The 57671-nt window shown below is 33.5% G+C and carries 46 protein-coding genes, 5 pseudogenes and 3 CRISPR repeat arrays (2 of these 54 running past the window's edge); of the genes and pseudogenes, 27 read left to right on the forward strand and 24 right to left on the reverse strand.

Annotated elements, in window-relative coordinates:
• The 3 genes in view from STK_RS14285 to STK_RS16030 are tightly spaced (each overlapping or abutting the next) and all read left to right on the forward strand, a layout consistent with a single transcriptional unit that may run on beyond the window.
• A protein-coding gene (locus STK_RS14285) for a C2H2 type zinc finger domain-containing protein (protein WP_010980694.1) crosses the window boundary here: on the forward strand, nucleotides 1-308 show its 3' portion. It extends 598 nt beyond the left edge of the window; the window shows 308 of its 906 coding nt (coding positions 599-906); its start codon lies beyond the left edge, outside the window; the stop codon is at nucleotides 306-308.
• Nucleotides 305-622: a TA0938 family protein gene (locus STK_RS14290; protein WP_010980695.1), complete on the forward strand. Its 318-nt coding sequence runs from the start codon at nucleotides 305-307 to the stop codon at nucleotides 620-622. The genes STK_RS14285 and STK_RS14290 overlap by 4 nt, the downstream gene beginning before the upstream one ends.
• Nucleotides 597-785, forward strand: coding sequence for a zinc-finger domain-containing protein (locus STK_RS16030; RefSeq protein WP_420825194.1), 189 nt, complete (start codon nucleotides 597-599; stop codon nucleotides 783-785). Before STK_RS14290 ends, STK_RS16030 begins: the two co-directional genes overlap by 26 nt.
• Before the next feature lie 11 nt (nucleotides 786-796).
• Here STK_RS16030 and STK_RS14295 read toward each other — a convergent pair whose 3' ends face one another.
• From STK_RS14295 to STK_RS15820, 9 genes and pseudogenes are all read right to left on the reverse strand, one after another.
• Nucleotides 797-1078 carry a twin-arginine translocase TatA/TatE family subunit gene (locus STK_RS14295; protein WP_010980696.1) on the reverse strand — a complete coding sequence of 94 codons (282 nt, stop codon included), beginning with the start codon at nucleotides 1076-1078 and terminating at the stop codon, nucleotides 797-799.
• Nucleotides 1079-1237: 159 nt separating this feature from the next.
• Nucleotides 1238-1885 carry a zinc ribbon domain-containing protein gene (locus STK_RS14300; RefSeq protein ID WP_198429710.1) on the reverse strand — a complete coding sequence of 216 codons (648 nt, stop codon included), beginning with the start codon at nucleotides 1883-1885 and terminating at the stop codon, nucleotides 1238-1240.
• Nucleotides 1869-3833, reverse strand: coding sequence for a GH116 family glycosyl hydrolase (locus STK_RS14305; RefSeq protein ID WP_052846832.1), 1965 nt, complete (start codon nucleotides 3831-3833; stop codon nucleotides 1869-1871). The genes STK_RS14300 and STK_RS14305 overlap by 17 nt, the downstream gene beginning before the upstream one ends.
• Nucleotides 3834-3864: 31 nt before the next feature.
• Entirely contained in the window at nucleotides 3865-4998 is a 1134-nt protein-coding gene (locus STK_RS14310) for an MFS transporter (RefSeq protein WP_052846833.1), read from the reverse strand.
• Between the two features lie 592 nt (nucleotides 4999-5590).
• Nucleotides 5591-7390, reverse strand: a complete 1800-nt coding sequence (locus STK_RS14315; RefSeq protein ID WP_010980700.1) for a S53 family peptidase — start codon at nucleotides 7388-7390, stop codon at nucleotides 5591-5593.
• Between the two features lie 96 nt (nucleotides 7391-7486).
• Entirely contained in the window at nucleotides 7487-8215 is a 729-nt protein-coding gene (locus tag STK_RS14655) for a GNAT family N-acetyltransferase (RefSeq protein WP_010980701.1), read from the reverse strand.
• Nucleotides 8216-8451: 236 nt separating this feature from the next.
• A pseudogene (locus STK_RS15955) lies at nucleotides 8452-8556 on the reverse strand (ATP-binding cassette domain-containing protein); the annotation flags it as partial.
• 604 nt (nucleotides 8557-9160) lie between these two features.
• Nucleotides 9161-9694: a PaREP1 family protein gene (locus tag STK_RS14325; protein WP_010980703.1), complete on the reverse strand. Its 534-nt coding sequence runs from the start codon at nucleotides 9692-9694 to the stop codon at nucleotides 9161-9163.
• Between the two features lie 158 nt (nucleotides 9695-9852).
• Nucleotides 9853-10053 (reverse strand): annotated as a pseudogene (locus STK_RS15820) (ISNCY family transposase); the annotation flags it as partial.
• A 273-nt stretch (nucleotides 10054-10326) separates the two neighbouring features.
• Between STK_RS15820 and STK_RS14330 the strand changes: the two are divergent.
• Nucleotides 10327-11133, forward strand: a complete 807-nt coding sequence (locus STK_RS14330) for a hypothetical protein (RefSeq protein ID WP_198429711.1) — start codon at nucleotides 10327-10329, stop codon at nucleotides 11131-11133.
• A 617-nt stretch (nucleotides 11134-11750) separates the two neighbouring features.
• Here the strand turns inward: STK_RS14330 and STK_RS14335 are convergent.
• Nucleotides 11751-14939, reverse strand: a complete 3189-nt coding sequence (locus STK_RS14335; protein ID WP_010980705.1) for a thermopsin — start codon at nucleotides 14937-14939, stop codon at nucleotides 11751-11753.
• 428 nt (nucleotides 14940-15367) lie between these two features.
• On the opposite strand from STK_RS14335, the gene STK_RS14340 reads away from it, so the two are divergent.
• Nucleotides 15368-15979 (forward strand): DUF973 family protein, encoded by a 612-nt coding sequence (locus STK_RS14340; RefSeq protein WP_010980706.1) that lies wholly within the window; start codon nucleotides 15368-15370, stop codon nucleotides 15977-15979.
• 143 nt (nucleotides 15980-16122) lie between these two features.
• Complete coding sequence (locus STK_RS14345; RefSeq protein ID WP_052846834.1) at nucleotides 16123-16959, forward strand: hypothetical protein; 837 nt, start codon at nucleotides 16123-16125, stop codon at nucleotides 16957-16959.
• Nucleotides 16960-17067: 108 nt separating this feature from the next.
• On the opposite strand, the gene STK_RS14350 is transcribed toward STK_RS14345, so the two are convergent.
• The 9 genes and pseudogenes from STK_RS14350 to STK_RS14385 all read right to left on the reverse strand — a co-directional run bounded on the left by STK_RS14350 (nucleotide 17068) and on the right by STK_RS14385 (nucleotide 27817).
• Nucleotides 17068-18405 carry an MFS transporter gene (locus STK_RS14350; RefSeq protein ID WP_010980708.1) on the reverse strand — a complete coding sequence of 446 codons (1338 nt, stop codon included), beginning with the start codon at nucleotides 18403-18405 and terminating at the stop codon, nucleotides 17068-17070.
• 673 nt (nucleotides 18406-19078) lie between these two features.
• Nucleotides 19079-19957 (reverse strand): annotated as a pseudogene (locus STK_RS15050) (ISH3 family transposase).
• Between the two features lie 224 nt (nucleotides 19958-20181).
• Entirely contained in the window at nucleotides 20182-20439 is a 258-nt protein-coding gene (locus STK_RS14360; RefSeq protein WP_010980709.1) for a hypothetical protein, read from the reverse strand.
• A gap of 190 nt (nucleotides 20440-20629) precedes the next feature.
• Nucleotides 20630-20889 (reverse strand): annotated as a pseudogene (locus STK_RS15055) (IS701 family transposase); the annotation flags it as partial.
• A gap of 11 nt (nucleotides 20890-20900) precedes the next feature.
• Nucleotides 20901-21248, reverse strand: a complete 348-nt coding sequence (locus tag STK_RS14365; protein WP_010980710.1) for a HEPN domain-containing protein — start codon at nucleotides 21246-21248, stop codon at nucleotides 20901-20903.
• A 1010-nt stretch (nucleotides 21249-22258) separates the two neighbouring features.
• Nucleotides 22259-22921: an HAD family hydrolase gene (locus STK_RS14370; protein ID WP_010980712.1), complete on the reverse strand. Its 663-nt coding sequence runs from the start codon at nucleotides 22919-22921 to the stop codon at nucleotides 22259-22261.
• A 799-nt stretch (nucleotides 22922-23720) separates the two neighbouring features.
• On the reverse strand, nucleotides 23721-24323 hold the full coding sequence (locus STK_RS14375; RefSeq protein ID WP_010980713.1) for a hypothetical protein: 603 nt from the start codon (nucleotides 24321-24323) through the stop codon (nucleotides 23721-23723).
• 84 nt (nucleotides 24324-24407) lie between these two features.
• Entirely contained in the window at nucleotides 24408-24704 is a 297-nt protein-coding gene (locus tag STK_RS14380) for a hypothetical protein (RefSeq protein ID WP_052846836.1), read from the reverse strand.
• A 1004-nt stretch (nucleotides 24705-25708) separates the two neighbouring features.
• The gene (locus STK_RS14385; RefSeq protein ID WP_010980714.1) at nucleotides 25709-27817 is read right to left on the reverse strand and encodes a YncE family protein; all 2109 of its coding nucleotides are present in this window, start codon (nucleotides 27815-27817) and stop codon (nucleotides 25709-25711) included.
• Between the two features lie 291 nt (nucleotides 27818-28108).
• Here STK_RS14385 and STK_RS15060 point away from each other — a divergent pair, with 291 nt between their 5' ends.
• From STK_RS15060 to STK_RS14405, 5 genes and pseudogenes are all read left to right on the forward strand, one after another.
• A complete protein-coding gene (locus tag STK_RS15060) occupies nucleotides 28109-28222 on the forward strand; it encodes a zinc-ribbon domain-containing protein (protein ID WP_084742685.1) in 114 nt (37 codons plus the stop codon).
• Between the two features lie 75 nt (nucleotides 28223-28297).
• Nucleotides 28298-28846 (forward strand): hypothetical protein, encoded by a 549-nt coding sequence (locus STK_RS14390; RefSeq protein ID WP_052846837.1) that lies wholly within the window; start codon nucleotides 28298-28300, stop codon nucleotides 28844-28846.
• A gap of 542 nt (nucleotides 28847-29388) precedes the next feature.
• Nucleotides 29389-29829: a hypothetical protein gene (locus tag STK_RS14395; protein WP_052846838.1), complete on the forward strand. Its 441-nt coding sequence runs from the start codon at nucleotides 29389-29391 to the stop codon at nucleotides 29827-29829.
• 725 nt (nucleotides 29830-30554) lie between these two features.
• Nucleotides 30555-32771: a thermopsin gene (locus STK_RS14400; protein WP_010980717.1), complete on the forward strand. Its 2217-nt coding sequence runs from the start codon at nucleotides 30555-30557 to the stop codon at nucleotides 32769-32771.
• 320 nt (nucleotides 32772-33091) lie between these two features.
• Nucleotides 33092-33348 (forward strand): annotated as a pseudogene (locus STK_RS14405) (ISH3 family transposase); the annotation flags it as partial.
• A gap of 406 nt (nucleotides 33349-33754) precedes the next feature.
• Here STK_RS14405 and STK_RS14410 read toward each other — a convergent pair.
• Entirely contained in the window at nucleotides 33755-34087 is a 333-nt protein-coding gene (locus STK_RS14410; protein WP_069168217.1) for a hypothetical protein, read from the reverse strand.
• A 261-nt stretch (nucleotides 34088-34348) separates the two neighbouring features.
• Here STK_RS14410 and STK_RS14415 point away from each other — a divergent pair, with 261 nt between their 5' ends.
• From STK_RS14415 to STK_RS14445, 8 genes are all read left to right on the forward strand, one after another.
• Nucleotides 34349-34657, forward strand: coding sequence for a DUF5658 family protein (locus tag STK_RS14415; RefSeq protein WP_010980719.1), 309 nt, complete (start codon nucleotides 34349-34351; stop codon nucleotides 34655-34657).
• Nucleotides 34644-35162, forward strand: coding sequence for a hypothetical protein (locus tag STK_RS14420; protein ID WP_052846840.1), 519 nt, complete (start codon nucleotides 34644-34646; stop codon nucleotides 35160-35162). The genes STK_RS14415 and STK_RS14420 overlap by 14 nt, the downstream gene beginning before the upstream one ends.
• Nucleotides 35163-35760: 598 nt before the next feature.
• Entirely contained in the window at nucleotides 35761-35940 is a 180-nt protein-coding gene (locus tag STK_RS14425) for a hypothetical protein (protein WP_052846841.1), read from the forward strand.
• Nucleotides 35941-36210: 270 nt separating this feature from the next.
• Nucleotides 36211-36597, forward strand: a complete 387-nt coding sequence (locus STK_RS14430; RefSeq protein ID WP_010980721.1) for a hypothetical protein — start codon at nucleotides 36211-36213, stop codon at nucleotides 36595-36597.
• 173 nt (nucleotides 36598-36770) lie between these two features.
• Nucleotides 36771-37070 carry a hypothetical protein gene (locus tag STK_RS14435; RefSeq protein WP_052846842.1) on the forward strand — a complete coding sequence of 100 codons (300 nt, stop codon included), beginning with the start codon at nucleotides 36771-36773 and terminating at the stop codon, nucleotides 37068-37070.
• A gap of 75 nt (nucleotides 37071-37145) precedes the next feature.
• Nucleotides 37146-37319, forward strand: a complete 174-nt coding sequence (locus STK_RS15470; protein ID WP_198429712.1) for a hypothetical protein — start codon at nucleotides 37146-37148, stop codon at nucleotides 37317-37319.
• 361 nt (nucleotides 37320-37680) lie between these two features.
• Nucleotides 37681-38007: a hypothetical protein gene (locus STK_RS14440; RefSeq protein WP_010980722.1), complete on the forward strand. Its 327-nt coding sequence runs from the start codon at nucleotides 37681-37683 to the stop codon at nucleotides 38005-38007.
• A gap of 656 nt (nucleotides 38008-38663) precedes the next feature.
• Nucleotides 38664-38861, forward strand: a complete 198-nt coding sequence (locus tag STK_RS14445; protein WP_052846843.1) for a hypothetical protein — start codon at nucleotides 38664-38666, stop codon at nucleotides 38859-38861.
• Between the two features lie 520 nt (nucleotides 38862-39381).
• Here the strand turns inward: STK_RS14445 and STK_RS14450 are convergent.
• From STK_RS14450 to STK_RS14460, 4 genes are all read right to left on the reverse strand, one after another.
• On the reverse strand, nucleotides 39382-39639 hold the full coding sequence (locus STK_RS14450; protein WP_052846844.1) for a hypothetical protein: 258 nt from the start codon (nucleotides 39637-39639) through the stop codon (nucleotides 39382-39384).
• Nucleotides 39640-39673: 34 nt separating this feature from the next.
• The gene (locus STK_RS15475; RefSeq protein ID WP_198429713.1) at nucleotides 39674-39829 is read right to left on the reverse strand and encodes a hypothetical protein; all 156 of its coding nucleotides are present in this window, start codon (nucleotides 39827-39829) and stop codon (nucleotides 39674-39676) included.
• 298 nt (nucleotides 39830-40127) lie between these two features.
• Entirely contained in the window at nucleotides 40128-40472 is a 345-nt protein-coding gene (locus STK_RS14455) for a hypothetical protein (protein ID WP_010980723.1), read from the reverse strand.
• Between the two features lie 270 nt (nucleotides 40473-40742).
• A CRISPR array of direct repeats spans nucleotides 40743-41885; the repeat unit is 24 nt; unit sequence CTTTCAATTCCATTAAGGATTATC.
• 83 nt (nucleotides 41886-41968) lie between these two features.
• Nucleotides 41969-43822: a CRISPR direct-repeat array (repeat unit 24 nt; unit sequence CTTTCAATTCCATTAAGGATTATC).
• 228 nt (nucleotides 43823-44050) lie between these two features.
• The gene (locus tag STK_RS14460; protein ID WP_010980725.1) at nucleotides 44051-44695 is read right to left on the reverse strand and encodes a CRISPR-associated transcriptional regulator Csa3; all 645 of its coding nucleotides are present in this window, start codon (nucleotides 44693-44695) and stop codon (nucleotides 44051-44053) included.
• Between the two features lie 170 nt (nucleotides 44696-44865).
• Between STK_RS14460 and cas4a the strand changes: the two genes are divergently transcribed.
• From cas4a to cas3, 8 genes are all read left to right on the forward strand, one after another.
• Nucleotides 44866-45705 (forward strand): type I-A CRISPR-associated protein Cas4/Csa1, encoded by an 840-nt coding sequence (gene cas4a / locus STK_RS14465; protein ID WP_010980726.1) that lies wholly within the window; start codon nucleotides 44866-44868, stop codon nucleotides 45703-45705.
• Nucleotides 45702-46616: a CRISPR-associated endonuclease Cas1 gene (gene cas1 / locus STK_RS14470; protein ID WP_069168166.1), complete on the forward strand. Its 915-nt coding sequence runs from the start codon at nucleotides 45702-45704 to the stop codon at nucleotides 46614-46616. The genes cas4a and cas1 overlap by 4 nt, the downstream gene beginning before the upstream one ends.
• A 2-nt stretch (nucleotides 46617-46618) precedes the next feature.
• Nucleotides 46619-46894: a CRISPR-associated endonuclease Cas2 gene (gene cas2 / locus STK_RS14475; protein ID WP_052846845.1), complete on the forward strand. Its 276-nt coding sequence runs from the start codon at nucleotides 46619-46621 to the stop codon at nucleotides 46892-46894.
• A complete protein-coding gene (gene cas4 / locus STK_RS14480) occupies nucleotides 46854-47384 on the forward strand; it encodes a CRISPR-associated protein Cas4 (protein ID WP_010980729.1) in 531 nt (176 codons plus the stop codon). The genes cas2 and cas4 overlap by 41 nt, the downstream gene beginning before the upstream one ends.
• 580 nt (nucleotides 47385-47964) lie before the next feature.
• Nucleotides 47965-54688: direct repeats of the CRISPR family, unit length 24 nt; unit sequence CTTTCAATTCCATTATGGATTAGC.
• Nucleotides 54689-55528: 840 nt separating this feature from the next.
• Complete coding sequence (gene csa5, locus STK_RS14485; RefSeq protein WP_010980732.1) at nucleotides 55529-55969, forward strand: type I-A CRISPR-associated protein Csa5; 441 nt, start codon at nucleotides 55529-55531, stop codon at nucleotides 55967-55969.
• Nucleotides 55970-56920: a type I-A CRISPR-associated protein Cas7/Csa2 gene (gene cas7a, locus STK_RS14490; RefSeq protein WP_010980733.1), complete on the forward strand. Its 951-nt coding sequence runs from the start codon at nucleotides 55970-55972 to the stop codon at nucleotides 56918-56920. It begins immediately after the preceding gene.
• A 1-nt stretch (nucleotide 56921) separates the two neighbouring features.
• Complete coding sequence (gene cas5a / locus STK_RS14495; RefSeq protein WP_010980734.1) at nucleotides 56922-57647, forward strand: type I-A CRISPR-associated protein Cas5a; 726 nt, start codon at nucleotides 56922-56924, stop codon at nucleotides 57645-57647.
• Nucleotides 57631-57671: the 5' portion of a CRISPR-associated helicase Cas3' gene (gene cas3 / locus STK_RS14500; RefSeq protein ID WP_052846847.1), read on the forward strand. The gene runs 1438 nt beyond the window's last position; only the first 41 of its 1479 coding nucleotides appear in the window; its start codon is at nucleotides 57631-57633; the stop codon falls past the right edge of the window. The genes cas5a and cas3 overlap by 17 nt, the downstream gene beginning before the upstream one ends.

Consider the following 57671-nt stretch of genomic DNA (forward strand, 5'->3'; position numbering starts at 1 on the left):
GTTTAGAGTTAGTTGCAGATCGTAGTTTGAGAAATTATGGGGCAAAACTACACTATTTTGACCCACAAATATTAGTGTCTAACGAATACCCTCAAGCGGTTAAGGATTTTTTGAGAGAGGGGTATGAGGCTGATGTTTCACATGCTGGAGAGGCTTTATACTTAGTTGAAAAATACGCAAAAGGAATGGAGGAAGAGATTCAAGTAAATGTGTTAAAATCATTTGATGCTTTTTCTAAGTATTTATTTGCTAGATTGGAAAGGGGAATTGAATTAGAACCACAACTTATGAGGGTGATCATAAAATGAAGATAATAGTAAATGGAAAAGAAGCTGGAAGTAAAGAAACTGGATGTGCATTATGCGGAGCTACTTGGGGAGAGTATTATGAAGAGATTGATGGTGATAGATTGTTCTTCTGCTGTGATTTTTGTGCATTAGAATTTAAGAATATGATTAATGAAGTTAAGAAAAGGACCGGATGGAGTAAAATAGATGAATTAATAATTAATGGTAATTATTATACAGGAAGAACTTGTGTTGCTAAGTTAGGAGAAAAAGAATATAAATTCTATGTAAAGTTTAATGAAGAAGGAGATGTGGGAATATTTAAAGAAGTTTAATTATGTGCACAATTTTACCAAGTATTATGTTCCTTTTTTAATAGACATAACTCCTCTTATCTATATTTACTGTCTGCAATGCTTTTTAAATGAACATTATAGGTATACATATATGAAATTACATATTATAGGAAAAACTCGTATTATAGTAAAAACCAAATGACTAAGAAAAAATTATTTGCTTTGTTGCTGTTGCTGTTGTTTCTTTAGTTCTTCAATTTGTTTTTGTAATTCCTCAATCTTTTTGGCTAACTCATCACTCTTATTTTGTTGAGATAATTGTTGTTGCATTTGTGCTAATTCCAATTCTGCCTCAAGCTGCCCTTTCTTAAATTCGCCAGTAGCCCTTCCTAAGGATCTGAAAACCTCTGGTAACTTTGAGGCTCCAAAGAAGAGTAAAATTACTACAATAAGCAATATTGCGGTATCAGTTATAGTTAGGGCCATATCTATCATAATAAATTCCTAACTGATGTTTATAAGTCTTTCTCTTGAATTTTAGTTTAATTAAAAAATCTCTATGTTAAAACAAAAATGAAATAGATTTAAACGGAGAAACTAGAAAATAAATTTTAAAACTATTTATTTAACACGTAAAAAATAAAATTTAGATCATCAGCTAATATCAGATATTAGGGACTCAACTTGTTGTAATGACGCAGAATAACCTGAGATTTTTATCTGTATTAGCTCATTACCCTTTACAGCAGTTACGAAGGTATGAGGATAGGGAAACGTTGAAGAAACATAAAATATATTGTATCCATCGTATGTTGTTATATCAGTATAAAACTGATTATTATTAAATTGAAAACCGAAACCTAACATATGATGGAACATAGTTATGTTTGAAGTATAAATTATTACTTTGACTATTATAGTTACATTAGTTGAATTTACTTTTCCTACTAGCACTTCATGAATATATGTCTTTATTTGATGTGGGTATGGAACTGTAACATTAGTACCGTTAGCATATTCGATAGTTATTTGTTTCACTGGATATTTAGCTATATAAGTTTCATTAGTTACTACAGACCATTTACCTCCTAATGTTGATTGAACAGTAGATGCTGAAAGGACTACTGGTGATGAATTCATAATTGCGAGGACAATTGGAACTGAAGCAATTATTGCTATAGCTATTACAACTCCAATAATTATTGGGAGTAGTCTTCTCTTTTTAGGAAATGGAGAACCACAATTCATACAAAATTTTGCATCATCTGGATTCATATATCCACATTTAGGACATTGCTTCATGTTCCTTATTCTCTTTCTCTGCATTTATAAGCTTTTTCACAATAAAAGACCACAGAGAGGGACTACCTATATAGTGGTCTAAATAACTTACAACTGGATCTGGTAAACCGTTAAATGAATTTATTCTTGATGGTTGATCCCAAACAAGACCTTTGGAAACTAAGTTTTGCCATTCTTTCTCACATAACTGTAGACCTTCAGAAATGCCTTTTTCTATTGAGAGCCAACAAATTGCAAAGACTAATCTAGGCCATGAAGAATAAGTCTGAGGAGAAAGTGAAACAACTTTACCGTCTTCTTTAACTAAGTTGGGAGTGCAGTATTTTGACGCATTACCATTAACTTTTATTATCCACCTTAACGCTGACTTTATTTTCTCTTCATCAGCTATAGGTTCTAAACCAAGTAAAGTTGTCCACCACTCACCAAAAACTTGTGCAAGAAATACAGCATCCTCCATCCCTTCCCAAGCAATAAAATATTTACCATTAAACATTTTCTCAAACGCTTCTTTAGCTTCCTTTATCTGCTCGTCTAGGTTTAAATTATCACCAGCAGTTTTGCTGATCTCTCTCATTGCAAAAAGCGAAGCTATATATAGCGACAATGTATAACTATTAATCCCCTTTATTGGTGTTACATCAAATGCACTGTCCATTTTACCTTCTAGACCGTATCTAGAAAATTTAAGCTCCCATTCAAAAGCTTTTTTCACCTTATCGTAGACTGATTTAAGGAATTCTATGTCTCCCGTGAGTTTATAGTATCTGTAGATTAGCAGAATGTAAGTTGGGTTTAAGTCTTTCCATTTTGGTGGTGCGGTTGTTCCATCAGTTGGTGAATCTAAAGAACAATAACCTAAATCATGGGGAACATATCCGTCTTCCCTTATATAGGCGGTAAGCAAATTCAGGAAGGATTTATCCAGTTCTGGAAAGAAGGAGAGTATTGGAAGTGAGCCAAATTCATAACATGTCCCTATTGTTCCTTGATAGGGAAAATTAGTAGGAGCTTCAAATATGCTAAATCTCCCCTTTTCATCTAACCAAGTGCTAGTAGAAAGAATATAAGCAGAGTTAATTAAAGCATCTTTCAACCAACTATCAAAACCTATTTTATCTTGCCACTCTCTTGTCTTTCTTTCTAGATAATCAAAGTTTTCTAGAAAATATTTCGCTACTTCTAAGGAGTTGCTAAAGAAATTATGATAATAATGTCCATAAGGATAGAAAACATGCTTACCAATGAAATACCATGAGAAGACAAACTTTACTTCTTTCTCATATGTAGCAAAGAGAATACTGGCTGGTATTTCTCTCAAACCAGTTACTTCATGAGGGTTATCTTTCACTTTATCTAAATCAGTAATTATTTCATCAGCATCATATTGAACAATCACTCTGTCAACTTCTTCCGAGATTAAAGTTATATCTCCTTTTGCAGGATCATAATCATTAGCCTTCATATTCTTAAAAATAACCCCATTTTTCACCCTTTCATTTATTCTCCCAATTTTAGTACTACCAACTATATTTGGCATAGAAATTGCTATATAACCTCTCTTACTTCCGTTAACGCTTATTTTGAATCCTACTGCTGGTAGAGTTGAGTTTCTTATATCGTGGGGTATGAGTGAAGAAAAAGCAGTAAGATTAACTTCAATACCTTTCCTTCTTCCCCTAAGGAAGACAAAGGGGTAAAGTCCTTCATATACAATTTGCTCCACTTGAGGAAATAATGATAATCCTTTTTGTAATACGAAACCTTCTCCTTCTTCAGGTTTTATATAGATGAAAAAGTTCTTAAGTTCCTTAATTGGATTTATCCAATTGTTTGCAATTGTAACGTTCACAATTCTGGCTCTGTTATCAATTTCTATTTTTCCAGCACCAATTCCTCCTAAAGGCACACCAGATGTGAGTTTATCTTTATCAGTATAAGTTACCATGAAGAAAATAGTAATTCCCACACGTATATTTTTACCTCCTTATATTTTCCTTTATTTTAAGATATAATAAGGAAGATATAATTCTGAGAATACCAATTGAAATTAACATTAAATTTACAGCCATTATTAAGTTCATTTTGGTTAAGAGAACTCCCAAAAGGAAGCTGGAAAATATAGAACCAGAAAAAGCTGAAATACCTGTTATCATATTATAAAGTGCAATATTAACCCTTTTTTCATTGTAACTTGAATTATCAAAAAGGAATGCTGTATAAGAAATCGAGGCTGAGTTTGTAAAACCAGATATAATATAGGCTAAGTAAATTTGATAAACTGATGTTGCTAAACCATAAGATAGGGGAAAAGTAGCTAATCCTAATCTTCCTAAAAACATAACTAGCCTTTTTGATTTATCCACTAGCCTTCCAATTACTCTCTGTAAAGAAAGAGTTGAAATTCCACTAATTAACTCGATAATTGCAATTTGTAACTCGTTCATGTGAAACTTATAAACTTGTGCTAAAGGGAATAAGGGCCATGCCATTGACCATATGAAAGTAAATATAAATGTTATTACAAATAATTTCTTTATTTCTGAGTTTCTAGTCAAAGTAATTTTACCGCCTTTATATTCTGCATCAACATCTGATTTAGAAATAATAAAGGAGTTTATAATATAAATTAAGCCGGAAATTATAAAGAAATATCTCATCATATAAAGGTTATCCCTAACTATGAACCCTGTTATTAATGTTGCAATAAAACCTCCAACTGTAGCGTAAAAAGAATAATAAGCTAACATTCTCCCTCTTCTAGTTTCGCTAACCTTATCTAAAATCAATAACCAGCCAAAGTCAGCTACTCCGAAACAGACTGTTATTACTACATAAAGAATTACAAAAATTGAGTTAAAGACTGCTAAAGAACCTATTAATAACCAGAGAAGACCAGTCAAGAATTCGCCAACTTCTATTATTCTCTTAGCCCTTATGAAAATCTTTGCTAAAATAAATTGAACTACACCAGGAAATGTGGTATTTGCTGAAGATACAATTGCTAATAAAACTCCAGTAATTCCGTAAGATGCTGTAAAAAACGAGATAAAGGGATTTATTAAACTTGATGCAAGATTATTTAGCACGGCATAAGTTCTTAGTGGCTTCAATGACGAATATGTAGTAGTGTCGTATTAAAAAATTTTCTTATTAAAAAATTGAACTTTAGATTTTTAAAGGGCTCTCAGATATAAAATGAAACTTATTATACTTTCTGAGATTTTAAAGGTCAAGGTCTCTTCTAAACATTTCCGTGTAATTTGAAGATTTATTGTTTCCTTTTAAACTAATGATCAAATATAATTCATAAATTCAAAGAGAGTACAAAACCTACTTCTTGTAAATAATACCTCTTTGTTAAGGCTATTTAATAAAGTGTGTAGAGTATAAAAAGGTGTGAAACCCAATACCTATACACACTAAGGATTTTATATTCTAGGATAATTTATAGAAAAATTATATTTACATATTACGTTAAAAATAGACTATGGAAAATCGTTTAGTAACTGAAAATTTTTTATGAATAGGCAACAATAATAAGAGGTTTAATTTTGAAATATTTCATAACTCACGAACAAATTTCATAACTTTTTATGGTAAGGAAATATCCTTAAACTGCAGTAAAGTTTAACAAATCTAAGTTTCAATATCAATCACAATAAAATGGAAGCATGTAAGAAAAAGGTAGATAAAAAATTTATCTTAAGCTGAATAATCAGAGTATAATAGAAGATCGTAGACCATAGCATATGCATCATAAGTTCCTGGTCCAGTAACATAATTCCATCCGTAATGAGCTGGTGTTGGATTATTCCCAGAAGTTACTGGAATCCATGCAACTAAGCCTTGGAATGTTCCAATAGGTGAAACTACTATCCCATTATAGGATATATGATAAAGTGCGTAGTTCAATGCACCAAATCTAACACCAGGTAATGATACCATGGCAGCAGTCATTGGAGCAGCACCGCTAGTACCATACCATAGAAATAGTTGTCCCTCAAAAATTAACGGTAATCCAAATCCAAACTCTGGGATATTATACCCTCCAGCTGATACAAACGCAATGTCTGGATATGTTCTAGCATAAGTAGGTGTAAATGGAATTAACGATGTTAACTCGTAATATTGTGCTGGGAATACTACGCTATATCCGCCAGTACTATAATCCCAACCAGAGAAGCTAACAATACTTCCGTTAGATGACGCATTAATGAATATTCCACCCACAGAAGTTACATAGGGATCGCTTTCTGGATACCAGATAGTATTATATGTACCGATTCTGAAGTTAGGTGGCGGATGATCGCTTTCAAATCCCCAATCACCAGAAGCGGCTAACACGCTTATTCCCTCAGCAGCAGCTTGTAACATCATATTATGTATTAAATCTAACATTGCGGGATAGTAAGCTGCTAAATATGATTCTGGAACACTAACAGATATTGAGATTACGTTAGGGTATAGATAGTTTACCATATAATAATACTCGTACCAATAATTGAGCAAATTACCCACTAGGTTCACACCACCTACATAACCATCACTGAAAACTATTGTTACATTCGCTCCAGGGGAAAATGCTCCACTCCACTCAGCATCTAACTCATTCTCAGCAGATTGTCCACCAGAAGTATCATTACCAAACATTATTACCTCTAAACTCCCAGTTCTTGGAATGTTATACAATTTCCAAAATGCATAAATGTCTGAAACATTAACATAACATTCTGGTACTCCTTCAATTGCAATATCACTCCCTTTACCGTTCAAGCCATGCTCATAAGCTAAAGTGAAGTTGAAATACTGTTGTATCGTTAGTGGCGAAATTACAACTTTAGATATTAACCCTTGTCCTACTCTGGTTATGTTTAATTTCCAAGCGTCTTGTTTAATTAAACTTACTACTTTAGGATCTAAGCTATCTATTCCCACAATTCCTAAAACATATTTGCCAACATTATAAGGCAGGGACGGAGTAACGTTATTAGAGAAGTAATAGAATGGTCCTATATCGGTTATCCCTATTTGTCCAAACCAATATAGGTCCTTAAACGGATAGTAATAGATATTTATATATGTATTAAATGCTTTTTCAATTTCTCCTACATTTCCGTTAAAGACTAGGGCTAAACCGTATTGTCCATCATAATGTAATCCATATGACTCTAGATAAACAACTAAGGAGTTGATATAACTTTGAGAAGGATAGTAATACTCCCTAAATTGCTGTGGACTTAGCCATTTATGAAATAGTGAGGGTGAAAGATATATCTCATTAAGATAATTAAGTAATGATGATACATTAGTGAAGTTTAGCAAAACTGCTATATAAAGCTCCGTAGAAGTATTTAACGGTTGTACGAATACTGATCCTGGAACTATTGAGTATATTGGAGATGATGTTTGAATGTAATACAATTGCTCTGATTGTTGGGCTATACTTACTATTCCAGAGATCATTAGTAAAATTAAAACTAAAATTCCAACAATTCTTAACATATTTATAATTTCACGTATTAATTTATTAACTTTACTATGGTCTCTATTAAAGTTCTATTAATATTACATTACTTATTATTCTAGAATGGGGTTCTATTATAGTGGTCTAGTGTCAGTATTTACAGATACCCATAACCTTTTCCAATATTCGATAAATCCAATCTTTTTATAAACATGGATTGCTGGAGTATTATCCTCCCTAACGTAGAGGGATGCAATCTTACCTCTTTTAACTATATCTTCAGTAAGTTGAGATACTACTGAAGATGCAAAGCCTCTATTCCTAAACTCTTCTCTGGTTAAAACTCCTCCTATAATGCCTACGTCCCTAGTTTCAATCCAGGTGTAAGCGGCTGAGACCAATCTGTTACCCAGAAATAAACCGTAAACCGTTGTTTTATTATTCCTTAACATTTGTACTATGAGATTTCCTCTATCTTTTCCATAAAACTCAATTATCTTATCAGAATCTTCAACTGTAAGTCTCCTTACATCTTCTCTTCTAAACACATTGGGAGAATTACAAATCATCAAGAGTTCTGGATATATCCTCATGTTAGAGAAGTTTAGCAGATATTTCCACCTGGGTTCTATGAATAATACGAATTTATCCTCTTTTATTAATGAAAGTAATTTAGTCACTGTAGCTTCATTTTCTGCATAAAGTATTATCGTAGGAGGGTTAAACTTTGTGTAAATCATTAAATAACCTTCATTTACCGTTCTAAACTCCGTAAATTCATAATCAATTTCCGAATCGTAAATCTCAAAAGCAAATTTTATTGGGTCCTTTAAGAACAACTTCCTTAGTTGATTATCTACCATAAGAACTTGTTTAGCCTTGACTAAAAAAGCGTTTTGTCCTAATTCTTAGTATAGCATTTATATGAAAATCGTTACATTTTTACGTTACGTTAAACAAATGTAAGAAATATTGTACTATTAACTGAAAAATTCTTTGTGATAAACTAAATAAAGTAAGGAAGTAAATTCAAAGTATTTATTAGTTCATGAAAAAATATTATAATTTTTTATGGTAAGGGAATTTCCTTAAACTACTAATCAAGATTTGCAGTGTATTCATCTGATATGATAAGTTTAGGTTTAGTGACTAACGCCCTAGCAATAGCTACCCTTTACTGTTGTCCTCCAGATATTTGCGTAGGTCTCTTAAATTATTGGAGTAGTAGTGGCGGTTGTAATAATCGATGTAGTACTGTTTGTTTTGAAAAGGAAATAATTTTTTAGGGTAACTAACCACAAGCACACCTATTAAAGCGAGGTTAAAGATCACACTACTGACACTTATGTAGCCCTTCCTTAACTTGAAGTGCTTTCAGCAAAGATTAGGACAAAGGTGCTGGTTAATTATTCTCCCTTGAACTAGTGTGGGATTAAATGAACGTGAGAAGTCTTGTTTAATTGTAGAGTTTGAAAATTTGTTTCAAATTAGCATAATTATTTCTTATTATGTTTCTTCATAATTTAATGTATAATTATATGATTATGAGTATGATAATTTTTAAATTTTCGCTCACTCTTCATGATTTATTGAGTTTAATTCAAAATATTCAATAATTTACGTTTTTATGAATAATTATCTTTATACTGAAATATAGGTTTATCCAATTATTTGCATCTTGGACATCGTCTCGTGACCGTAAATTTCTGATTTAACGAATTCTACAAGGTCCTACACTAACTAAAGAAACTCAAACCTCAAAAAGCTTCATAGCCACTAGATATTTATATGTATTAAGAATACAACACTCAAATTTCATTTAATTTTTTCTTTATCTTCTCTAAAAGTTCTCTTTCTTCATCTCCTAATTTCATTGAACTTATTATTTCAACTTCAGCCCTCACTAACTCCTTTATTGATATTATCGCATCATTTCGACTATGAAAGGGGCTTATATCCTCATCTAAACCATTATATGCATACCTATGAATTCCTAGCATTGCAGTTGTTAAAGTAACTAACCCCTTAAACCCAAGGTCTTCAAGATCTCTAGAAATTCCCATTAAACCAGTAGTAGGTGCAGAATATCCTATCCTTAAATACCATTTAACATCATCTTCCTTCCCCTCCTTCTTCTTCTTTTCCACAATTTTGTTAAAATTTGCAACAACGAGTGAGCTTAAAAGAGCCTTCCATGAAAGAAAGAGCTTACTCGCAGAATTCCTACTATAACCAGCCTTAAGCATCTCAACACTTAAATAGAGCTCTTGCAAGGATTCAAGTAACCTTAACCTAGAATACTTCTCTGGCTCTCTGATAAATTTAGGTAACTGTGACTCCATAATATAACCTCTTTGTAAACTTATTTAAGTATTTAGATTAACATACTACTAATAAGCTTTGTTATAACTTCATAAAGGATACAAGTACGATTTTAATAACTAATAGCATTTTACTTCTTTTTCCTTCTCTTAAACAGTTTCTTAATCCCACCCAAAGATTAATAAATATTTTTTATCACCCTTGATATTCTCCTGGCTCACAACCTTAAGCCAAGAGCACTAAAGAGTCTTTAAGATCACAAAACTCCTGTTCCTAACCTAAGTAAGAAAAAGGAACCTTTCTCCAAATCTAGTGTTTTTAACTCCCTAATCACTACCCCAATATCCCAACGGTTTTCTCATGTTGCTATTATATCTTCTATATATCATTCATATTGATTAAGAAGAAATCTCCCCCAATAATCGTCTCCTATGAAGATACTTGAATTTAGTAAACCTAGAAGTATACTGTAAACTAGAATGAGTGTTAAACCATCTTGTTCATGAATCCTAGAATGATATAACATTAATTATTTAATTACTTATTCCAATCAACAATAGAAATAAACCTAATAATAACTAGGATTTACAACCTAAAAGTTTTATAAAATATAAGAAATAAACCATTTTGCATGTTAAGAATTAGCTTTTATATGTTGATTTCAGGAGTATTAGCCATTTTTATACCAATAACGTCTATGATATCTGTTTATATGATTAATTCCTCTAATGTTAAGCAAGATTTATATGATATAAATCTCATTGATCTTTTCATAGATGTAATCTCCATCATTTTCTTTTCATTGATTCTATCAATTACAATAATCGGTGGAATTATTGGAATAATAAATAAGGTGGTAAATATTATTGTTTTATATTACTACTTAACTTCACTTCACAGTATTACAACCCTTAATTCATTTTTATTTTATTTTAATATACTGTCAGCAATATTAGATTTAGTGGCTCTTATCATAATTTTTATTAAGATCCTTAATATAAATAAAGAAGCAAGTATTATAGGGTTTATCGGAGTAATATTTTACTCGATTGGACACTCACTATTTATTTTAATTCCTTATCTTAATAATACCCACATTATCAAGATTAGTCCCGAGTTATCAGATATTATAGGAATTTCAGTCAATTTAGGAACTATTTGGGAAATACTTTTAGGAATAGGGCTTATATTAGCTATAAATATAGCTGACAGCATATTCTTTAAAGATACTGGGGAAGCTAAAATAAGATTCATTTCTCAGACTAAAGGATATATAAGGACTCTCATCTTAAACGATAGGCAAGCTATATCCTATATTCCCCGTTATGTTAACATAGGCATTAACTCCATAGATGCTGAGTTTCCCAGATCTAAATATAAAGGAGGCATTATAACAATTCTTTTAGATAATGGTTTTTCGATAACTATTAGGCCAAAAATTTATTCCAATAAACCATAAAATATTCTTTCTTCAGATTTTATAGCATCTATTTTCTTGAAATAAGAACACTACATCCCTAATCTCTAACTTTTTTAACACCTTGATTTTCTTGTAGTAGTTTAAGGAAATTCCCTCACCATAAAAAATTATAATATTTGCTCATTAACTAATAAATATTTTGAATTTACTTCCTTACTTTATTTCGTTAATCACAAGGAATTTTCAGTTAATAAGACAATATATCTTACATTTGTTTAACGTAACTTAAAAATGTAAAGATTTTCCTATAAGTGCTATTCTTGCTTTGTTCTGGGAATTATACTCTAATGAGTTTTCTCTTTTCTTTAACCGCATTTAGTAAAATCGTCATAGTTGTGTTTTATATAATACGTTTAGATTCTCAATTCACTAATATATAGAAATAACTTAATTTTAGAAGTTTCTTACTTGTACTATTAGTTAATAGAGTTTAGATCTTCAATAAAAAAGACGTTAAGTTAACGTACTCAATATGTTGGAATATAATTAAGATAATTTATAGGTGGTGATCAAATATTTCATGGACTACTATTTTATTTTTAAACGAAAGATTAGGCCTCGAAATCTCTCATTTATGTCTTATAAAAAAGAAGATTCTAACGTTTTTTCATCAAAACTACTGCAATTGCTACAGCAGCGGCTATTACAACAGCTATGGTAATTAAGACCGGATAGTTAGGAGTTTCTACTAATTTCTCATATATCGGACCGTTAACAGTTATTACTGTTCTTGGTGAGACATTATATGTCCCTATGTATTCACCCACGAGATAGAACGGAACTGATGCGTTAAGAGTGATTCTCGTTTCTTTATTGTACCAATTTGACGCTCCGTTAACTGTAACTAGGAATTGCTTAACTGTCTTTATTGTAATATTTGTTGGATTTTCAACGGTCACTGACTTAGGTGATATATTTGTTATTACACATCTTTCCTCATTGTTAATATAGTAAGTATAGTTTATTATATCTATTTTAGTTCCTTCATTTATCCATGAGGAGTTGAGGATAGTCTCAGTCCCATTAATCAAAGCCTTAACCGGAATTTTGGATGAGACTGATACATAGAACTGTAATACCGCATATATTGTAACGTTATAAGGTTTATTTAATATAAGCATTGCTGAAGGTGATATTTGAGTAATTACGTATCTTGACTCTGACGAGGGATAGTAAGTGATATTTAGAATCTCTATTTTTATCCCCTTGTTATACCATCCTGTTGTTAATGTAGTATTTGTTCCGTTGATTATAGCATGAACTGGAATAGGAGATGATAGCTTTAAGTAGAACTGTTCTAATGTCGAGACTTTTATAGTTAACGGGCTTTCTACTGTCACTTCTTTAGGTGTAATGTTCGTAATTACATATCTGGTAAATGGGTTGGGATAATAAGTGATGTTTTCTACACGTATAACCGAACCAACATTATACCACCCTGTTGTTAATGTAGTATTTGTTCCATTAATTACAGCATAGACTGGGATAGGTGATGAAACTATAACTGGGAATTGTTTAACTGTTGAAATTATGACATTTATTGATGAGTTTACCGTAAAGGAAGATGAGGGTGATATTGACACTATTACGCATCTCTCATCAGAGGTCGGATAATATGTTATATTGAGCACTTCGACTGTAGTTCCCTCATCATACCATCCTGTTGTTAATGTAGTATTTGTTCCGTTGATTATAGCATGAACTGGAATAGGTGATAATACTGTGATATGGTATTGGTTATAATAATAAATGGTAATTGTAGAGGGTACTGTCACTGTACCAGAATAAGAGTAGGCTATCCATCGTTCTTGTGAACTAGAACTTGGGAGAGTTTGAGAATATACGTAAGTGGAGTCATAATCTACCCAAACAGTATTTGGTGCAGTAATTGTTTGCGGTAATCCGAAGTAATAATATGTAACTTGTGGAGGGCTGTAACCAACTCCACCTTGTACTTTATACTCAAAATTAACCATTAGTTGTTCGTAGTAAACAAAGAATATTGTTAACGTACTGTTTATTACACCTTCAGTTTGATTATCTGTAGCCCATCTAATTCCATTATTACCGTAAATTATCTGCTGGATTGTGTAAATAGTCCCCGCGGGTAATTTAAGGGAAGTTATAGGAGTAAGGTATATTGTTGTTATTGTCTGATTGGGGAATTCTAAGGTTATTTGAGGAGATTGAGGTAAAGGTTGACCTATTACGTTATACTCAAAAATTACAAAATAATATCTTGGAATAATAGTCAGTGTAATATTTACAATCTTATAAAAACCTGGAAACAGTGAGGCATTAATTATAATTGGGTAAGTGCCCGGTGGTATTTGACTAGCATATATTGTTAATATATCTGTCCCCTGGCCATTAACATATATTGGATTTTCAATATTATACGTTACACCAGTGGGAGTAAGGATGTTAATTTTTACATCACCGTACGCATTTATTGTAATATCTATTAAGGCAGAGGAATTGGGATGTAAGCGTATTGAAGTATTCGATACGATAATGTTGAACTGTGTAACATCAGTAGTATAACTCCCAACTGTCCTCAAAACGTTTGCTTCTCCAATAAGCTGACCATTAGAATTGTATACTAGAATTGCATAGTTTGTTGGTTCTAAAGCTAAAATTGCCTCACCACCATTAAATGGAATTTTGAACTGCGTATATGATGGTGAATAGGTATAAGTCATATTATAGACTAAAATGTAACCACTACTTATCCCGGTGTCTACAGTCAAGTTTAATATGTTGTTCTGTTCCCACAGTACTCCGAGACTTCCGGTACCAGTAGTTATATGACTTACCAGTGTACCGTTAAATGGCATGTCTGTATAAGTTACTACTACGTTTTGAACAGTCTCTGCAGTATCTGATCCGAAATTATATGCGTTTTCTACAGTTTGAAAGTTATGACCATTCCAGTATTCAAGATTCATGTATATATTTGCTGAGTAAACATAGGCGTTAAGTCCTCCATATGCTCCTCCTAAAACCAGTTCTGCATCGTAAAATGTTCCCCATCCGGTATATTCGTTACCATTAATCATGAATTTTACATTACTTGCACCTTCAACGTTTGTAACTACTACAGTATCATATTTCACCCAGCCATAACCATCATTATACCAGAAGTTGATCACCGGTTGGCCTAAACTATTTACTGATACATTTACTAACACTAAAATCGTAGTAGGGAGTGTTACTGTTACAAAACTTCCTGGATAATTATTAGCCCAATCGTAATAATACTCAACTGCATGAGAACCATAATAAACAATACCTATTTGTCCGTTACCCGATAGACCGCTGGCGTTAGCATATATTTGCGTATAATTCCATATGTTATCTAAAAATGCAACTTCGTTATTTGCTGTATCAAACCTCACTATATTCTGAACCCACAGGGAATAAGTTATTCCATTGTGATTATAAGTGAGGACAGCATTAAGCTGGAAGCTGACACAGTTATTAACTAATTGAGTACCGTTAAATGTTTGTGCTGACAAATCTATAATGTTAATATAACCTAAGAACTGTGTAGTAGTTAGCACATACGGACCGTTCGGACCTATACCGTAATCAGCTATTCCCATGGGTGCTGGTTCTGACGAATAAAATGCATTTATATTTACATAGCCATAGTTATTAGTGACGTTCCTAAAGTATTTACCAACAACTGGTATTGAGGCAGTTCCTATTTGATGTGTTGTATACAGAGGTGTTGTACAAGTCAATAGTGAAATGAGCAAAAAGATTACAAGAAGTTTCTCCATAAGAATACTTATTAAAGTGTGTATATAAAACTTTTGCAAACCTATAGTGTCGTATGACAAGGATTTAGTATGAATATAACTAGCTAAGTCAATATAGTATTATCTGTCTCTTGCCTGTTTTACTTTTTCTGTAGATCGAAGCCCAGCTTTTTATCTTCCTTATTTTTTGACTTTTAGTCTCATAAGATCAGTCTAGTAAGACTAATTTGTAAAGATTTTTATGCCCAATAATTAGTTTATGTAAAAAATATACGGGAATGAACTCACCTAGATAGATTGCCTTTAGTAAAACTTTAGAGGAAAAACCTCTGAAAAAGAGTTTATAGAATCCTTTAGATAATATTTAAATGACTGTGAGAGAATCACATAGAGATAAAGAACGGTAAATCCTACGTAAATTATTTAAATTTTAAAACTATAATATTATTGTGGATAGGAAAGAGAAGATTGGTTTAATACTTCTAGTCCTTGCTAACCTATTTCAAATTATAGGACAGTTTTATGGTTCACTTTATGTGAGTGTTATTTACGGCTATGAAGGGTTTGGCGGTGTTCTTTACCCGTCGTTGCTAACAGCCAAGCAAATATTCTCAACAGTAGATATATCACTCATCCCCCTTTTCATCTCCGCATATCTCCTTATAGCCGGTTTTGTTTATACCAGACAAGCTAATATAGATGTAGATATAGGGGTTATTGGAGGAGTAATCTTACTTGCGATCTTCCTCCTCCTCGTTATTGTAGCCCCCTTGAGAATAATAGTATCTCCTTTTACCGTCAGACTAGGGCCATTAACCATTAGTAATAACTCCGGGACATACCTAAACTTAATATCGGCAATGTTTACAGCCTATGCAATTGGTGTAGTTCTCATTGGTATAGATTACTTCAGACTTGGTAAAAGATATAAAAGTACGTTAATAAAAACCGGTGGAATTATAACGGGCTTAGCGATTTTAGAACCACTAAGCCCTATCTTCTTGTCCCTAGCAGGTATAATTAATATTTTAGGGCTAACCCTAAAGATATTAAGACACTAAATAATATTTTTATACTTGGTTTTTGAATTTAATTTTCTAGTATATCAGCACTGCTTACTAATCGAGATATTAAAAAATCGATTAGTATAACTAAAATTTTCTTTATGAATAAGTTTTTAGGTTTAACCATCCAAGAATTAATCATGATAAAGAAGATAGTTATCGTAAGTACAATTCTTATATTAATTATAGTAGTATCATTTTTTGCATTTTATTACTACACTAAGGTTAAACCAAATTTCCAAACCTCTAGCATCGACTTAAAACCTCCAATCTCTATCTCCCTAGTAGAAAACTATTTTAAGATAACTTACAATTCATCCCTTAAACTATTCTCTGAGTGCCCATTCTCAGATACGTATTATATAGAAAGCGATAATTTGCTTGCCGTAATTGCGTTAAAGTACTTAAACAACTCCCTATGGAAAATAGTTTGGCAAAATATTGAAAGGAACATCACTATATCCCCATATCTAGCCTTAATGAATGTGCATAACTTTACCTGGAAGTTCAACACCCCTATAACTGTCCATATTTATGGTCCTATCTATACCATAGAGTTCAACGGCTCATCCTATTTATCGTGGTACGAATATGCGGATACCTCATTCCTCTATGCTATATATGAAGCTGAGAACGGAAATATAAGTATAGCTGAGAAAGTGTTCGCCACAACAATTAATAACTTTTGGAACGGTTCAGGATTTATTGATGCAGCTTTTAACGGCGGTACGTTTGATTCATATAAATTAGCTTTAGCAATAATAGCCTGGAAATATATAGCACATTATAATGAAACTTTTGCATTACAATACCTTCCGATAATAAAGCAGATATATAACATTTCATCACATCTCCAATCCAGTATAGGAGGATTCTTCACTAACTACGTTATCCGTGAAGGTCACGTAATAGCTGAAGGTAATGTAAATACAGAAACTACATCACTCTTTGTAATAGCGTTCTTAATGCAACCTTGATTATTATCGAGAACCTTAACAGGAGAGTAAAGTAAAAAGAAATAAACACAGTTAAGCTAACGAGTTTATTAGGATTTTAAAAAGAGAAGGGAAAAAATGAATTAGAACTTAGACCTTTTGTACCTCTTCTACTAATTTAGTCCCTAGAGTTTCAGGCCCTAAATACTGGCCTATTCCTACAAGAACTGCTCCTATCATTAATAATACAGCAGTAGAGAACCAAATATTAGTTGGTGTATCTATCGCCTTAAACAAATAGTTATGCATTAAAGGTACATATACGCTGAACCATCCTCCTATGAATATACCAGAAGAATAACCGAATCCCACACCAGAAGACCTCATAGAAGCCTTAAATCTTTCTGAAAGGTAAATTGGTATAATACCCCAAGGTCCTTGAGTTATTATCCCTATAATAATTGAAGCAATACTAGCAAATACGTAGTTCCCTATTGAGGCGGAATGAAACAGCAAGTAATAAACTGGAATTGATATTATGAAAGTGGCTATTGCCCACATAATAGTAAGTCTTCTCCTCCCTATATATTGCGATAACGCACCAAATATTACTGCACCAGCAAAAGCGGCATAAGTACCATAATAATACACCTGTTCCGCGGTTCCAATAGAAAACACTGAAGGCTTATCTTCTAAAATTGCTGGAACAAATGCAAATAGAGAATACGCAAAGAAAAACATACCAGTCATGTATAACATGACTTGGAAGAAATCCCTCCTATAAGGTTTTCTGAACAGATCTAAAAACGGTGTTTTCCTAATTAGATTCTTCTTTTTAACATCTTCAAAAACCGGGGTTTCACTCATGGTTAATCTAACAGCTAATGCTATTACAGCTGGTGCTAAAGCAGTTAGGAATACATACCTCCAGGCGAAACTTTCAACACCACTAACACCGTAAATTCCAATAAAAGCAGCTTCCACTAACGCTGCTAACCCAGCACCAAATGAAAATCCTCCTTGAACAATCCCGCTCACCAATCCCCTCCATTTATATGGAGTCCACTCCATAGCAAAAGGATGCCCAGCAGCATATTCGCCACCAGCAAATATTCCTACTATTATTCTAACTAAAACAAAGAGAATGAACGATAATATACCTACTTGTGCATAAGTTGGTAATGCAGAAGTTAAAGCACTTGCCAACCCTAAACCTAAAACCGTAATTATTAGATCAGCCCTCCTACCTATCCTATCTCCTAAGTTACCAAAAATTGCAGAACCTAAAGGCCTAAATATTATAGTGAGAGAATAGGAAAGTATTATATTGAATGTAGCTAATAATGCTGATTCCGGAGGTAATAAAACTTTAGCCAATATGGGTGCTATACTTAATATCATTGTTAAATCGTAAGAATCTAGTAGAAATCCTACGAATTGTGACACTATTGCCTTTGTGGTGTTTGAGGTAAATCTCTCAGGCTCCATCAAGGTTTAATCCTAACGATTATATTTAAATTTATCTTCATACATTAATGTTTTATCTTAATATTCTAATTTAAATTTTTATTTGTATCGGTTTAAGATTGATTTATCTAGAATAAACTATCTATATACTCTCTTATTTAGACTAAAAACACTGCAAACCGGCCTTTTAGCATACAGTTTCAAATCCACCTCATTAGAGGCTAAGCATGTGTGCCTACCTATCCACTATCTTGAGATACCTCAAACTACAATATGATATAGAATACATACTTAATAGTGATTCTGTGCTTATGGCAATAAGACTAAAGTACTTGACGTCATGAATTCTTAAAAAACAACTATTAATACAGCTTAGCCTTCATTATTTATGGCAATTATTATGCAGTCAACCAATAAGTCTAGAGAAAAATGTTCTAAACGAAGCAAGCAAGAAATAAAAAATCAAATTTCCCTATACGCGTCAGTATGGGAATCTCTTTTTTCTGAGACAAATGATAACATTAGCCAAAATTGAGCAAAACCAGTACCATTCAAATAAAACCATATATATTTTATAATATCGAGTATAATTAAATATATTTTTATTAAGAGAGCAAAGAATATAGGTTAATTTCATGTGGTTAAAAAAGGTTGTATAGATTCAGCTGAAATTTGCAAAAAACAACTCCCCAACTTAAGGTAAACATTGTGCAATAACTTCCCTTATCTCCTTAAGGCAGAAAATCAACGAGAAACTGACAGAACCCCCACAACCTCACCCAAAGAACAAACCAAATAACAGAGGAGAATAAGAACCAACTAACATCACAAGTCCTAACCCTAAACTCCTCTAGCGAACGAAAAGCATTCTAAATACCCCACCCCTCCTCAGCCAAAACAACAGCAGTTCTAACATCAACCCCACAAGAAAAGCTATAATCCCATCCCCCTTCCTCAAAATAACAAGATAAGCACCACTAACATGCCTAACACAAAGAAAACCAGTAACACCACAATAAGTAATATCAACATCCCCCAACTTGTCCCCATACTTCTTGTACATCTGATACCTAGCGGTAATAACAAAATCCAAGAGAATAACCTCATCCACCGCAAACTCCCTATCAGCATAAACAAGCCTAAGATCAAACTTGTCCAACTCCTCCAAAATTACATAACCATGTTATAAGTAAAACATCAAGGAAAATACTCAAGAGGAAAATTGCAATTTGAGCAAGACCCCAAGAAGTTAGTGGGCTTAATCAATAAACGCTTATCCTTGGTTGGGAATGGAGGTCAATAGTAACTCTTCTATCCCTAGTCTCCCTCAAGGCTTTCTTACTCATCTCCCTTAATGCCTTCCTAATATTATCAATATTGTTTAAGAGGTTTAATGCTCTCCTCCCTTCATTCCCAAGCCTACTCAAGTAAGTTCCTCTTGCCTTGAGTAAGGCTTTGAGGAGTTCTTCGGGGAAGAGTATATTAGTTAGAGAGGTGTAGATTGGTTTGAGGCAGACTTAACGAAGTCCCTGTTGTAGGATTTAGTCCCCTTGGTTTGGTTCTTGTGTCCCATATGTTAAGGTCCGCCCTCTAATATACAAACTTTTATCAAAAATTAGTGTTCACTAGATCTTTATTTTGAATTTTATTCATCTCATTTTTTACGCTAAAAAAGAGATTCCCATACTGACTTGTTCACTGTATTATTAAGTTTTGAAAGGCATATCGCTTCAGCTTATTTGATAGTTTTAAGGGGATTAGAAGTGATTAAAAATAACTAAAAGTTACGTAAATACGTTACAGACTTCTTTTGCTTTTTACTTTCTTGAGTCCATACATTACCCCTAAGCCTATAAGTAAAAAGACAAGTAAAAAATTGAAAGAAACAAGTGACATAAATGTCCCTAGAGCTATAAAGCCTAAAAATATGGAGGCTTCTATTTTAAGTTTTCTAGAAGAATTAGGGTAAAAATAATTCAGAATACTATAAACTATTGCAAGCGATACACCTAATTCTGCAAAAAATAAAATCAAACCAACTAAATCCACTACCATATTTCCTTCTTCTCTTTTTTAGTATTTAAAACTTCTTATCTAGCATTTGTAGGATAGTAGTTATATTCTATAATTTTAATGAACATTTACATGAATGTTTATTCTTATCTTAAGATATATGGTAATATAACTGTTTTAAGATAGAAAATTTGCAATTTGAAGCTTAATATTTTGTAGCAGTTATTCTACTTTAACATAACTTAAAAATTTTCATCAAACCTATAGCATCTCCTAAACGAATTTCAACGAACCGGAGAAATTCCTCAACACTCTTCAAGTTAAGGGAGCTGATCAAATCTCTTACCGTGTTAACTACCATTACGAAGAGGAGTAGGTAACCTTGAAGCCTACTCCTCTTTAAGAAAGAGGAATCTTGCATATCCAGGGTCTTCACATCCTTTTAAAACTTCTCTATCTCCCACTAATCCTCCAAGTCCTCATATTCTCCTCAAGAACATCAATCAGAGACATTTCAACATCTTCATAAGATTCTCAACAAACTTTAAAACCTTTTCAGCTGTCTCCTTCGAAAATACGTATGGTAAATAGCGTTTAGACATGTAGGACTGCGTTAAAAAATCAACCATTAGCGAATCAACGTTTACGTTCTCAAACCTCTTTAAGGCTTCCAAAAGCTCCTTTAGATTATGAGTTTTAGTGTAATCACCAAGATAAGTGTACAACTTATACTTAACACAGAGCTGAAGTGCTTGTTCGGAACGGAATACCGATAAGTTCCAAATTCCCTCCTCAAAGTCCCTATTCGCGTCATGAAAGAAGTTTTTTGCGTTCTCTAAGAGAAAGCTCATAAGTAAATCCTCAATAGTCTAACTAATAAAGTGTAGGTAGGCGATAAACCCACGGTCTCTCTTTCATTTCCTTTACTTTTGCATCTCCCTCAACGTTATATTCGGTCAACTTATAACGGTAAAGTTTTCTAAAAGTCTCACAAAGAGGAATCCCGCATACTCAGAATTTAGGTTAGCTGAAATTACCCTTCCAAAGCACGGAAAAAGGCTTAATTTCTATTCTAATAGGTGTAAGCTCATTTATAGTTAGCGTGTTGATACATAAAAAGAAACGCTAAGAATGTGAGAAAGAACCTATACTTCTTCTTAAGGTATACTAACTAAGAGAAATTACTGTATGAGATAGTATAACCCTCCTCCTACAGATGCAAATCCACGTGAGGCTAGGTATGCAGTGCCTTTCACGGTTTGTCCCTGAATTTCGTTAGTGTTTTCAGAAAATTTATAGCCTTAATCTAATGGTATACCACTAAATCATAGTCTAAGAACTTTTCCAAAATACTAGTAAATTTAGATTTAAAGAGTGTGGACATAGTGTCGTCACTAAGCTATTTATATTTCTATAAATTTTTATCACATAGTAATATATTAGTTCAATATTTATACTCTTTATAAAGAAAGCCATCTAATAAATTTATATGCAAATGACGACACTATCAGTGTGGACAACAATATTTTTAATTTGATATAAATTATATAAAGTGTAAATTTAGTTTCAATTTATCGTTAGATCTCTTTACTGATAATAAAGGAAGTTACAATTTTAATCTCTATTTGAATTTTTATTGTATAATTAAAGTGTTTAAAAGGGAGAGGGATTTAAGGTAATTTTGAATAAATTACAAATGAATGAAATTGTTGTCCACACTCGATTTAAATTACGAATATAGAATAAACTTTTGATAATATCAGTGGTTGAAAGTGGAAAATAATCACAAAACATGAAGTAAAAGAATACAAATGATTGAAAAGTGTGTAGGATAACCATAAATTAACGTTACTTCAAGCCTCTACTCCTTGTTCATCTCTTCAATCTTCTGTAATGCCTCCCTTAAATTTTTAACTCTATCCCTTACATCGGGATAAAAGTCATATCTATCTAACAGTATAGGATCTACATAACTCCTTTTAGCTCCAATATAATCCAACTCATAAATATCGCCAACATGAACAGCTGGATACCCTACCTTTGCTAAGGCAAAACCGAATATCTTAGGATTAGGTTTTACGGCTTTAATCTCATAAGACAAAGCTAGAGCATCAAAATACTTCTTGAGGTCAAATTTCTCTAAAAGCGTCTTAACCCTAGGAGAGGCGTTACTTACGAGTGCTAATTTATAACCATTGCTCTTTAATCCTTCAAGGAATTCTAACGTATCGTCGTAAAGGAAAGCCTCACCATCTCTTATATCAGCCTCTTTTAACTCCTTAACTAGGCGTTCACTGGGATATATGCCTAAAATATAAAGGAAATCTTTAGGGTCTACATGCTCAAGTCCGTCCTCATCCGGGTAATTTATCATCCCCATAGCCTTAGCGTAAGCTCTAAATACCTTTCTGAGATCTAAATCATATCCGTTGTCCTTCAAAACTTGATAAACCTTCTCATAAAACACTGGTTTAAAACCAACCAGAGTATTTCCGAAATCCACCAGAACAGCCTTATACTTCATAGAGTGATATAAGGAAAGATCACTTTAATACTTTTTTCATAATTCGACTAATAGATCTATTTAATCATTAGAGAACTCTGGAAAAAAGGAAAATATCTTCAGTTACCCATTTGTGATTTTAATCTCAAGCATCAAACGCATTTTTTCTTTCTATCTGTAGTTTAGGTGAAAGAATATTTTGCGGAATAACGTTACAAAGTGAAAAGATAAAATTGAGTGCCGTTCCGATTGGATTAGAATAAAATTAGCACTTGTAGGAAAACCGCTAAATCCTAAATACGTTAAAAACTTATAATAAATCACGTTGTACTAAATAAACAATTTACTAAGTTATAAAAAATAAAATAGGGAGTAAATTAAAAGTATTTGTTATTTCGTCGGTAAATATAACAATTTTTTAAGATAAGGAAATCTCCTTAAAATCCTTAGTCTAAGCACTAATCGTATTCTTTGATATCAAATCCACAATCCTAGACTTTTATTGAAATGACTGTTCAGTTCTGTTAAATAGCAATTGGTATATAGTGACTTTTGTACTAGAATTTAGATCGTGACTATTTCCACTAATTCTTTTGATAGATAATTATGACATCTATATCTAAATCCGTCGATCTAGAAAATCTACTTAGCATTTAATTACAAGTTAGCTTCTTTGCGTAACTTAGACATTGAAAAAGTTATCATCAACCTTTTTGCTGAAAATTCTTTGGTAACTAAAGTATACGTGGTACAACAAATTAATTAATACCAGAACGTTACCTTAAAAATAATAAATGCGAAAAACTCTCTATTATAAAGGTTAAAAGTTTAAGTTGAACTTTACCTTTACGTAATTGAGCTTGTTAAAAGGATCATCAACGTTAGGTATTATAACCTCACCTCCATCAGTCCTAATAATATGCCAATCTCCTATTTCCTTAAATATTGGATTAACAATATCCGCAACTAAGCTCGGTCTATTTGCTACGTTTTCTTGTCTGACGTTAACTACTACTATATTTTTCACTTGAGACCAAGGTACTATAAGCTCTCCCTCAGCATAATTTATCTTTACGCCTTTAGCTAACCTGACCAGCCTTATTATGCCGTAAATACTGCCAACTACAATTAAAAGTCCTATACTTATGGGTATTAAAGTAAAAATAGAGACGCCAAAGGAAAGTGAAAAATAAAGCGAATAAACGCCAACAATAAAGAGTAATGAAAGTAAAATTATTCCAACAGAAGCTATAACTACTTTACCAAAGTTTAAAAGCCTTTTACTTCTATTTATTCTATATATTCCGTCATTTGCAGCTACATACAAAGGGATAAAAACCCGTTGAGAAAACAGCTGGTAACGAGTTTGAACAGGATTTAAAACTACCAAGCCTTCCTTAGTTAAATCGAAAACTCTCATCATTCTGAATTTAGATTTAACAGCTATATATTCTTAACTGTATTAACTCCTTCTGAGGTTTTAAGTAAAGACTTTTTCCCCTTCATATCATACAGAACTACTTACCATCATAAACAGCATAGCAAGTGCAAAAAGAATAACTCCTATAAAAAAATTAAGAAGCGGGACTATTAGAGAAAAATAGTGTTTCCTCTTTAAGAAATAAATTGAGAGTAAGAAAGCATATAAGGATGGACTAAAAATAGCATAGATCAGCGTGCCGAGACCAGAAGAGAAAATGTATCCATTAAGAGCTATAAGCAAACCTATATCGATAGCCCAAGATAAAAAGAAAATTCCAACATAACATAAAGCCCTAAACCATGCATGTTGAGTTAAAGCCATATAAATAATTAAGGAAATAACAATTTATTATTTTCCCCTCTTAACGCTAGTGTTTAATCGATAGCAGAAACTTAAATAGCACAATGCTCAGATACAACCTCTTTTTTAATAGAAAGAATATAGCCATTCCTTTTCTATTAACTAATATACTCAAGGTCAGAGACGTTAAGGAAAAGGCTTACTCCAATAATACGGCAAGACTTTTCTATCTTCGTTAAAATTAATAAAGAAGGATCTTTACACGAAATAATTCTGCTGATATAAGAAGTAATAAAATGATAGTCAGAACTAATACCGAAACTTTTAACGATTAACTAACGTCAAGAGATAAATTACTATATATCATTCTTGATCTCTCTTTTTTATACGGCGTATTATCTCGCTTGCTTTAACCGTATATATGGGAAAATATGTATGAGTCTTTTCAGTGAATTGAAACTTTTATTACTACGTCAAAATTACCTGTGTTTTAGTACGCTAATAAAGCAAAATTATTCATTTTCTCCTTTGCTTATTTTATTCGTTGTAGAACTCTCGAAATTTTACTAGACGAAATACATGATTTGACGAAATCGTAAAAACAAGACGGTTAATTATAACAATTACTATATATACTTTCCAGTTCTAGGAAAAAAGATGAATATATATTTTCAGCTATACCTTTACTAACTACTCATTATTGATATGAGGATTAAGAAGTTATGAAAATGATTATTTATAAGAATATTTCTTGTTGAGGATAATATCAAAGTTAAATATCTCCTAACTGTTATTTATCATCAGTTAACTCTAAAAATCATTTCAACTTAAATGATTAAACCAATTTTAAATTTTCTTAGAATATCTTTAGGTACTAAATAGCCTACTCAATTATATCAAATTTAGCCAAATAAAAAAGTATTAATCCTTCTAACTTTTTAATGTTAAAATCCTAATGAATCTACGTTTAATCTTCTAGTACTATCTACACATGTTCATTAACAGTAATAAGAGGGAAAAAGATTTCATCTTCTTCTGAGGGCTATTATTACACCCGCAATTACTACTATTATTACAGCTATAATGATTAGGAATGAAGAACTTCCCGAACTACTTGAGGGTACTGCTGACTCAGTCGAAGAGTAGATCTGAGTTGTAGTCTTACTACTTATGGACGTGCTAGTATATGTAAATGTTGTAGACGAACTTGTTGTAGTTGTTGGTATTGTAGTAGTGTTTGATGAAATTGGTGGAGTTGAAATGAGATTGTTAAAAGATATTGCATATATCTGATTATAAGGATATTCTTCAGTAATGTATACCAAACCTTCATTGGGATCTATAGTTACTGATGTCGGAAAACTTACGTTAACGCTCTTTTCGCTAACTATTTGTCCATTAGAGGGATTAACTACGAGTAGTTTTACAGGATTGAAAAGCCCACTAGTAGTTATGATCGCATATCCCTTATAATAGGCAATTAATTCTGGAGTACTATTTAATTCTATAGTAAATTGAGTTTTTACACCTTCAATACCAGCTAAGTAGTAATTTAATATGACTGGGAAAGAATAGGGTTTACTGACTACTTTTTCTCCACCAACTAAAATTATTCCATCACCATAAGCTACTGCTGTAGGCTTAAATGGTACTTCTATTGTTGTTATTAACTCAGTCCCGTTTATAACTGATAAAGACTCATTGTTATAATTTGCAACGTAAACTAGTCCATTCTGAGGATCATAAGTTAAAGCTACCGGATTATTCCCCACTTGTATTGCTGAGATCACAGACCCATTTGAAGGGCTTATGGCTAAGACAAGGTTAGAAGAATTATCTGCTACATATATCAAGTTATCTACCGGGTCATAAAGTAGTGCAACTGCATCTTTCCCAGCACTTGCTTTCCAAAGTATACTACCATTATATGGGTTTTCTGCTACTAATTCCCCTCCATTAGTAATATAAAGTACTCCGTTATACGTATTATAGGTAATTAATGAAGGACTATTTATGCTAGGAATTATACCTATCACCTTACCATTATTCAAAACATATATCGAATCAGCTTGATAGTTTGCAACATATAGGTCTCCAGTTACATTATCGTACACAGCATATTGAGCTTGTATTTGCGATCCTATAGCTAGATAGGCACCAGTTATAGGGTTAATGACATAAATTGGATTAGGAGGAGTTCCAGTAACATAAAGCATGTTAGTTTTAGGATCATAAACTATATCAGATATTTGGCCAGGCAATGAGAAACTTAGTGAAAAACCTACATATATAGCAGATGGCGTTAGGGTTGAGACTTGTCCATTAGACACGTTTATTACATATACTGCTTCATAACCCTCTGAAAATGCATAAATATTACCTAAAGCATATACGACAGCACAAGGAAAGCTCAATATCAAACTTAGACTATGCGTTGTGTAGTTTGAAATATTATAAGGATTAAATACGTTAATCGATGTAGTACTTATACCATAGACCTCATTATTTCCAACAACAAGCTGTGATGGTGCATAAATAAACATTGAAACGTTACGTAATATTTTAGTGCCGTTAATTTGGGAAACGATATTGTTTGGTACCACAAACGGATTATTTCCTGCAACATATACAAAGCCAGTATAGGGGTCAAATACAATTGAGGTAATAGTGAAACCTTTGAGGAGTGTCGCTACTTCTTGCCCACTTTGGGTAAAGATTTCTATGCCATTATCGACTACATACAAGTATCCGTTCTTGAGATCAACAACAACACTTTGAGGAGACCCTCCAACATAGATAGTCTTTACTAACGTGTTTGTTTGTGGATTTATGACACTTATAGTCCCCGATTTATTATTAACTACATAAAAGTATCCGTTAGCATAAGTAATGTATATTGGCTCAACACCTACATTAATAGTACCAATAAATGAGTAGTTGTAGGGATCGAAGATGACCACATCGTTATGTTGTGAGTCAACAGCATATATATAACCGTTACTGGGGTTAACAGCAGCCGATACAAGATACCCTATAGACGGACCAGTATAAAGATTTATTATTAATGAAAATGCTTGGAGGGATTCAGCTAGTAACATAGCTACCAATAGGAATAAAGCCTTCTTTCCACTCATATAGACACCCTTTTTATCTAGTTATAACTATTAAGTTTTATAAAAGTTTCGCTTTTCCTTATGAAATATACATTATAATTATTAGAAGATATATGAATAGCCAAAGTAATAAAACCGAAAAACTACCATGTTATTTTGTCGTTGTAAATTGAAGGACAAGAGGAATATATAACTAATTATTCCTTTAATGGTTATGATTATGACCATTTGTTTTACAGTAAATAATTCGCTTAAAATCAGTGATTAAGCATCTCAAAATTTATAAGATTGAGTAAACTATAATTAGAACAAATGATAAAGTGTCCAAGATGTGGATACGATAACCCAGATAATGCCTTATACTGTGCAATATGCGGTTATCCACTTACAACACAACAGCCAACCCCACAATCGCCATACCATTAACAACCTTATAAACGATCCCTCAAAAAGATCATTATCCCAGTTATTGCAATAATAGTAGTAGTGTTAGCAGTCATTGTGGCATCACAATTTATATTTCATTCTGGTCCCTCTTCAGCAGAACTAATTACACCATCAAAGGCAGCATCTGTAGTTGGAGGCTCTTGGAGTGTAGATTCAGCCAACACTTATTCATTCACTATAAGTAACGATTTAGTTACTGAAAAATTATTAAATGGCTCCACAGAAACAATCTCCCTCAACTCATTTTATAGTACAATGGGAGGAGAACCATTACCTGAAGTAACTTCAGGCTACGTTGAATATTTAAATGGGAATATTAGCGGAGAACAAGGACAGATTATGGCTATGTATATAGTTTTTTCCTCATCAAGTAATGCTAAAAACTTCTTCTCCCAATCTGAAGTAACTTTACAGATATCTTCTAGTAATTTTAATAAAATCTCAAATAACGAATTCATAGCCTATACTCCAGGAGGATTATTCGGTGAAGAATACGATTCCATAATACTCGTACTCAGCGGTAATAATGTAAAAATAGTTTCAGTCATAGCTCCAAATCCCCTAGGAACTTCGCAACTTGAAAGCTTGGAAAATAGCTTCTGATACAAAGTAAATTCTTTTTCTTTTTTAGAATTTCTTTAATAAATTAATACACATACCTATATTTAATGGACTTAAAGAAAATATATGCACCTTCTTAAGTCACAATATTTACTATGTTTGATCCCTTGTATAATTTCCCCCACCTTATTAGTTTTTATAATAATTGCAATGCAATAAAACGTTAGTTTTAGCTGAAGATATTAAAAATAATCGGTTTAACAAAATCATCCTGCACGCAAAAGCTACTTTAGCATTTACTAAGATTATATCATCATATATCCCCTATCCGCCTGGATAGTTATTATATCCACAATAACATAGATAAAATACTAATTATTTCTATGTTTTTAAAGCGAAAAAAGACCACTATTCTTTTCAGTTAAAGGAAATATTTTAACTTGCAATTTCCATCAATAATAATCCCGACTTTCCCAGATCTTTCTATATCAGAAATGCGAAAAAGGAAATATTCTCTTTTCAAATGAAAGAAAAAGAGTATTACGAAGAAAATTTTATAAATTAATTATTCTGTTATTATATTGATGAAGTTAGAAATAGGAGAACAAATAATTTGGGAAGAATTCCCTCTGAGTAGATTCAGAAGAAATGCTACAATAGGACTTATAATACTCGGTATAATCTTCCTATTAACGGTATTTTTAGCAGCTATAGGAGTAATGTTCATAGTCCTAAGTCTAGTACTATACTTCGGACTAAGGTGGGCAAACAGATACGTAGTGACTAACAAGAGAGCAATGCTCATTAAATTCGGTAAAATTGTAAAGGAAGTACCCCTAAATACGCCAAATCTATTAATATCTATTGTAAATCCGCAATATTTTGAGACAAGATTAGCGGGGCAACATGTAGTACAGGATGTGGTTTTCCTACAAAACGGAATAGAATTATTAAGATTTAGCAAGGTACATAAAGGTGACGAGCTAATGGCTAAACTGAAAAGTATGGGATTTATTTCAGCATGACCTTGGAGAAAAAGTGACAAAACCATTTTTTATTTAGTATTTTCTCAAACCTAGCCCTTAAATAGGGGTGTCCCGTTTATAAGTTCCGTTATATTACCTCAAGCTTGTCCCCTATTAGTGTTACCTAAAATGTAGAATCAATCATTCTTAAAATTGAATCCCAATGGACCCATGAATTGCCCTTAAACACTCTGAAGTTAACACATGAAGTTATTATAAGCTTAAGAATTTCCGAAAGTAAATAATGTTTCTAGTACATGAAAGAATTTTGGGCTAGTTTACAGAAAACTCATAAATAATTGCTTCGTTCTAAGTTTCTAAGGTTAGAGGAACTATTCTTAACTACTTTGATATTTTTACAAACACCTTCAAATTAGGACTGTTTAAGACCAGCCTAAATTTAGATTAATTAGCCAGAACACTCTTCTGAGCATTGAGCCATATTAATTTAATACAAAAAGTTCAACTCCTAATCGGTCATAAAATCGCACTTTTCACGGCGTAGAAAGTTTATATTTCGTAAAAGTGATTATAACAGTTTACTAAAATTTTTTATTTTTAGTTTAAAGTATATAGAAACCGTGAACAATATTCACTGAAAAAAGGGGTTTTGCTCTAAAAAACCGAAATCTATCATTATTTTGGGATAAAAAGTAGCCAATTTATGAAACAGTAGTATGAACGAAGAGAATATTTAAATAGAGGAGAAGTGGGAAATTGTTCCTATGAAAAAGCCTTTACTTATCTTAGCGTTAATCCTACTCTCTCTATCCCTACTCCAACCTAAGGCATACATATCTCCGTCAAACTTCATCCTACCGCCAAATTATTATGAAGAAATCCCAGTTAACACCAACGGTGGTCTTTACATCTATCTCTACGCTAACTCTACTGTCTATTTCACAATAAAAGGGACAAATTATAGTGATGTTGCCTCATCCTTTTATTCCTACTTCCCTTTACCCCCAGGGTCTTATTGCATAATAGTGAGCAACAATGTGAGCAATAGCGTAGTCGACGTTCAGCTTTATTACGGCTCTGGTAGACCAGCGCCAACTGGAATCGCAGATTACGGCATTGAGTTAAACGGTGGAACCGTTAAACCTTACGTGGAGGAGTTTAATGGAGTAATCGGTGTGGCACAAATTTACTCCATTTCTGCACTAAACGGTACTAATTACGGTGCTAGCTTACAGTTGAACACTGTACTACAAGTAAACACTGCACAAGGTACCCAGCAATACTGGTTACAGAACGTAATACAGTTTATTACTAATGAGAGTATATACCGCTATGTAGATAACGTTTGGAACTTCACTTCCTCTCCCAGCGAGCTTAACTCCAGCCTTATACACGGTGAGGGTTATGTATACACTACTGGTATACTATCCCCTTGTTCCTATTATGCCTACGCTACACAGTACTTTAATATGACTTATCCCTTTTACGCCGTCCTTTTCATATCCGTACAGACTATACCACAAGGCGTTTTAGTTCACTTCGGTTATTTAAACGGTAGTATGACAGTTTGGTACGATAACGTTACAATAAACATTTCCGGTATTGAATCAGCTTACCTTTTAGTTGATGGCTATAATGTAACCGGTAGTGGTAACGCTTACGATACCGAACTCGTTTTCGGAGGAATAAGTAAAGGTGAAATAACTTACTATAACTCCCTCAGCGCTATGCTCTACTTTGTCTACGTTAACTCTACTAACGTCATTACGCCCAAAGCCCTTTTACCATTCGGTTTAGATACTGCAGAGGCTTCTGATAACTTATTCACGACTCCTTATCAAGGGGTTTATAAAGTGAAAGTTGGTAACGGTGAAGAGACTTACATACCCACTATTTCAACCCCCTTCAAAGCACAAATAATTAACGGAAGTAAAGAGATAGATTTAGGGCAGAGGGATTACATTACCGTTAATGTAACAGGCGGTCAACCTCCATATCTCATAAATATAGGTAATAAGAGTTTTATTGACTTCTACGTCGGGAATTACACAATAAGCTACGAACCGAGTATAGGTAATCAATCCCTCCAAATCAACGTTTACGACTTAAAAGGCGATGAGAACACCCTTTACTATAACCTTACTGTTAACCCAGATCCTGTCGTTGGAGTTAAAATAAGTAACGTCACTGATGTAGGAATACCTATAGTGGCAATAGCAAACGCTAGTTTAGGTACTAAACCTTACCACTTTGCATGGTACATTAACGGTAATTTAGTAGGCAAAGATAACGTTTTAAAATTCAATTTCAGTTCAGTTGGGACTTATAACGTGACTTTTGTGTTTACTGACTCAGCGGGGTATGAGATAGAAAAAGAGTTCGAGGTTACCATTAATCCAGACCCAATAGTTAATGCAAGCTTAAGTGCAAATAAGACTGACGTAGGAGTTCCAATTAATTTAAGCTTAAATTACAGCCTCGGTACACAGCCTTACAAGACTTACATTTACTTAAACGGTAGTCTAATAAATGAAAAATCGATAAACTTCAGTAAACCAGGTGTTTATAACCTTACTGTAGTAGTAATAGACTCAGCAGGGTATAAAGTGATTCACACATTCTACGTGACTGTTATTAAAGACCCTCAGTTATCTGTAAACGTCGTGACTACGGGTAATTTCTTCATAGAGAATAGCGGTGTAACGCTAAGCGGAATTACTTCAGGCGGAATCCCTCCTTACACTTATTATGTCTACTTAAACGGTAAATTAATATACACAGAGAATTCGCTGAGCGGTTATAGCTTATCATTAAACATAGGAAATAATAACGTGACAGTAGTAGTCAAGGACTCTTTGGGAGTAGTTTCAGAACAATCGTATCTGTTAAATACATCTTATAACTTAACAGACATAGCAGTAGTGGCAATATTAATTATCGTGGCCATTGTAGCAATAGTAGTGATAGTAAGGAGGAAATAAGGCTTTTTAGATTGTTGTAGGAAAAAAGTTCATTGTAAGGGATATTATTTTTTTAAAAAAAAAACTGGAAGCGCTTAGCATAAGCGTAAAACCAGATTATACGTGGATAGTAATTTAAGGAAATTTCCTTGCCATAAAAGATTAGAATATTTGCTCTTGAACTAATAAATACTTTTAATTTATTCCCTTGTTTCATCTTTAATATAAAACGAAATTTATAGTTAACTAAACAATATTTCTTTACATTTTAACGTAACGTAAAAATGAAGCGATTTTCTTATAAATAAGAAGGGTGAGGAGGATGGTATGATTATAGCTTTTCTTGTGAGGTTGATGTTAGAACTGCTGTTGTTTTTGGCTGAGGAGGGGTGGGGTGTTGAGAATGCTTTTCGTTCTCTTGAGGAGTTTGGGGTTAGGACTTGTGATGTTAGGAAGGAGTTGGTTCTTATTCTCCTCTGTTATTTTCTTTTGAATGTTTGGTTCGTTCTTTGGGTGGGGTTGTGGGAGTTCTGTCAGTCTCTCGTTGATTTTCTGCCTTAAGGAGATGAGGGAAGTTGTTGCACAAGGTTTACCTTAAGTTAGGGAGTTGTTTTTTGCAAATCTCAGCTAACTCTATGCAACCCTTTTTAGCAACGTGAAATTAATTCAATATTTCCTGTTTTTCTAATAAAAAATATATTTAATTATACTCGATATTATAAAATATATGTGGTCTTATTTGAATGATACTAGTTTTGTTCAATTTTGATTAATGTTATTATTTATCTCAGGAAAAAAGAGATTCCCATATTGACGTATAAATCCAATTGAACCTCATGCTGTTAAGTTGAAGACGACGAAGTTATATCCTAACCTTCTAATGATATGAGACATCATTCTTATATTGCAAGTTAATATTGTATACAAAAGTTTCCATAAAGAGCGTTAGCGGTTAAACTATTTCCAGAGTTTAGTTAATGTTGTATACAAATGCTTCAAAAACTTTATAAAGCATGAAGTAGTTGCACAGTATCATAATAATTTGCCCCTAGTGTTACTAAGGTGATCGGGACTAGTCCTAGCCATTTAAACTTGCTAACGTTAAATTTATCGAAGAGCTTTAAGAACCAATACATACCAACAAAGAGGTAGATTTTGACACCGATTAAGGCTAAAAAATAATAAATGTTATAACTAGTTACAGACCCAGAAATAAAATAATACCAGTTTCCAAATTCGAATACTTGGAAATACTTCCAACCTATCCACGTTATTATCACATCGTAAATGTTACCAGCAATAAACAGAGCCCACAAAACCTTAAGGAGTCTACTCATCATAACCGATTTAAGTTAAGTAGATATTATATTTTATCCAAACATTATGTAAAGTCGTATTTATAAACGTGGAGATTAGTAGCAAATCTTATGAACATTACTCGGCTTCTAAATTTTTAACCTAAATGATGCCAAGGACGAAGTTAAGACAAAATATACAAGCAATAGAGTTCCTAATATGTTAGGAAAGAATCTTAAACTATTTAACGCTTAACAGTGTTTGCAAAAAACATAATATTTACTTAGTTTAGGTTAGTTATAATGAACAAGGTTAAGATTCTTTGGTTAATCTTTATCTTAGCAAATATTTATGATGCACTGTTTTCATTTATTGCCTGGCATTATCCTTCCGTTGTAGAATTGAATCCCATAATAAACTTCTTCAGAGTAGATGGTTATTTGTCGATGCTTAAAGTAACCTTGGGACTGAAGCTAATGCTATTCTCGGCAGTCTATTTTATAACCGAAAGAGTCAAGCAAAAAACGCCAATACTAACTATAGCCGTAGCAGTGATATTGCTTGCAGTAATATGGGATACCTTAGATTTTCTCATTTTTGGCTCTTTTTAAAACAGAAGAAAACGCAATTATCATTAAAGCAGTAAACGAGCCTTATACAGCCTGGGGTTCCCCCGCCATTATCATCATATCAGACCACCTCTATTACTCTCCGCCACCTTGGTATGTTCAAATAGCCCCAGACTTGATTCTCTCATTGGGGATCGTAAGCGTTATTTTAGTTTTACTGAGGAACTTCTCTAAGTTTGAGAAATTCCCACGGAATATATTCCCTCTTCTTAAAGACAAGTTAAAAGTGTTCAACACAGTTCTAACTGTTATTTCAGCAGTATTTTTAGGACTTTCTCTTTATCTTTATCATCTTCATCTGAGTTATGCTAAAGTGAATATACCGCATCTTAACTTGATAACTATAGGTGACATGTTACCAAAGATGAATCCTGCATATTTTTCTGTACCCTGGTATGTTAATTTATGGCCAGAACTTTTAGTAATAGGCTTAGCGTTATCGGGAGTAGCAATATACAGCTGGATTAAATTATGGTTTAGAAGATAAACCATTATGAATACGCTCTCTTTTCTAGCTCCAAACCCTGGAGGAAAATTTGTAAAGTTCTTTATAAAATAAGGTTATCTTTCTAACATCAGTCTGTGTTTTACTTTTAGGTCTAAGTTTTTTACTTATATTCGATAGACCTACAGTCTGTGTTACTAGAACATATAACTACTAAATTTACTTACCTAGAAGAGATGATAAGAGAAGAAAATTACCAGAATATTAAATTTACTTCGCCTCTGGAATTAACTCAGAAAATATCTAATAATGAGAGCTATTACCACAAAATACTATATTCTCTTCATTAAGAAATTATTTTACCCCTTGTACTAAATCTATACCAATTAAGATAATTCCAATACCGTGGTACGCTAATTAATAGCTGAATACACTGATAATTTGTTTGCTAGTTATAGACTAGATAAAGAGATCTACCACGATTTGAAGGCGTTACATAAGAAGTGGTATGACTACAAATTTTGTTTGAAAAACCCGTTTAAAGTCCAGTAGACAATAAGTATATTTTATCCCTATCACCTTAAAAGTTGTACTTTATCTTTGGATGAGATTTATAAGTCCGACTTCATAACCGGTCTTAATGAGAAAATTTACTGTTCTACTTATAGGTTCTGTAGCTATAATAGCGATAGGAGTTTACTTGTTTATGATAGACAAACCTACTATCATTCACCCTCCTAAAATACCAGTAACACCATTTAATATAATTAATTATGGAAGTCCACCGGCTGATGCAGTTTTCATAATCCCACCACCTTGATACGCGAACCTCTGGCCAGAAACTCTTGCAGTAGGAACAGTACTACTAATCTAGGCCCTTTCAGTAAGACGTAAATTCGCAAAACACTATACAGCATACTTTAGATTCTCAGTTTCAGGATATAGATCTTGGTATTCCTGTAGAGGTGCAGTTAGCAGAAGATATAATTAAATTACTGGTTAACGTAGCGGGAGTTGAAGGTGTATGGATATATGAAAATGATGAAGATCTGTAAAAAAAGATATAAAACCATTTTTATTTTATTTTATTATGGGATACGGATATACGGGATATGGATACGTAGTCCCGTTTTGGGCCCTGAAAGATTTTAAGCCCAAACCAAAGAAGTTCACTATAAGGATCCGCAAAAAAATCGCTGTCCCATCCATCAGGATATTTAGCCTTCAACCCGGAAAATTTGCAGGAAGGAAGAGCAGTATAACGCGTCGGCAATACAAAAAGCCTCATAAAACAATATACCTAACCGATTTATATGTGTCGTTAAGAATTAAGGATGTGCCATTAAGGCTTATAATAAGAAAGAAAAGTGGCGTTTGTATCATAACAAGAAAGGAAAACATAAAACCGGAATTTTTGCAAAAGCAGAAAGAAATCCCGATAATATATTTTGCTATTTTTAAAGACGATAAACCCTGAACCCGGCTATTAATAAAGTCACTCTCTTTTTTCACTCTTAATGTAGTTGCAGTACAGGCTTTAGTGATGTTCTTATATTATTATTACGGAATACCGTTAAGTACTTCTTTAAGTCCGTATAACGCATTTCTAATTCCATAAAAGATAAAATCCTTTTTTTCTTATTATTTTGTATGGGTTTGCTACAACGTTTGTGGTTTAGGGTACCGGTCTATTTCGGTATCTTCTTCCTATCTTGGGGAATAGAAGCATTATATCTTAAAGTTATGAATAATGAGTTGGCATATAATTTAGGTATTTTTGTCTTAGGTGCATATGTTCCTGCACTGGTCTCGTTTGCCTCCACACTATACTTCATGAAAAGGGGATATTTAGAAGGGCCTATTGTATTAAGCGTATTAAATTTAATTTTCGGTGAACTACTTTACTTTCTTTTCTTAATCGGGATGGCTGTAGGCACGGGTATGGGTTAGACTGTTAATAAAGTCACACTCTTTTTTCTTTGCCTTTTGATTGGATTTATAACTTTAAATCCTTAATCAGTCTTAATGAGAAAGTTTGTTATCATACTTTTTATCGTTTCAATCGTGTTAATAGCGGTGTCAATTTACTTATTTACAATATACAAGTCTACTGTACATCATATACCGATAGTACTACACCCATTTAATAAGTCGATAATAGCTTGGTATTCAGTGCCACCAAACGGTACACCAACCTAGGCCGTTCTCACTATCCCACCACCTTAGTATGCAAACCTGTGGCCGGAAACATTGACAGCCGGAGTGGCGTCACTCCTAATATCGGTTATTCTACTAATAAGGCGTAAGTCCTAAACCGACCATTAATAAACTCACACCCTTTTTTCACTCTTAATGTAGCACGTCTCCTCCTTTTTCTCTAACCCTCCTAATCCTATCTGCAGATCTGTTTCTTCAGTCGTTGCTGATAATTTTCATATGCGTTAAAGGACTGCTTGAAGTACGAAGAACAGATATTTGCCACAAGGAATTTACCTCTACAAACGTGACGTTAGGCTATGTTTGGAAAAAACATAATACTAACTAGATAAGGCATTTTTTGATGAAAATAGGAGTAAGAACCCTCTGGGTTATTATCATTTTTTGTAATACTATTGATTTGCTTATTAGTTATGGTCTATGGACGGGTTATATTGCAGTGACAGGTGGAGCATTTGAAGCAAATCCAATAGTAAGTATAATTGAGAATAACGGAGTCTTGGTCCTCCCAGATCTAGTTAGCTTAAAAATCATAGAGTTGAGTATCATATATTGGATTACCAAATTAACTCAAAAAAGGGAAATATTACTTAAAATTGCAGCACTCATTTCAATACTGGCTGTTATTTACGAAATCTTCATTTTACCGAGATTATCTGCTATTATTTAAAAAGAGCCTAATCCATTCTAATTAGGAAAAAATAAGATACTTTGTTCTACGTTATAATCATTTTGTATCCCCAGAAACATACAACTAGGAAGTAGCTATCGTAACATATCAGTGGTAACGATTAATACTCCATACTATATTACATGGGTCTCCTAACAGCATTAACTGCTATGGGAATAAGATAATAACGGATTATAAGGTACGTACACCTCACTGATTTTCCTTGCCCTAGCAGTTTCGTAGTTTGAGCAAAACACTAAATTCAACAAAACAACCCCATTTGCTATGAGGGTTAAAACCATATCTTAGAGTTAACGTGAGCAATTAATTACAACAAGTTAGGATTGAATGCTCGATAGCAGTTGCAGTGAATCGTCAATTAGGTAAAACAGCACCTTTATGTCTTGCTGAATCAGATTTGACTATTTCATTCTGACACTTAGACTGCAATATTTTTGCGTAACTTTTAATCACTTTTAATTAGTATCTTTATTATGTGAGTATATTTACATAGATTTAATGAGCGACATTCCTAGAATTATTCAGTAATATAAGAGGGAGAAGTACCTGAAGTTTAAGAAAGTATAAACTATATATTAAGTTACATAAACTTGTGATGATAAGATTTTTATTTTTTATTTTAGACTTTTCATTTAATGCCCACAGCTACACTTCCACCTAACGTTACATCCTTACCTTATTATGGGCCGGTTTATCTATCACAACAAACAGGGGTTCAAGAAGGTGTCCTTATCTCATTTATCTTGATCACTATAGCGATAAGCCTTCTTTCTTTTACACTATTCGATGTATTTCGTAGTATGAAGAAACTTAAGAGAAAACCTAGATTATAAAGTCATTTTTATCTTTACTTATCCTTCTAACATCAGTTAGGTGTTGTACTTTTAAGCCTAAGTTAATCAATATAGTATAGCAATCTTCAACACATAATTAAATTTTACCGAACTATATTACTAAAAAGGATTCAATGAATAGTGGTACTACCGAGACCTCATTATCATCATTACAAACAGACAAGGGGCTTAAAGTCTTATGTGTCCTCTTTCTATATAGTATTGCTAAACTGTAAGAACTTACAGCGAATTTTTCTACTAACTAAGCCAGATAAAGCTGAGACACTGATAAAAAAGACTGTAGAAAGTTCAGTATTATAAATCGGAAACAATGTTTGTTCTACGAAGATAATGAAGCATATTGGTTATAATTCATGAAGTAGAAACATTAAAACCAAAACTTCAACGTACTTCCGACTATACCATAGATAGTGAGCTTTTTCAAGATCTTTTAAACAATTTTCTTACAAAAGACTTTAGCTCTGGGGAAAGGTAAAAGGTTAAGAAGAGAAAAAGATACCTAACGACGATAAGATTGTAGTGATAGGTTCAGAGGTAGGGGTATTACAGTTAGAAGAATAGAGCCTTTGCTATTAAAATAAAATGACTTTAAAGCCTTTAGTAAGATTGGGATATTCCACTTCATTAAGAGTGAAAAAAGAGCTAAATTATGAGTTTCATCAGTCATACTTTCAATTCCATTAACTTCATTAAGAGTGAAAAAAGAGGCCGTTAATGACCAATCTCTTTTTGCATCCCAGAAGTACTTTAACTTCATTAAGAGTGAAAAAAGAGAGTAAGTTTATAAGGGGTTAAAGATGATCTACAACAAACAACATAGTTACTAATGATTCAAGAAACGCTAAAGCCATTAACAGCAGGACTATAGGATTTGTAATAGCCTTTTTAACACTCTCTCTGTACACTATTGCTAAACCCGATAAACCGGCTAAACCGGGAAAAAGCAAAAAGGGTCACATGTTGTTTGCCATATATTCCTTGACACAAAGAAAACAGTACAAATTCCCGAGTTGCTTGTTACTCACTCACCTAACATACCAGAACTTACAAGACCTATTAAAACCGCTACTAGAAACCATAGACCTATACTTTTTAACTTCATAAAGATAAAAAAAGGGAAAGTAACTTATTTTTACAGACCGAGAGTATTTACGCCAGACTCAGTGTTATAAAACTTCTAAGTGATACTTCAATCACCGGTGTACATTAGCAATAAAAAGAGTGTGACTTTATTAAATGGTCGGTTTAGGATTTATACCTTATTAGCAGAATAACCGATATTAGGAGTAGTATTATCCCGGCTACTAGTGTTTCGGGCCAGAGGTTCGCATAAAAAGGTGGATGTTGTATAGTTTCTATCGGTTTTGGTTTAATCTTATAAATAGACGCCGTATAGTTACTAATAATAGGCGTATAGACTATATAAAGAGGTATAGTAAATGTTTGATTTATCCTTAGAGGTATACTAGGTGCTTGTTGAGCCACATTTAGCTTAGTTATAGGATGATCTATAGAATGTAGATAGAATGACAGTCCGAGAAAGACTACAGCTGTCACTATCATTAAAACTGAAACTAATTTTTTCCTCATTTAAAGGAAAAAAGAAAATTGGTTTTTAAAAATTTATTCACTAGTAGTATTGGACTCCTTGAGTTCCCGGGCCGAATGTTAGTACAACATATGCAATCCCAATTGATGGTCAGATTTAGATCTTACTAATAATGTGACAAAAGCACCAAGTAGTGCTAAACCTAAGGCCAAAAACGGGATCCATAAGGAGGTATACCATGAAGGTGAAACTAATTTTTCTTTGTATATTATTTCTGTAGCATTAACTTGGACATGATATTGCGGTAGCTTCTTTCAATTCCATTAAGGATTATCATGGGTAGGTAACGTAATATAGACGATACGTCGAGAAGATTCTCTTTCAATTCCATTAAGGATTATCTAATAAAAAGTAGTCAGCTTCATCTATGAATATTTTTGTATTCTTTCAATTCCATTAAGGATTATCCTAGGCTTGAAACCAATACTCTGTTTCTCACTTTCATGTTTAATTCTTTCAATTCCATTAAGGATTATCTCTCTTTCAAATCACTTCAGTGGGGCTAGGATATACTTAGCTTTCAATTCCATTAAGGATTATCAAAATGAGCTTGAAAAAATCGAAAACGAACTCAGGTTAATGAGCTTTCAATTCCATTAAGGATTATCCCGAATTTACCTAGTGTTGTTAGCATAAGAAGAAGTAGGACTTTCAATTCCATTAAGGATTATCCCAAAGATAGGGACATGGGAGGCGCTAGCGAAGTATAAAGTTCTTTCAATTCCATTAAGGATTATCTGGACCAGATCGATAGCCGGGATTATAATAGATTTAATAATCTTTCAATTCCATTAAGGATTATCTTTATTATCATAATAATACCAGACTTTTCGTACTCTTTCCCTTTCAATTCCATTAAGGATTATCATTCAATATTTTGTATGGAGTTACAGCCCATACAACGTTTCTTTCAATTCCATTAAGGATTATCAGAACTTCGCGGTAAGGCAAACATCAATTGCAGTTTCTAGTCTTTCAATTCCATTAAGGATTATCGGGGTAGCAATGCTAATTTTGGGTACTGATGATTCGGGTAAACTTTCAATTCCATTAAGGATTATCCAAATGTTTTGGGTAATGATATACCACAGCTTGTAGCCTATTTCTTTCAATTCCATTAAGGATTATCAGGGTGTCGATATACCTAACATTCGTTCATTAGTGTTAGCGTCCTTTCAATTCCATTAAGGATTATCATTAATTACTATGGAATCCGTGATATCCGGATAAGGCAATCCGCTTTCAATTCCATTAAGGATTATCTTCGTTTCACGTCTTTCATAGTTAAAAATCAGTGTGAGAGCTTTCAATTCCATTAAGGATTATCGTAAATGAATTGCCTGGTCTTCTCCACTCTGACAGTTGTAGTCTTTCAATTCCATTAAGGATTATCATAAGCATCCCGTTATTAGGACCTAACACTACTACAGTCGTCTTTCAATTCCATTTATTAATTTACCGTATCCGCTTTTGCAAACTTTCAATTCCATTAAGGATTATCCCAAAGCTGATGACTGTTAAACTCGAGTCTTCAGATCACTTTCAATTCCATTAAGGATTATCAGGGCGGATTAGCAGTAAACGAAAGCGATTCAGTAGAATACGATACTTTCAATTCCATTAAGGATTATCCTTTACAATAAGAAAATTTAACAAAGACCTGAGACAGTTTGCTTTCAATTCCATTAAGGATTATCAAAAATTAGAGAAGCTCGCAGAGGATGATGCTGAGACAAACTTTCAATTCCATTAAGGATTATCATGAGGTAGTGGACATGCTTCGCGATGGTTCGCTAATTTGTCTTTCAATTCCATTAAGGATTATCCAAGATGAAGTCGCATTAATTATAAGTTATCATGATAATGACCTTTCAATTCCATTAAGGATTATCAACTCATTAACTGAAAAGCCAATTGATCATCTATAACAGACTTTCAATTCCATTAAGGATTATCTAATATTAACAGTAATTTTTGAGTTATTAATGATATTCTTTCAATTCCATTAAGGATTATCAAAAATTCAATCGCTTGTTGGTCAGCTGAACCGTCATAATATTCCAACTTTCAATTCCATTAAGGATTATCCTACAAAACCATTACTTTGTAATGAGTGAGATAGAGCTCCAAACTTTCAATTCCATTAAGGATTATCCTACATGGATTGGAGCGCTAGATGCCGGCACACTAAAAGTCTTTCAATTCCATTAAGGATTATCATGATTGGTGGTAAAGCTGGGGATATTTTGGCTGGTGCTGGCTTTCAATTCCATTAAGGATTATCGTATTCGAAACTTAATTTGAATATCTTCCCCTTAGGGGTAGCTTTCAATTCCATTAAGGATTATCTTTACACTAGTAAACTTAGTTACGTTAGTCTGGAAGTTCTGTCTTTCAATTCCATTAAGGATTATCATTTGCCCACTCTTCCAAATATGATATAGATATCTGTTTTAATCTTTCAATTCCATTAAGGATTATCCAGTTATATAGTAAAAGTTACGTCGAGTATGGAAAAAGCTTTCAATTCCATTAAGGATTATCTCTTTATTGTGCATGACAGCCTAAATAAATATGCTCTGACTACTTTCAATTCCATTAAGGATTATCCACAGCTAGAAAAGAACAGAGTTCAAGTAAAAATGAACAAACTTTCAATTCCATTAAGGATTATCAACTCAGAGTAATTACAGTTAAACTGGATGAAGAACTAGTCCAACTTTCAATTCCATTAAGGATTATCCTGAACTTGGTGTACCGTTAGACGTCATAGACTTTATCCACTTTCAATTCCATTAAGGATTATCTTAAAATATTGCTTAAGCTCTTCCTCATCGTCAATAAATCTTTCAATTCCATTAAGGATTATCCTACCCCTAGGGTGTCTTAAGTCAATTCTTTTCCTATTTTTTTCTTTCAATTCCATTAAGGATTATCTTCTAAGAGCTTAACCACAAACAAATTTGACATAAAATAAGATAATCTTTCAATTCCATTAAGGATTATCTGGACTACAGTCAGTCAAAATCTCTAATTCAACATTTAACTTTCAATTCCATTAAGGATTATCTTCTGACCAGTCGACATGGAATTTTATAGTGAATAACATCTTTCAATTCCATTAAGGATTATCATAGGAACTAAAGATCCCTGTTGATATTTTACTCCAGTAGTAGCATCTTTCAATTCCATTAAGGATTATCCTGCTTAACAAGTTAAGCAGCAATTGTAGAGTGTTATTCTTCTTTCAATTCCATTAAGGATTATCTTCTGCTTTGTCTCCTAATTTTTGTTTTATTGGCAATTCCTTTCAATTCCATTAAGGATTATCTGATTGTTTTTATATTAGTTCTTATGTTATTTTCTTCGTTTCTGCTATATAAGCTTTTCTTTATGTTACATATTTATCATTACTGAATTTTTAGTATTCCCTTGAAAAAACGGGAATTCTAAAAAGAGAAATACATTCAACATTCTTTACAAAGACACTCTTATTGATCAACTAAAAATTGAAAGAAATTCCCGATAAAAAACGGGAATAAAAACAAAGCTATTTTATTTATTTTCTATTATTTTCTTGATTTAATTTACTTATCAATATCCCAAGCTTCGTAGGATAAATTCCATCTCCTCTACCCTTCTGATAAACTAGTCTTTTCTTTTTTAATATCCCTACTACATTCATAGTAGTTTTAAGTTTCTTCCCAGTCATCTCAGCTATTACTTCATGTCTTATCCCAGGATTGGCTACGACTGTACTCAAAACCTTCAAGAGTTCGCTGCTCAATCCCTCAGCTGCAGTCCTAAAATCCTCAATTTGGAAACTTACTTCTTCATCCTCTTCAAGGTAAATTCTGCCCACTCTCTTGTTTACTGCTACCGCTAAAATTGTCCCTATCGCTAAGGTCTTACTTTCACCTCCAGAGATGTCAACAATTAAGGGATCTTTTACTTCTTTCAATATTTCACTTACCTGGTCAACCACATGAAATATATCCTTAACCTCAATTTCTTTTACCACAGCATCTCTCAAACCCATCTTGCTCATTACAGCACTTAAACCGTTAATAGCCCTTCTATTACCACCAGTTATTGGTGACTTTACTAAAACAACTATAACGTCATCTCTTCCCACATTTGTGGAGACAAGTCTCCTTACAGCAAAGTCCTCATGAATGCCAACAGTAAATATATAGGACTTCACAAGATGATTTTGCCAAACATATTATTATATATTTCGGGAAAAAGTGTAAATTCCTAAATTACTACGTGACTTTATATATTAAAATAATCTCTTTATTCCCTAAAAATCTCGGGATTTAGTAATACCAAATTTTGGTAATACTTATTTTATCCGTTTTTGTATAAATATTCATGATCTGGAGACAGCAGCTGAAGAGATTACACAGGATTAGGGAGATGGATCCAGTACCAGACGAACTTAGGGGATGGCACTACTACTCTCCTCCAGTAAAGCCTAAAGCTTATTTAGGTTTAACAATGGGTGAAATTGCATATGACTATTGCCCTACAAAGAGAGATGTATACGTAAGGAGAGTATTAAACCAAAAGGGAAGTGAAAGGGCACAACTGGTTTTCGGTCAAGCTATACATAAGGTCTTTAGTAAAGCCTTAAACGATGTTAGGATCTCTTACGTCCTCGGTAAGGACCCTTATCAGATTGTAAAAGAAAGCTATCTTGAATCAGAGTTTTGCCCACAAGAAATATCTGAGTACTGTAGGAAAGTATACGGTAATTTAATCCTTTTCTGGTCCTCATGGCTCGCCGAGGCTAAAGCGTTTTATGGAGGCGACTCTGTTGGTTTCTTACCGTGGGCAACAGAAGTTAGAGTTGACGGTTCAGCCATCGGATTGTCTGATAGGCTTACAGTGGACGCATTAGGTGAGTTTACCGTAGTTGAGGTTAAATCTGGAAAGAGGGAGGAGTTCCATAAACTCGCCTTAGCGGGTTATGCTTTAGCTATAGAATCAGTCCTAGAACTTCCAGTCGATTACGGGCTCCTTGTTTACATAAACGGTTTCCCTAATGACGTGGAGATAAAATTTGAGAGTTATTATATATCTCCAGATATGAGGAGAGAAATTCTGGATAAAAGAGATGAGATCATAGAAATGGTTCTTAATGGCAGAGATCCGGGTAAGCCAGTAAAATGCCCAGAGACTTGTCCGTTTTACGAGGTGTGTTGGAAATGAAATCTTTAGAAATTGCTGATTACGGTGTTAAGCTCTCCACGAAAGGGAAAACTTTTGTAATTTCTAAAAAAGACGGTAAGAAGGTAAACGTTTCTCCTGCAGAAGTGGATCAAATAGTGATAATGACTTCTGGTGTTACTGTCACGTCTAAGGCAATAAGGCTAGCGTTAGATCACGGGATAGACATTATCTTTCTAGACTCTAGAGGAAACCCTTTTGGCAGACTTTTCCATTCAGAACCCATAAAGACGGTAGAAACAAGAAAAGCCCAGTATTTGGCAATACTTAAAGGTGAGGAAGAGATACCGAGAGAGATTATAAAATCTAAGATTAAGAACCAGGCTAATCACATTAAGTTCTGGTTTAAAAAGCTGGGTATTGAGGGGAACGATTACAAATTGATTGAGGGAAAAGACGATGATGAAGCTACAGCAGCTAGGTACTATTGGCATGCGTTAGGCAGAATAATACCAATGAAAGGTAGAGATCCAGAAAGTACTGATCCATTTAACGTATCCTTTAACTATGCATACGCAATCCTATACTCAAACATACAAAGGGTTTTGCAACTAGTAGGATTAGACCCTTATGCTGGGTTTATTCACAAAGATAGAAGCGGTAAGCCCAGTCTCGTATACGACTTTTCAGAGATGTTTAAGCCAGTGCTTGTCGATTACCCCTTAGTCTCTCTCTTTATTAACGGTTTCATACCTAACGTAAAAGATGGTATACTTGATGCTGAGAGTAGAAAGAAGATAGCTGAGGCTGTGATAAATGCTATGAACGGTAAGGTTAAGGATGAAGGAGGAGATGTAAGGACTGGGATTCAAGCAATGAGGGCATATGCGTTAAAGCTCGCTTCAGCATTAAGGGGTGAGGAAAAGTTTAAGGGGTTTGTGAAGGTGTGGTGAAGATGTGGGTCATCGTAGTTTACGATATTTCAGATGATGAAAAGAGGAATAAGATTGCTAGAGAATTACAGAGGCTCGGATTAAGCAGGATACAGAGAAGTGCATTTGTGGGAGATATTGACTCGCAGCGGTTTAAGGATTTAGTTAGAATTATGGGTAAGCTAGTTACCGGAAAGGATGATATACTCCATATAATACCCTTAGGATTGAGGGATTGGGAAAGGAGAGTGGTTATAAATGGTGACAGTGTCAGACGTGAAGCAGTATCACTTCTGTAAGGCTATACCATGGATAAACTATGTGATGGGCTATCGCGAACCTAGTACATTCTCAATGGAGGAAGGAAAGAAGATATCTTACGAGGAAGTTGTTAAGTCACTGAACCTTACTACACCAGTGAAATATGAAGTGTGCTTAAGCTATAACGGGCTTTCAGGCTGCATTGACATCTTAGCTGGGGATAGAAAGTATACGGTAGTTGAGGTAAAAGCGTTTAAGAGGGGTAACTTTTCCCATTTCAGATACCAGCTTTTAGCTTATGCATATCTGGTAAGGAAGAGGTTAGGTATTGTAGAAAGGGCTATATTAGTGATGGAAGGAAAGAAAGTCCTTGAAATAGAGCCCACAGAGGAACACTACAGATATATAGAAAACGTAGTTAAGAAGATTGAGGAGATAGTAAATAGCGAGAAGTTACCAGCGGTAAATGTAGAGAAGTGTGACTTCTGTCAGTACAGGAGAATTTGCCCAGTTAGTGTGTGGTCTTAATTCAATTAAGATTTTACTGAAGAATTACAGAGTGAGTAGTCAAAAATATTTTGCTTTAAAGCTAGTTCTTCTATCCTAAAACACCTCTCTCATTTCTTAAGATTAACAAGTATTTGCAGAAATGTTTATATAAATTATGAAATTAATTTTTCTATGAGTGTTAATCGTTTTAATTTTGAGTAACTCACCTATCTTGGCTTATTAACATTCACTATGAATGTTTTTGAAAGCCCATCCCTAGCCTTTACAGTACATATATTCGAGTTTGTAATCTATTATATGGACCTTAAAACTTTGCATTACTTATGTGAAAATAATTTCATAAAGGCTAGAAGTATTTATGATAATCTTTCTATGTTTATTCTACCATAGAAAATCAAGAGTTAATAACATAGAGAAAATAATGGATATTAACTAAGAAGTATATAATTTTAGAAAACATAGTAAAATAATAGATAACCATTGAGATAATTTTCCTTATTCAGAATCTTTTGTTTATTGGAGCTTTTATTTATGCATAATTTCCATTATGGATTAGCATTTTTAGAAACTTAGCTGTAAGAGAAATAGATGTTGTTTCCTTTCAATTCCATTATGGATTAGCTTACAGTAAAAGAGAAGTACTAACGTTGATGAGGAAACATCTTTCAATTCCATTATGGATTAGCACTTGTGATTGAATCTCGTATAATTTAAGCTTGGCATCATACTTTCAATTCCATTATGGATTAGCCTAGACTGAGTTAAATTGTACATGCCTAAAATATAATTAATACTTTCAATTCCATTATGGATTAGCCTCGATTTCATTAACAACTTTCCTGAGGAGGACGAGTTTCTTTCAATTCCATTATGGATTAGCAAAGTGCTTACGATTTATCTGGAACCCCTCTCGTCGGGTGTCTTTCAATTCCATTATGGATTAGCAAAGCTGCAGAGAATAGCTAGGTTAGTCCAGGGTAAGCAAACACTTTCAATTCCATTATGGATTAGCGTTACAACTATTACAATTTTTGGAATTTTCTTCTACAATTAACTTTCAATTCCATTATGGATTAGCTGGGTCGTGGAAGTAATCAGAGAGACTTACTGCGAATACTGTGCTTTCAATTCCATTATGGATTAGCTAACTCATTTGTGTTTGTTAATAAGTTTTGACGTAGTCTCTTTCAATTCCATTATGGATTAGCGTACACTATCGTAGATTTTCCGTACTCATAATCAATTTCACTTTCAATTCCATTATGGATTAGCACGCAAGTGCCCACGATACCTGGGGCGATGGCGTTGATGCAACTTTCAATTCCATTATGGATTAGCCATCTTGCATGCTGCATACGTTTCATAAAAATGAGGATCAACTTTCAATTCCATTATGGATTAGCCCAGAGATTGAATTAGCTGAATTATATTCTTTTACATGTACCTTTCAATTCCATTATGGATTAGCCGTAGACGGGTGAACCGTAGTAAGAAGGACTATTAGTAGGTGCCCCTTTCAATTCCATTATGGATTAGCTCTACGTTACGAATCAGAATTCACAATATGTAATGTATGTAAACTTTCAATTCCATTATGGATTAGCATAGAAGTTGATGAGACTTATGATGTTAACATTTGGTATCAAAACTTTCAATTCCATTATGGATTAGCGTGAGAGCTTTTTAATAAGTACTAGCGTATTCTATTTACCCCTTTCAATTCCATTATGGATTAGCGCAGGTAGTATTATGCAAGGTCCAATCAGGGTTATACTTTCAATTCCATTATGGATTAGCTACCACTTGTATTGTTGTACTACTATTTAACCATAAAATTTCCATTACTTTCAATTCCATTATGGATTAGCCAAACTTCTATTATTATGTTGTTTGGTCTTCAAGTGACCTTTCAATTCCATTATGGATTAGCATTAATTGCTAATGTTAAAGGATCTTTCTCTTTAATTCTAAACTTTCAATTCCATTATGGATTAGCATAGAATAAAGATTGTTAGATTTCTAGTTTTCAACAATTGTCTTTCAATTCCATTATGGATTAGCATAAGAATAATAAGTTATTATGACTACTCAGAAGTCGTGACTTTCAATTCCATTATGGATTAGCATTGAATAATTGTAGAATCTTAAAGCTTGTCAGTCTATAGATCTTTCAATTCCATTATGGATTAGCGGAAGATGTTATCCTTTTTTTAAAAGTTTTAAGATTTAGTAGTCTTTCAATTCCATTATGGATTAGCAAGAGGAGCGGGCTTAACGGTATTGTAATTGTTATAAAAACTTTCAATTCCATTATGGATTAGCTAAGATAAAGTCTATTTTTTTATCAGAATTTCCAGATGCTAAATTTGCTTTCAATTCCATTATGGATTAGCACATTAAGATATATTAATATTGCCAAACTTATGGAAAGTAACTTTCAATTCCATTATGGATTAGCATTCTTCTAATTCTTCTAACATAGATATTAATAAACTCAACTTTCAATTCCATTATGGATTAGCTCTGCTTATTTTGTAGAAAAACTCTACAGGGAGGGAAGAGCGTTACTTTCAATTCCATTATGGATTAGCGCGAATGCTTCTTCTAATTGGTATAGTGTTGTAATAAACTTTCAATTCCATTATGGATTAGCGGGAGTCAGTAATTTTGCCTAAGCCATTGCACGTATAAGCTTTCAATTCCATTATGGATTAGCACGCTTAGACCAGATAGAAAAGAGACTCAAGAAGAAAACTTTCAATTCCATTATGGATTAGCATATAATGATTGCGTCCAAGAAGTGGCATTAGATGATGTCTTTCAATTCCATTATGGATTAGCTTGCAAATAGGGAAGATGCAGTAAAGTATTACATTACATTCTTTCAATTCCATTATGGATTAGCAAGATTAAAAAGTTTAGAAGTATACCTTAATTATTAGTTTTCTTTCAATTCCATTATGGATTAGCTCATCTGTGGAATTTGTAATTGAGGATAGCTAAAGTTCTTTCAATTCCATTATGGATTAGCAATGAGTTATGAAGAAGTTTGTTCTTTTATAAAAGAAAAAGCTTTCAATTCCATTATGGATTAGCTTCCTTTCTCTAGTCCTTGCCCTATCAAACACTGTTATAACCTTTCAATTCCATTATGGATTAGCAATATGAGGATGAGGTATCTGAGGGTAGCGCTTACAAGGCTCTTTCAATTCCATTATGGATTAGCAATGTTTACGGTAATACTTATGAGTATACCAGTACTACCTTTCAATTCCATTATGGATTAGCTTAATACTTATTATAGCTACAGTTATTATTGCCCTTATAGTTATACTTTCAATTCCATTATGGATTAGCTCTATTTTTCTAGATGGTGGAAACGGTAAGGCATAATAGAACTTTCAATTCCATTATGGATTAGCTACACTTAACGATATCCCAATTTACAAAATAATAAACTTTCAATTCCATTATGGATTAGCCACCCCTCAGCAGTACTTAGCAGCAGTCAGCTCTCTTAACTTTCAATTCCATTATGGATTAGCCTGGTGCACTAACGGGTGCTGTGGTAGGTTCATTTGTTCCCTTTCAATTCCATTATGGATTAGCTTGTTGTGTTCTCTCTCTTTGCGATCTCTTCTAGTTTCTCTTTCAATTCCATTATGGATTAGCATAATTATGATCCTTCACTAGACCAAAAGGAAGAAGACCTTTCAATTCCATTATGGATTAGCGACACGATAAATCATTCCGATATTAACAAAAAAATAGATCTTTCAATTCCATTATGGATTAGCTATCGTTTTGAACTTTGCATGGACGGTATGTATAACTCTAACTTTCAATTCCATTATGGATTAGCATTTTTAACGTAATTTTGGCTCAGAAAGACGTGACAAAAATGGCTTTCAATTCCATTATGGATTAGCTGACTTATTAGAACAGCTAGTGTATGCTATAAATCCAAACACTTTCAATTCCATTATGGATTAGCATTATCTCCACATGATATACGCCGTAGCGGGGCATATTGGCTTTCAATTCCATTATGGATTAGCTAGAAACTTAGACGAAATAACAGAGAAATACGATATACAACCTTTCAATTCCATTATGGATTAGCTGACATGAAAGCGACAAAACGCCAAATAGAATTAATAAAGCTTTCAATTCCATTATGGATTAGCCGATTATTTATATATGCTCTTTGTGCTGTCGGCAGTGAGCTTTCAATTCCATTATGGATTAGCTCTGCCAGCTTACTCATCTTAGCCCACCTCCAACAACTTACTTTCAATTCCATTATGGATTAGCCTTCTGATTACGATAGACCTTTCCAGTTTATGTGTGTTACAATCTTTCAATTCCATTATGGATTAGCATAGTCAAGTGAGCCTCTGTTCCTTAAAGAAAATACAATGCTTTCAATTCCATTATGGATTAGCACTTTATACGTATCCCCGCTTGTCGGCACCTTAACTGATTCTCTTTCAATTCCATTATGGATTAGCAAAATAGCACCAGGAAGGAGACTATACCACCGGGTTATGATCTTTCAATTCCATTATGGATTAGCGACCTCAGTTTAATGATATGACCTAGTTTTTACTTCCCAGTTAACTCTTTCAATTCCATTATGGATTAGCCTACTACTGATGATGGGAAAGCGTCAGAAGGATCTAAATTAACCTTTCAATTCCATTATGGATTAGCAACTGCCCTGAGCGTGATGTTAAACTCCCCAGTTTAATAGCTTTCAATTCCATTATGGATTAGCCTGGTGAGGTTAGAATGCATGATGTAATACGTTTAGGAGAACTTTCAATTCCATTATGGATTAGCGAGACTGATTACTAGAAGAATTAAATAATTTTTGCATATCTTGCTTTCAATTCCATTATGGATTAGCATCTCATGTTGATATTCTTCTTTAGCCTTCTCTAGAGCCATTTCCTTTCAATTCCATTATGGATTAGCTTGCTCTGGTACTAGTACAACTCTCTTTTGCCATCTCTTTCAATTCCATTATGGATTAGCTACATATTTCTGCTGTAGCTGCCATTTATATCATCTTACTTCTTTCAATTCCATTATGGATTAGCACTATTACTCAAAGTATCCGTGATTATTATTACAATCAACTTTCAATTCCATTATGGATTAGCATCGCGGGCTGCTGGGTCAAGTTCAGACATGTGATGAGCGTAACTTTCAATTCCATTATGGATTAGCTCTATTATAGAGAAGAGATAGTACTTTTGCTTCTGGAGTTCTTTCAATTCCATTATGGATTAGCTAAAAATTTTCCAATTTGAGGATTTCTATCATACTAAATATATCTTTCAATTCCATTATGGATTAGCTTGGAGAACCACCCTGAGCTTTCCGAAATCGTTAACAATACGCTTTCAATTCCATTATGGATTAGCTTCTGCACTAGAAGAACCATGCTCTTTATCAGAATTGTCTTTCAATTCCATTATGGATTAGCAGCCAGCGAAGGATATGCAGTGATCGTTCATCATACTGATCTTTCAATTCCATTATGGATTAGCCCCTCGCTTAAACAGAAACTGTTAGAGCAAGGCATAATTACAGACTTTCAATTCCATTATGGATTAGCTTAAAGGCGGTGCACCGCTACCCCCGTTTGCGGTAATGTAAAACTTTCAATTCCATTATGGATTAGCTGTTCATATTTCATATTTGCAATCTTCAAAATTTCCATAAACTTTCAATTCCATTATGGATTAGCAGCACCGAGTATAGCACCTTCATTAGCTTCCTGAAGGACCTGCTTTCAATTCCATTATGGATTAGCATAAACCAAAGAAGTGACATTTACGAATACTACTTTGAGTTCTTTCAATTCCATTATGGATTAGCCCAAAACTAATGAGTATCATAATCGAGTCACCAGATCATCTTTCAATTCCATTATGGATTAGCCACAGGTATCGCGAGGTCAGGGTTTGCTTTAACGAAATACTTTCAATTCCATTATGGATTAGCTCTGCATTGTGTTATGATAAATACGGTCAGCTTGCACGAGTCTTTCAATTCCATTATGGATTAGCAAAGTTGAAGTAAAGGTTGTTAAATCATTAGAAAAATTGCCTACTTTCAATTCCATTATGGATTAGCCTCTATCCGGAAGAGTTTGCTAAGATTGACGAATTTTGTAGCTTTCAATTCCATTATGGATTAGCTGTTCAAGGAGAAAGCAATAATCAAGGTAAGACAAACTGTCTTTCAATTCCATTATGGATTAGCTACAGTCCTGTCGACGTAACATTTCGCTTTGCGTAAGCAATACTGTCTTTCAATTCCATTATGGATTAGCATCGGTAACTCATCATAATAAGTAGCATAAACTACTCCACTTTCAATTCCATTATGGATTAGTATAGTCGTTATCTATAGCGTCCTGAATCCTCTCTAAAGCGTCTTTCAATTCCATTATGGATTAGCGAAATCCAAAGGAGAAAGGAGAAAAAAGCGGAAATTTTACTTTCAATTCCATTATGGATTAGCAACCAGTTTGAGGAGTTCCTTAACAAGTTCATCTTCAGAGCTTTCAATTCCATTATGGATTAGCCGTTCATTTTATTAGGGCAGTTGGGTATACACAAGAATTATCACTTTCAATTCCATTATGGATTAGCACGGGGTATATTGTGATCTGGTTCTGACAAAGACGTTGAACTTTCAATTCCATTATGGATTAGCACAAGGAGGAGTATCTCGAGGTTGGGGAGGTTCATATAGTTACTTTCAATTCCATTATGGATTAGCAGAGCTTGATTTAGAAGGAAAAATATGGTTGTATAATATAAAATGCTTTCAATTCCATTATGGATTAGCAGATAGCATAATCATAATTTAGATCTTTAGCATATTTCATTACTTTCAATTCCATTATGGATTAGCAGGGAAAGGTTCAGGTTTAAGGCTTATATTTCACCGCTGAACTTTCAATTCCATTATGGATTAGCTCAAATTGGGACACAAACCATAACCCCAACAATTGAAGATAACTTTCAATTCCATTATGGATTAGCTTAAGTAGATATTCTGCCGCAAAATTCCTATGACAATAATGTTTTCTTTCAATTCCATTATGGATTAGCTAATTTTGAGGGCGAAAATCGTAGGGGATGAAAGATATACGCTTTCAATTCCATTATGGATTAGCTTAAAATATAAAGACGTATTAAAGCTAGACGGGAAGACTTTCAATTCCATTATGGATTAGCTGCCAATAACTATGAAATCAAGATATTTGACAGATGGATAAACTTTCAATTCCATTATGGATTAGCTGCAGATTTTTATACTATTACTATTATTGTTTTCTTCGTTTCTGCTATATAAGCTTTTCTTTATGTTACATATTTATCATTACTGAATTTTTAGTATTCCCTTGAAAAAACGGGAATTCTAAAAAGAGAAATACATTCAACGTTCTTTACAAAGATACTCTTATTGATCACTTATAAATTGAAAGAAATTCCCGATAAAAAACGGGAATAAAAACAAAGATATACTCAAAATTTAATAGAACATCTAAGCATTAATATCTCAGTTGGTCTTGAATTAAAGAAGATCGTCAATAAATCGTATATTTATAGTAAAAGATTAAATATATGTATATATTGGGAATTATTGGAATTCTTATCGTGACTAACCACAGATTTTACTTTTAAATTAACGCTTAAATTTAACAAAAATTAATGAGCCTAAAATCCAAGAAAATAAAAAGATTAACAAAATAAAATATAGAAAAATTATAATCTTTTTATTTTCTGAAGAGTGATTAGAAGTAGTTATGTGCAAAAATACTACAGTCTGTTAACTGGTAATAAATAGTTAAAAACTTTCATTAACCAAGAATAAGTATTATCACTACTTATGGAAAACCTATATCTACTAATGTTTTCACACATTTGATTATTCTCCTTTGCAGTTTTTCATTGGTATGAAATATTCACCCTTACAAATCTTTACTTATTCTATAAGATATACTAACCAATAGAAGGAATTAAATCGTTTCCATAATTCTTTTTTAAAAAACTGTTTTATGCCCAAATAATTTCTTTCCGCTTATTCGGAAAGTTTTTCCAAACAAAAAATATATATAGGGGCATATTATATTTAGTAATATGAGTGTTGAAAAAACAGATACGGAAGGGATAATACGCAGGGTCGCAAATCTCCTCGCATCGGTTTTCATCTATAGCGAATCGCCAACATATGTGGATAGATTTGCTAATGCACTATCAAAGGAGGCAGTGGCTAGGGTCATTTACGAGTCACAGAGGATAATACAAATGGGGATTTCAAGTGGCGAAGTTAAAATGGGGAATGTGGAAATATCTGGTAAGAGCATGAAAATCACTGATAAAAAGGGGGAGGAAAGCTATCCTGCAGTTATAATAAAAACAAAGGAAGGGAGGAACTACATAGTGGTTGGTTACTTACCTACAGATAAAGATGTTGAAGACTTTATGAGCTTAGTAGAGAGGGATATATACTACGCTAGGAAGGCCGGGGCATTAGCTATGTCTATTGCAAATAGATCACTTTTAGGAGGTGGTGAGTAAATGATTAGTGGTTCATTCAGGTTTTTAATAAATACTGAAAGTCTTAACGGTGTCGAGAGCGTAGGTAACTTGACAAGGCATAGGACAGCTCCAGTGGTGCTTAAGACTTCTACCGGTTACTTGGTCAGATATGTTCCAGCTATTTCCGGTGAGTCTTTAGCACATGCATACCAAACGGCGTTAGTAGACTTAGCAAAGAAATATAATCTACCGGTAGGGGTTTACTCGTCAAAATACGATTTTATAAAGTTCTCAACTGAAGAAGTGCTTAAAGAAGAGGGAGTCAATCCGCCAAAGGACTCAAGCGATATGAGGAGGTTTGAGGTAGAGGTAATGCTTAAGGATATTGTTGCCGATATAGGAGGGTTTATGTATGCAGGGAACGTTCCGGTTAGAAGGACTTCAAGAATTAAATTCGGTTATATGATACCGGCTCTCATGGGAGATGAAATTCCCGCACAGCTTGAAAGCCAGTTTCACGTAAGGTATAGTGAGAAGGACCAGATGATTTATAATGTCGAGGTTTCTTCTGCTCTTTACGTAATGTCCTTCTCCCTAGATGAAGACTTAATAGCTGTACCATCAACAGAAGGACCTAAGGTTAACGGAGAAGATACACTCACTAAACAAAGAGATAGTAGAGTTAAAACTGCAATAGAAGCTCTATATTACGTTTTAACTGGTAACTTCGGAGGTAAAAGGTCTAGATTCTTACCGTCAATGAAGCTAATGTCTGGTATTGTAACGGTAACAGATTTCCCATTTATACCGGAACCGGGGCATACGAATGATTATATTGCTACTACTGTAAAGAGGCTCGGAAAAGCCAAAGAGATATTCAAGGGTAAGAGCAAAGTTTACGTAATAAATAACGAAGGGATCGAAGAGGGAGGAGAAGTAAATAAAGTTGGGAGTGTTGAAGAGCTAATTACTTCTCTAACTGGGAAGTAAAATGATTTATTCTAAAGTTTTTTTAAAGCTTCACTGGGGTTTTTATGTTTCATACCCAGAAGCCTCTAAGGCTAAACCATCATTCTACTTACCCCCTCCTACTACTCTTATAGGAGCATTAAGTTACGGAAAGTACAGGGGGGTTGACACAAAGGCTTTTAAGGGGAAAGCGGGAAGTCCAGCCCTAGAAATAAAGGTTAAGGCTGCAGCTTCTTTCAGCAACGAGTTTGTCGGGGGATACACTGAGGATATTATACGAAGCGTAATTATGTACTTTCAGAGGAAGGAAAGGAGGGGAGATCCTAAGTTTAGATACGGTGTAGTTCCTACCGGAAAAATTTACGCTCCTAACCAAGTAGTTAAGGTAGTCTATGTGGCTGAAATGGATAAAGAAGAACTGGAGAGATTAAGCTGGTCTATTACTAGGCTAGGTTGTAAGGAGTGTTTAGTAAGTGTGGAAGACGTAGAAATAGGTGAGGCTAAAAGGGTTAAGGGTAAAGTGAAGACATCTTACTATTTCCCAGCGAGTGTAACAATATCGGAGGAAGAAAAGAAGAATGTTATGTTAGTTAGTTTCTGGGATGAAAACGGTTTCATTTGGGGAAGTGCAGGAAACGTAGTGACATATGCACTCCCAGTTACGGGATATCCGTTAAAGAGCAAGGAGGTTGAAGTAGAGGCTAGTGAGGCTTATGAGGTGGGAGGAGAATATGTTGTCTTCGGCTAAGAGTATAACTGATATTTATGAGGA

Source organism: Sulfurisphaera tokodaii str. 7, from assembly GCF_000011205.1.
In the GTDB taxonomy this organism is placed as follows: Archaea; Thermoproteota; Thermoprotei_A; order Sulfolobales; family Sulfolobaceae; genus Sulfurisphaera; species Sulfurisphaera tokodaii.

Bases quoted from the DNA above. Each gene is read 5' to 3' on its own strand.
- STK_RS14290 (WP_010980695.1), top strand. From the start codon at position 305: ATGAAGATAATAGTAAATGGAAAAGAAGCTGGAAGTAAAGAAACTGGA.
- STK_RS16030 (WP_420825194.1), top strand. From the start codon at position 597: ATGTGGGAATATTTAAAGAAGTTTAATTATGTGCACAATTTTACCAAG.
- STK_RS14295 (WP_010980696.1), bottom strand. From the start codon at position 1,078: ATGATAGATATGGCCCTAACTATAACTGATACCGCAATATTGCTTATT.
- STK_RS14300 (WP_198429710.1), bottom strand. From the start codon at position 1,885: ATGAAGCAATGTCCTAAATGTGGATATATGAATCCAGATGATGCAAAA.
- STK_RS14305 (WP_052846832.1), bottom strand. From the start codon at position 3,833: ATGGTAACTTATACTGATAAAGATAAACTCACATCTGGTGTGCCTTTA.
- STK_RS14315 (WP_010980700.1), bottom strand. From the start codon at position 7,390: ATGTTAAGAATTGTTGGAATTTTAGTTTTAATTTTACTAATGATCTCT.
- STK_RS14655 (WP_010980701.1), bottom strand. From the start codon at position 8,215: ATGGTAGATAATCAACTAAGGAAGTTGTTCTTAAAGGACCCAATAAAA.
- STK_RS14325 (WP_010980703.1), bottom strand. From the start codon at position 9,694: ATGGAGTCACAGTTACCTAAATTTATCAGAGAGCCAGAGAAGTATTCT.
- STK_RS14330 (WP_198429711.1), top strand. From the start codon at position 10,327: ATGTTGATTTCAGGAGTATTAGCCATTTTTATACCAATAACGTCTATG.
- STK_RS14335 (WP_010980705.1), bottom strand. From the start codon at position 14,939: ATGGAGAAACTTCTTGTAATCTTTTTGCTCATTTCACTATTGACTTGT.
- STK_RS14345 (WP_052846834.1), top strand. From the start codon at position 16,123: ATGATAAAGAAGATAGTTATCGTAAGTACAATTCTTATATTAATTATA.
- STK_RS14350 (WP_010980708.1), bottom strand. From the start codon at position 18,405: ATGGAGCCTGAGAGATTTACCTCAAACACCACAAAGGCAATAGTGTCA.
- STK_RS14360 (WP_010980709.1), bottom strand. From the start codon at position 20,439: ATGGTAGTGGATTTAGTTGGTTTGATTTTATTTTTTGCAGAATTAGGT.
- STK_RS14365 (WP_010980710.1), bottom strand. From the start codon at position 21,248: ATGAGCTTTCTCTTAGAGAACGCAAAAAACTTCTTTCATGACGCGAAT.
- STK_RS14370 (WP_010980712.1), bottom strand. From the start codon at position 22,921: ATGAAGTATAAGGCTGTTCTGGTGGATTTCGGAAATACTCTGGTTGGT.
- STK_RS14375 (WP_010980713.1), bottom strand. From the start codon at position 24,323: ATGATGAGAGTTTTCGATTTAACTAAGGAAGGCTTGGTAGTTTTAAAT.
- STK_RS14380 (WP_052846836.1), bottom strand. From the start codon at position 24,704: ATGGCTTTAACTCAACATGCATGGTTTAGGGCTTTATGTTATGTTGGA.
- STK_RS14385 (WP_010980714.1), bottom strand. From the start codon at position 27,817: ATGAGTGGAAAGAAGGCTTTATTCCTATTGGTAGCTATGTTACTAGCT.
- STK_RS15060 (WP_084742685.1), top strand. From the start codon at position 28,109: ATGATAAAGTGTCCAAGATGTGGATACGATAACCCAGATAATGCCTTA.
- STK_RS14395 (WP_052846838.1), top strand. From the start codon at position 29,389: ATGAAGTTAGAAATAGGAGAACAAATAATTTGGGAAGAATTCCCTCTG.
- STK_RS14400 (WP_010980717.1), top strand. From the start codon at position 30,555: ATGAAAAAGCCTTTACTTATCTTAGCGTTAATCCTACTCTCTCTATCC.
- STK_RS14410 (WP_069168217.1), bottom strand. From the start codon at position 34,087: ATGAGTAGACTCCTTAAGGTTTTGTGGGCTCTGTTTATTGCTGGTAAC.
- STK_RS14415 (WP_010980719.1), top strand. From the start codon at position 34,349: ATGAACAAGGTTAAGATTCTTTGGTTAATCTTTATCTTAGCAAATATT.
- STK_RS14425 (WP_052846841.1), top strand. From the start codon at position 35,761: ATGAGAAAATTTACTGTTCTACTTATAGGTTCTGTAGCTATAATAGCG.
- STK_RS14430 (WP_010980721.1), top strand. From the start codon at position 36,211: ATGGGATACGGATATACGGGATATGGATACGTAGTCCCGTTTTGGGCC.
- STK_RS14435 (WP_052846842.1), top strand. From the start codon at position 36,771: ATGGGTTTGCTACAACGTTTGTGGTTTAGGGTACCGGTCTATTTCGGT.
- STK_RS15470 (WP_198429712.1), top strand. From the start codon at position 37,146: ATGAGAAAGTTTGTTATCATACTTTTTATCGTTTCAATCGTGTTAATA.
- STK_RS14440 (WP_010980722.1), top strand. From the start codon at position 37,681: ATGAAAATAGGAGTAAGAACCCTCTGGGTTATTATCATTTTTTGTAAT.
- STK_RS14445 (WP_052846843.1), top strand. From the start codon at position 38,664: ATGCCCACAGCTACACTTCCACCTAACGTTACATCCTTACCTTATTAT.
- STK_RS14450 (WP_052846844.1), bottom strand. From the start codon at position 39,639: ATGAAGTTAAAGTACTTCTGGGATGCAAAAAGAGATTGGTCATTAACG.
- STK_RS14455 (WP_010980723.1), bottom strand. From the start codon at position 40,472: ATGAGGAAAAAATTAGTTTCAGTTTTAATGATAGTGACAGCTGTAGTC.
- cas4a (WP_010980726.1), top strand. From the start codon at position 44,866: ATGATCTGGAGACAGCAGCTGAAGAGATTACACAGGATTAGGGAGATG.
- cas1 (WP_069168166.1), top strand. From the start codon at position 45,702: ATGAAATCTTTAGAAATTGCTGATTACGGTGTTAAGCTCTCCACGAAA.
- cas2 (WP_052846845.1), top strand. From the start codon at position 46,619: ATGTGGGTCATCGTAGTTTACGATATTTCAGATGATGAAAAGAGGAAT.
- cas4 (WP_010980729.1), top strand. From the start codon at position 46,854: ATGGTGACAGTGTCAGACGTGAAGCAGTATCACTTCTGTAAGGCTATA.
- csa5 (WP_010980732.1), top strand. From the start codon at position 55,529: ATGAGTGTTGAAAAAACAGATACGGAAGGGATAATACGCAGGGTCGCA.
- cas7a (WP_010980733.1), top strand. From the start codon at position 55,970: ATGATTAGTGGTTCATTCAGGTTTTTAATAAATACTGAAAGTCTTAAC.
- cas5a (WP_010980734.1), top strand. From the start codon at position 56,922: ATGATTTATTCTAAAGTTTTTTTAAAGCTTCACTGGGGTTTTTATGTT.